Raw genomic sequence first — 55,892 nt, 5'->3', positions numbered from 1 at the left:
CTGCTCGGCAGCCAGGCGCATGCGCAGGAAGCGCTGGTCGGGGTCTGCTCCGGGGTCAGCCTGCCGCGCTCGGTGGTCACCGACATCACCGGCAATGTGCTCGCGCCGGTGATCGCCCCGATCGAAGGGATCCTCGGCACGCTGACGCTCGGCACCGTCAATCTCAACCTCAGCGGCGCGCTGACCAACGCTGCCGCCGGAGCGCCGATCTCGCTCGGTGTGCTCGACGTCAACGGCAATGCGGTCAACCTCGCGACGACGCCGCGCTGCGTGTCGCAGGCCGACGGCTATACGCTGCGGACGCCCGCCGGGCTCGCTTTCGGCGGCAATCGCATCACCGGGCTCGGCACCGCCGGGCGTTTCGCCAGCGCCGCGGAGAGCAATGCGATCGCGCTGGGCGACGATTCGGTGACGGGCGCTGGCGCGGTCGGCGCGGTCGCGATCGGATCGGCGGCGCGCGTGACCGCGACCGGCGCGCTCGGCAGCGTCGCGCTCGGGCAGAATTCGCTCGCGACCGGCGCGACGCTCGGCACGGCGGCCTATCTCACCGGCGGCACCGCCGCAGCCGAGGTCAATATCGGCGATCGCCGCCTGACCGGGCTGGCGGCGGGCGCGACCGACACCGACGCGGTCAACGTCGCGCAGTTGAAGGCAGCGACGCTCGGCCTCGGGCCGGTCGATGCGATCACCTTCGATGCTGGGCTAGGCGTCTACAACGCGGCGCGCGGCGGCGTGCCGACCGCGATCACCAATGTCGCGCCGGCGGCGCTGACCGCGACATCGACCGATGCGGTCAACGGCTCGCAACTGTTCGCGACCAATGGCGCGGTTGCGGGGCTGCAGGCCAACGCCCTGCTCTATGATCCCGCGCTCACCGCCTTCACCGCGGCGCGTGGCGGTGCGCCGAGCACGATCACCAATGTCGCGCCGGCGGCGCTGACCGCGACCTCGACCGACGCGGTCAACGGCTCGCAGCTGTTCGCGACCAACCAGCAGGTCACGGGCAACACGACGGCGATTAGCAACCTCACCACCAACATCGCCAACGGCACGGCCGATCCGCTCGCGGTACGCTACGCCGACGCGACGAAGGGCACGCTCACGCTCGGTGGTGCGGGCGGGACGCTGGTCAGCAATGTCACGGCGGGTGCTTTGAGCGCCACATCGAGCGATGCGGTCAACGGGTCGCAGCTGTTCGCGACCAATGCGGCCGTCACGACCAACGCCGGCAACATCAGCACGCTGACGACCAACGTGAACGGGCTGCAGGGCAATGCCTTGCTGTTCGACGCCACGCTCAACGCCTACAATGCCGGGCGCGGTGGCGTGCCGACGGTGATCACCAACGTTGCGCCCGCCGCGCTCACCGCGACGTCGAGCGACGCGGTCAACGGGGCGCAGCTGTTCGGCACCAACCAGCTGGTCGCGGGCAACACCACCGCGATCACCAATCTCAGCGCGACGATCGCCAACGGCACGGCGGATCCGCTTGCGGTGCGCTATGCCGATGCGACCAAGGGCACTCTCACGCTCGGCGGTGTGAACGGCACGGTGGTCGGCAACGTCACGGCGGGGGCGCTGACCGCCACCTCGCGCGACGCGGTCAACGGGTCGCAACTGTTCGCGACCAACGCGGCGGTGACGAGCAACACCACCGCCATCGGCAGCCTGACCACCAACGTCTCGAGCCTGCAGGGCAACGCCTTGCTGTTCGATGCGGCGCTCAACGCCTACAATGCCGGGCGTGGCGGAGCCCCGACGGTGATCACCAACGTCGCGCCCGCTGCATTGACCGCGACCTCGACCGACGCGGTCAACGGGTCGCAGCTGTTCGCGACCAACCAGCAGGTCGCAACGCTCACCGCCAGCGTCGCCAACGGCACGGCGGATCCGCTTGCGGTGCGCTATGCCGATGCGACCAAGGGCACGCTCGCGCTGGGTGGTGCCAATGGCACCGTGGTGACCAATGTCGCAGCAGGCGCGGTCACCACGACCTCGACCGATGCGGTCAACGGCGCGCAGCTCAACGCCACCAACCAGGCGGTCGCCGCGGTCGACACCCGCGTCACAAACCTCGGCACGAGCGTGGCGAGCAGCCTGGGCGGCGGATCGGTGGTCAATGCCGATGGCAGCGTGACAGCCCCGACCTATCAGGTCGCGACGGTCGGCGCGGGGGGCACCACGACGACCAGCACCTACACCGACGTCGGCAGCGCGATCACCGGCCTCGGCAGCAGCATCAGCAACGTCAATACGCGGATCGCGGCAGCCACCGACCGGGCGGTCACCTATGACGGCGCGGTCGGCAGCGCCCGCGACACGCTGACGCTGGCCGGCGCGGGTGGCACGCGGATCGCCAACCTGAGCGCGGGGGCGGTCAACGCCACCTCGACCGATGCGGTGAACGGCGCTCAGCTCAATGCGGTCGGGCAGCAGGTCGCGGCGAACACGAGCAATATCACCACGCTCAATACCAATGTCACCAACCTGCAGAACGGCACGGCGGGGTTCTTCCGCGTCAACAATACCGCAAACAACCCGGCGCCGGTGGCGACGGGGGCGAATGCTATCGCGGCGGGCGGCGGGACGGTGTCGTCCGGCGCCAATGCCGTCGCGCTCGGCACCGCGGCGAGCGCGACCGGCGCGAACAGCGTCGCGCTGGGCAGCGGGTCGCTAGCGGATCGCGACAACAGCGTCTCGGTCGGCAGCGCCACGGCGACGCGGCAGCTGACCAATGTCGCGGCGGGGACGATGGCGACCGATGCGGTCAATCTGGGGCAGCTCACCAGCGGGCTCAACCAGACGCTGGCGTCGGCCAACGCCTATACCGACGGGCGCCTGGCGCAGGTCGGCTTCGACCTGCAGAACGTGCGGCGCGATGCCAATGGCGGCACGGCGGCGGCGATGGCGCTGGCGACGATCCCGCAGGCCTATGGGCCCGGCATGGGCATGGTCGGCGGCGGCGTCAGCACCTGGGGCGGCGAGCAGGCCTTCGCGATCGGCGTGTCGAAGGCGACGACCGATGGCGGGATCGTCGTCAAGGCCGGCGCGACGATCAACACCCGCGGCAAGGGCGGCGGCGCGGCAGGCGTCGGCTTCGCCTTCTAAGCGCGCCGCGAACCGGGGAGCGGGGCGGCACACGCCGCCGTCCTGCTCCCGCAGGTTCGTTTCGATGATTTGGGGAGCACCATGACCCTGGCGGGGAAAATGGTGCCCGAGGGCGGATTCGAACCACCGACACTGCGATTTTCAGTCGCATGCTCTACCAACTGAGCTACTCGGGCACACCCGAATTGCTCCGGGGAAGCGGCCTCTTAGTCGCGGTCTGGGGTGGTGTCTAGCCCGTCTTCTTCTTCTCCGGGCGGTGTGACCACCGGAATCGCATATCCTTCGCCGAGCCACTGCATCAGGTCGCGATCGCGGCAGCCTTGCGAACAGAAGGGCGCATGCGCCGCCGATGGCGGCTTGCCGCAGAGCGGACAGGGTTTGGAACGCGCCATCATGCCACCTCGAAGACCGGGGCCACGCCGGTACGCCGCGCCAGCTCGGCGATCCAGTCCGGATTGGCGAGCAAAACTTTTTGCACGGCCATGCTGACGCGGTGGCGTGACGGCACCGGCGGCGGGGTGCGCTCGATTCGCCGCAGCAGCGCGCGCGTGGCGGCAGCGGCGGGGGCGGCGCGAATCCGTTCGGGGAGCGAGACGCGCGCCCGGCGGCGGACGATCTGGACGAAACCGAAGCCGTTCATCGCGGTGCGCTCGAACGGCTGCGGGATCCCGGCGTCGAGCGCAGCATCGACCGCGGCGCGTGCGGCCTTGCCCTGCAGCGTCGGAAAGTCGATCCCGATCGAGCCGCCAATGTCGAGGCGGACGATCGCGGCGGCGACGGCATGCGCGGCGGCGAGCGCGAGCGGTTCGAGCGGGTGCTGTCCGTCGACGTCGAACAGCGTCATCGCCGGGGTCGGGCTCATCCGCAGCGCGCCGCCATTGGGGCCGGAAAAAGCGATGTCGCCGGTCTCGGCTTCCTCGAGAACCTCCGACCAGCCCGCCGCCTCGAAATGGTCGGGCTCATGCGCGAGGCAGAGCCGCACCGGCACGCCGGTCGCGCTGATTCGCTCGAGCAGCGTCGGGCCGGCGCGCTCGGGGCCTTCGGCGGGGCTGCAGCGCGGCAGCTTGGCGCGGCCGGGCTCGGGGATCGCCTCGCGCGTCAGCTCGACGAACAGCGTGGCGCCCTGTGTGATGCCGGGGGGCAGCGGCGACAGCATCGCCTCGCCGCCGGTGAAGGCGACTCGCCCCTCGCGGCCCTTGACGGTGATCTCGACCAGCCGCGCCGCCAGCACCGCGCCGAGCCGCGCGTCCGCTCGGTCGAGCTCGATGCGCGCCGCGCGAAGTGTGGCACCCTCGACCAGGATCGCGCGCGCCTCGCCGATCCCGGCCTCGTAGCGCCACTCAGCCAAGCGCGACGCCCGCGGCGAGCAGCAGCGCACGCGTTTCGAACAGGGGCAGGCCGATCACCCCCGAATGCGAGCCTGACAGCATCCGCACGAACGCCTCGGCGCGGCCCTGGATGGCATAGCCGCCGGCCTTGCCGAGCCCCTCGCCGCTGGCGATGTAGGCGTCGATCTCGGGCACGGAGAGCGGCTTGAACGCGACCGTCGTGTCCGACAGCCGGGTGCGCGCGGTGCCGTCCGCCGCGATCACGCAGACCGCGCTCAGGCAATGGTGGCGACGGCCCGAGAGCAGGCCGAGCAGGCGGCGCTGGATCTCCTCGGTATCGGCCGGCGGCAGGATGCGGCGGCCGCAGGCGATCGTCGTGTCGCCGGCGAGGACGATCTCGCCCGGGGCACGGCCCACCGCCTGCGCCTTGGCCACGGCCAGCCGCAGCGCATAGGCACGCGGAGCCTCGCCGGGCAGCGGCGATTCGTCGATGTCGGGCGATTCGATCCGCGTCGGCGTCACCCCCAGCCGCGCGAGCAGGTCGCGGCGGCGGGGCGAGGAGGAGGCGAGGACGAGCGGCGGCGTCACCGCTGCATCCCGATCACTTGAAGCGATAGGTGATCCGCCCCTTGGTCAGATCATAGGGCGTCAGCTCGACCAGCACCTCGTCGCCGACGAGCACGCGGATGCGGTTCTTGCGCATCTTGCCCGCAGTGTGACCGAGAATTTCGTGATCGTTCTCAAGCTTCACGCGGAACATGGCGTTGGGCAGAAGCTCCACCACCTGGCCGCGCATTTCGAGCAGTTCTTCTTTTGCCAAACAAACCTCTGAGGATGTGGGTGATCTTGTGCGCAATTCGCGAAGCGCGGCGCATAGCCGAAGATGCCCGAAAAGGAAAGCGGCGCGGCTTCCGGCGGCGCGGGGGTGCCTCCTGGCAGGCGTAGGGTGGTCGAACATCCCGCATCGATCGCCGAAAGTCGCACCTTCCCGACCGGTTCGAGCGCCGCTCAGGCGGGGTTGTTCTCCTTGAGGAAGGTTTCGAGCTCGGTGAGGAACTGCATCCGGTCGGCCTCACGCGAGAAATGGTGGTCGCCGAGCGGCTGCTCGACATAGCGGTACGGCTTGCCCGCCGCCTTGAGCCGCGCGACCATGCTGCGCGATTGCGCGACCGGCACGACGGTGTCCTTCTTGCCGTGGAGGATCAGGATCGGCATCGCGAAATGCACGGCGTCGTAGACCGGCGAGACCCCCTTGAGATCGGGTGCCTGGTCGCGGAAATAATCCTTGGCGCGGCCGCCGTTGAGGAACGCCCCGTCATAGCGCAGCATCGCGGGCATGTCGGCGACGCCGGCATAGGACACCGCGCAGCGATAGACGGCGGCATCGCGCGCGGCGGCGCGAAATGCGGCATAGCCGCCATAGGAGCCGCCGACGATACAGACGCGCTTGGCGTCGACTAGCCCGCTATCGGCCGCCCATTTGACCGCGTCGGTCAGGTCGTCCTGCATCGCCAGGCCCCATTGCCCGCGGCCCTTTTTGGTGAAATCGCCGCCATAGCCCGACGAGCCGCGATAATTGGGCTGGAGCACGGCATAGCCACGGCTGGCGAGGAATTGCGCCCACCAGTCCCAGCTTTCGTCGTCGCGCGCGAACGGGCCGCCATGTGGCATCAGGATCAGCGGAAGGCCCTTGGCGGGCTTGCCGCGCGGGACCGTCAGCACCGCTGAGATGTCGAGCCTGTCGCGCGCCTTGTAGTGGATCGTCGAGACCGGCGCGTAAGCGGATACGCCGAGCGTCTCGTTGAGCGTGGCGAAGATGCGCATCACGCCGTCCTCGGGGCGGAAGACATAATAAGCGCCAAGCCGATCGGCGCCGCCGACGCGCACCAGCAGCACGCTGAAGTCGCGGCTCCACGACACGATCTGCGCGGTGCGCGTGCCGATCGCGGCGTCGATCTTGGCCTGGACATCGGCAAGCTTGGGGTCGACCCAATGCGTGCGTGGGCGCGTATCGGTGTAGCGCACCCCGACCAGTCGCGACCCGCCATCGCCGGTGATGACGCTATCGATGTCGTAGCCGGGAATGCCGAACAGCTTGGGGCCGGTCTGGAGCGTAGCGAGATCGAGCGGATAGAGCGCGTTGAAGCCGTCGGCATCGTCGAAGGCGAGCGCCTTGCCGGGTTCGGGAAGGAAGACCGCGGGGGTGTTGCCGAGATCGGCATCGCGCCCGCGCGCCCGGCTGACGGTCCGGAAGCTTTGCTTGGCGGTATCGCGGTAGAGCAAGCGGTAGCTGCGCGACGAATCCTCATAGCCCATGCCGAGCCGGACGGTCCCGGCGGGATCGGCATACCAGTCCATCACGGTCTCGACCGAGTGCTGGACGAGCGTGCTGCGGCCGTTGGTGACGTCATAATCGCGCACTTCGGGCCAGAAGCCAGCCGTGTCGCTGTAGATCGAGGTCTGCAGCGCGATCCGCACGTGGGGGCTGCCATCCTGCGCGATCCACAGCACGTCGTCGGCGCTTTGTGCTGCGTCGTTCTGGCCGAGCATGTTGATTGTCTTGCCGTCGGCGCTGATGCCGAGCGTGCGGCGCAGATACCAGCTGTCGCCCTGGACCGGCGCGGTGCTGCCGATCTGCGCGATCAGCCAGTCGTTGTTGACCCATGACCAGCCGTTGATTTCGGACGCGCCCGGATCGATAATCCCGATATGCTTGACGTCGTCGAGGGTGATGATGGCGAGGCGCTGCTCGCCTTTGAGCGCGAGCTTGGCGGCGACGCGCTTGCCGTCGGGCGACAGCTTGGGCGATTCCATGAAGGGAAGCTGGCCGAAGCTGGCGGCGGGGATCGGCGCGGTGGCCGCGCGGGGCGGGGGTACGGGCGTGGGTTCCGACGCGGCGAGCGGGCCGGCCGCGACCAGCGCCGTGCAGCTGAGTAATCCCCGAAAACCCCGATATCGCATCATGTTGTCCCCCGACAAGCGACTGTGTCGCCGGCTTCACCTTAGCGCTGTGCCGGGGCTAGGCAAGGTGGCGGGGGTAGGAGGCTTGGGGGGCTTAAAAGACTGTCACCCCGGCACAGGCCCTGGGTGACAGAAGGGGAGTGGAAGACGCAGAAGGGGCGTCGTGGCAAAGCCACGCCGTCGGTCGGGGGCGTCGGGCGCCCCCGCCGGCCGGTCGCGCTTGCTGAGCTTTGCTCAGCCTGCGCTCGCGGCGAGAGCCGCGAGCAGCAGCAGCGCGACGATATTCGTAATCTTGATCATCGGGTTCACCGCCGGCCCCGCCGTGTCCTTGTACGGATCGCCCACCGTGTCGCCCGTCACCGCGGCCTTGTGCGCTTCCGAGCCCTTGCCGCCATAATGACCGTCCTCGATATATTTCTTGGCATTGTCCCACGCGCCGCCGCCCGATGTCATCGAGATCGCGACGAACAGCCCCGAGACGATCACCCCGAGCAGCATCGCGCCGAGCGCCGCGAAGCCCTCGGCCTGGCCGGCGACCGCGGTGATCACGAAATAGACCAGGATCGGCGAGAGCACCGGCAGCAGCGAGGGGACGATCATCTCCTTGATCGCGGCGCGCGTCACGAGATCGACGGTGCGCGCATAATCGGGGCGGCTGGTGCCCGCCATGATCCCGGGATTGTTGCGGAACTGCGCGCGCACCTCCTCGACCACCGCGCCCGCCGCGCGGCCGACCGCGGTCATCCCCATCGCGCCGAACAGATAGGGCAGCAGCGCGCCGAGCAGCAGGCCGACGATGACATAGGGGTTGGACAAAGCGAAATTGACCACCAGGTCGGGGAAATCGCGCCCGAGATCGGAGGTGTAGGCGTTGAACAGGACGAGCGCTGCGAGCGCGGCCGAGCCGATCGCATAGCCCTTGGTCACCGCCTTGGTGGTGTTGCCGACCGCGTCGAGCGCATCGGTGCGGTGGCGGACGTCGTCGGGCAGGCCCGCCATCTCGGCGATGCCGCCGGCATTGTCGGTGACCGGGCCGTAGGCGTCGAGCGCGACGACCATCCCGGCCTGCGCGAGCATCGCCGTGGCGGCAAAGGCGATGCCGATCACGCCCGCGAGTTGATAGGCGGCGACCACCGCGACGACGATGACGAGCGTGGGCAGCGCGGTCGACTCGAGGCTGATCGCGAGGCCCTGGATGACGTTGGTGCCGTGGCCGGTCTGCGACGCCTTGGCGATGCTGCGGACGGGCCTGAAGTTGGTGCCCGTATAATATTCGGTGATCCACACCAGCAGCCCGGTGACGGCGAGCCCGATCAGCATCGACCAGAACAATTGCATGCCTGTGAAGCTGGCGGCGGCGAGCCCGGCGACCGCCTCGGAGGTCGCGCCGTCGAGGAAGGCGTTGCCACCGATCACCGCATTCATGTCGCCGAGCACGTAGCGCGTGACGAGATAGATGGCGGGAACCGACAGCAGGATGCTGACCCAGAAGCCCTTGTAGAGCGCGCCCATGATCGACTCGCGCTTGCCCAGCCGGACGAAATAGGTGCCGATGATCGAGGTGAGGATGCACGCGCCGCCGACCGCGAGCGGGAGCGTCATCACCTGCAGCAGATGGTCGGCCTGGCGCAGCGCGAGCGCGACCGAGATCATCGTCACGCCGATCGTCACGACATAGGTTTCGAACAGATCGGCCGCCATGCCGGCGCAATCGCCGACATTGTCGCCGACGTTGTCGGCGATCGTCGCGGGATTGCGCGGGTCGTCCTCGGGAATGCCGGCCTCGACCTTGCCGACGAGATCGGCGCCGACGTCGGCCGCCTTGGTGAAGATCCCGCCGCCCAATCGCGCGAAGATCGAGATGAGCGACGCGCCGAACGCGAGCGCGGTGAGCGCCTTGACCACGACGGGCGCGCCGGCGTTGACGCCGTTCGCGCCGGCGAGGAACCAGAAGGTCCCCGAAATGGCGAGCAGCCCGAGCCCGGCGACGAGCAGCCCGGTGACCGCGCCCGAGCGGAACGCCATCGTCAGCCCGCCCTGCAGCGAGGTGCGCGCGGCCTCGGCCGTGCGGACGTTGGCGCGCACCGAGATGTTCATGCCGACATAGCCCGCCACGCCCGACAGGATCGCGCCCAGCGCGAAGCTCAGCGCCGAGACGGGCGTGCGCATTCCGTCGAGGAAGACCCAGACGAGCGCGAGCACGATCACGCCGACGATCGCGATCGTACGGTACTGGCGGCCGAGATAGGCCTTGGCGCCTTCCTGGATGGCGGCGGCGATGTCCTGCATTTTTTCGTTGCCCGCGGGAGCGCGGAGGACTTGGGCGGAGGTGAGCAGGCCGTAGGCGACTGCGATCAGGCCACAGATGATGGCGGCATAGACGATCGTCATGCGTTTCCTTTCCCATGGATTTATCGGTGGGACGGTACGCGACAGCGGCCCCCACGCTTGGCCGGCAGACTAGCGCTGCGGCGGGGCTTGGCAAGCGCGCGTCTCAGCCGTGCTGGAAGCCGAGCGTGGCGGGAAGCGGGAGCGACGCGCCTGCGTGCGTCAGCGCGAGACCACTGCCGGCGGCGAAAGCCCCGATGCGGGTGGCGGCGACGGGTGGGACGCGGTCGGCGGGGAGGGCGAAGAGCAGTTGATAATCGTCGCCCGCGGTGGCGGCGGCGAGGCGGCTTTCCGGGGTGTCGCCGGCGTGTGCGCGATACGCGCCGGAGAGCGGCACGTCTTCGAGATCGATCGTGACGGCGAGGCCGCTTGCCGCCGCCATCTGCTGCGCGTCGATCAGCAGGCCGTCGGACACGTCCATCATCGCGCTGACGTGGGGGGCGAGCGCCTGGCCCTCGGCGAGGCGCGGCTGCGGGCGGCGATAGGCGGCGAGCAGTGCGGCGGGCCCGCGCTGGCCGTGCGCGATCGTGAGACCGGCGCCGGCATCGCCGATCGTGCCGGTGACGTAGAGCGCGTCGCCCGCCTGTGCGCCGCTGCGGGTTGGCGCGTGGGCGGCGTCGCCGATCGCGGTGAGCGTGAGGACGCGCGGCGCATGCAGGGGGAGCGACACGGTGTCGCCGCCGAGGATCGGCGCGGCGAAGGCGGTCAGCGCTTCGCCGAGTCCGGCGAGGAAGGCGCTGTCCCAGTCTGCCGGATCACCGGGCGTGGGGGTCCGCAGCGGATAATTGAGCATCACCCCGACCGGCGCCGCGCCCTTGGCCGCGAGATCGGACAGGTTGGTCGCGACCAGCTTCCACGCGACGTCGCCCGGCGGATCGCTCGCGAGATAATGCACGCCCTCGACCAGCGTATCGCTGGTGAGCACGAGCCGCCCGAGCCGCGCCGCATCGTCTCGCAGGCCGAGCGCACCGGGATGGAGCGGGAGGATGCGCAGGGCAGCGATAAAATCGGCTTCGGTCATGTGAGCGGTCTAGCCGTGCGCAGGGCGCTTGTCTGCGGACGGCTCGCCTTCGTCCGCGCCTGCCCGGGCGGCTTCCCGACGCGCCGCTGGTTCGTTGCGGCGGGTATCCGTTTCAGAAGCGCAATCGGTTCAATCGATCGGCCCATAGAATGCTCACCTGCGCCGGATCGAGATGGTGATCGGTTGGGTCCGGATGCCGCCATTTGTCGTCGAGCACGCCGGTCTGGGCGTTCAACACGCTATCGAGCAGATCGACATAGCACAGGCCCCGCGACGTCGCCTCTTGGCGCAGTCGTTCGTTGTAGCGCTGCGTAAGGCGCGTCCGCTCCAACAAGGAAGCGGTAACCTCGCGCCGCGCATTCGCGACATCGCCCCACGCCTGACCGTCGCGGATCGTCGGGGGCACCGCGCCGGTTACCACAACCGTCGGATAGCCCTTGTCGAGCAGCTCATCGACGAAGCTGAAATAGCCCGCGACCGCCGCCTCCAATTGGTCTTCGACCGGCTCGGCATTTTTCGTCGCGCGATACCAGATGACAAAACCGCAATCGACCTCGCCCAGCTGTATTACCGGGATCACCGCCCGCCGCAGCGGCAGCAGCGTCTCGCGGAAGATTGCGATCGCGTCGGTCTTCGAATTCGGATTGCGCAAGCCGACTGCGGTGGCGCCCGCAACAACGGTGACCTGACAGGCGCGTGCCAGCATGCCCGCTTCGGCAGCAAAGCGGATCGCATCGGCATGGCTGTCGCCGACCACTCGCCACTGCATGTCGTCCGTCACTGTCGCGGTGGCGGCCAACCCCGGCGCGCCGCTATTTGCCGACGCGTTCAATGATCGCGCTTCGCCCCGTCGAGCTTATGCTCGAAGCGGGCGACCTCGACCGCGGCGCGCTCGCGCTCGGCCTTGCTGCGGCCGAAGGCGGCGCGGTTGGTGGCGGCGGTCGTCTCGGCGGTGTCGCGGGCGCGCGCCTTTCGCGCGCGGCGGAGGTTGACGACATCGCCCATGCTTACGCGCGGACGTCCTTGGCGATCGCGTCGAGCAGGCCGTTGACGAAGCCCGCCTCGCGCTTCTCGAAGAAGGCGTGTGCGACGTCGACATATTCGGTGATGACGGTGCCGACCGGCACGTCGGCGCGGGCGAGCAGCTCGTAGGTGCCGGCGCGCAGGATCGCGCGCATCGCCTTGTCGAGCCGCGCGAGGTTCCAGCCCTTGGCGAGCTTGGCGGCGATCGTCGTGTCGATCTCGGCAAGGCGGGCCTCGGTGCCCTTCACGACGTCGTCGAAGAAATCGACCTCGGGCTCGGCATATTCGGCATCCTCGATCGTCGCGCCGAGGCGGTGATTGTGGAATTCGTTGAGGAGCTGCGCGACGGGCGTTGCTTCCATGTCGTGCTGGTACAGCGCCTGGACGGCGGCGAGACGGGCGGCGGCGCGGGCTTTGGAGCGCGCGGCGGTGCGGGGCGTGGCGTGGGAGGACATGTCGCGCGCCTTAGGGGAAAAAGCGGGGAACGGGAAGATTGGTGTGTGGGGGGGCGTCGCAGCAAGCGCGCCCCTCCCCTTCAGGGGAGGGGCTTAGTATCTCAATCTAGCCGGAGCGCAACCGAGCGGGCGTGGGCGGGGAGGCCTTCGGCTTCGGCCAAGGCTACCGCGGCTGGGCCGATTGCCGCGAGACCCTGCGGCCCGAGCTGCAGGAAACTCGTCCGCTTCATGAAATCGAGCACCGACAGCCCGCTGGCGAAACGCGCGCGCCGCCCGGTCGGCAGCACGTGGTTCGGCCCCGCGACATAATCGCCGATCGCCTCGGGCGTGTGGCGGCCCATGAACACAGAGCCCGCATGGCGCACCTTGTCGAACAGCGCCTGCGGATCGTCGCACGCGAGTTCGAGATGCTCGGCGGCGAGGCGGTCGACCAGTGGCAGCGCTTCTTCCAGCGTGCGCACGACGATGATCGCGCCGTTCGCGTCCCACGCCGCGCGCGCGACCTTCGATGTCGCGAGCGTTTCGATCTGGGCGTCGACCTCGGCGGCGACCGCGTCGGCGAAAGCGGCCGAGTCGGTGAACAGGATCGACTGGCTGGTCGGGTCGTGCTCGGACTGCGAGAGCAGATCGGCGGCGATCCAGTCGGCGCGGTTCTCGCGGTCGGCCACGACGACGATCTCGGAGGGACCCGCCACCATGTCGATGCCGACGACGCCGTAGAGCTGGCGCTTCGCCTCGGCGACCCAGGCGTTGCCGGGGCCGGTGATGACGTCGACCGGCTTGATCCGGTCGGTGCCATAGGCGAGCGCGGCGATCGCCTGCGCGCCGCCGATCCGCCACAGCTCGTCGACGCCGACGATGTGCGCGGCGGCGAGCACCAGCGGGCTGACCTCGCCGTCGGGGGTGGGCGTGACCATGACGATGCGATCGACGCCGGCGACCTTGGCGGGGATCGCGTTCATCAGCACCGACGACGGGTACGCCGCGCGGCCGCCGGGGATGTAGATCCCGGCATGTTCGATCGCATTCCAGCGCGCGCCGGTACGGATGCCGTTGGCGTCGGCGCTATCGGTGCCCTGCGGCTTCTGCTTCTCGTGATAGGTGGCGATGCGCGCTGCCGCGAGTTCGAGCGCGGCGCGGAGATCGGGGGCGAGGCCGTCGTACGCGGCGCGCCATTCGCTGGGGTCGATCTGCCAGCCGGTGGCGTCGAGATCGTGGCGGTCGAAGCTCTTTGTGTAGGCGTGGACGGCGGTGTCGCCTTCGTCACGGACGCGCGCGATGATCGCGCGGACGTCGCGCGCGACGTCCGCGTCGGCTTCGCGGCGGGCGTTGACGAGCGCGGTGAAGTCGGCGGCGAAGGTTGGGGCGGTGGTGGTGAGGCGGATCATGACGTGCTCCCCTCCCGCTTGCGGGAGGGGAGGAGGAAGAAGCTGCTCATGCCGCCATCTCCTGCGCAACGGCGCGCCGGAACGCCTCGACCAGCGGCACGACTTCGCCGCGCGTCTTGAACGCCGCGCGGTTGACGATCAGCCGCGAGGTGACCTCGCAAATCACCTCGACCTCGACCAGGCCGTTTTCCTTCAGCGTACGGCCCGACGACACGAGGTCGACGATCCGCGGCGCGAGGCCGAGCAGCGGCGCCAGCTCCATAGCGCCGTTGAGCTTCACGCACTCGGCCGACACGCCGCGGCGCGCGAAATGCGCTTCGGTCACGTGGGGGTATTTGGTCGCGACGCGGACATGGCTCCAGCCGCGCGGATCGTCGTTTGCGGCCATGTCGGCAGGCTCGGCGACCGACAGGCGGCAATGGCCGATGCCGAGATCGACCGGCGCGTAGAGCTCGGAATAATCGAACTCCGCGAGCACGTCCGACCCGACGATGCCGAGCTGCGCCGCGCCGTGCGCGACGAAGGTCGCGACGTCGAACGCGCGGACGCGGATCAGGTCGATTCCGGGGGTGTTGGTGGTGAAGCGCAGCGCGCGGCTGTTCTCGTCGCTGAACGCGGCTTCGGGGACGATTCCGGCGCGTTCGAGCAAGGGGATCGCTTCGGCGAGGATGCGGCCCTTGGGGACGGCGATGATGATCGGGTCTGCCATAGCGCGGGCTTTACTTGGCGGTGGGGGTGGGCGCAACAACGCGACCGAGGGAGAAAATCGATCATGGCCGATGAGCAGACCAATCGTGACGCGTTCCGGATCCAGCAGCATTATTGCGAGGCCAATGCCGCGCCGGTCTATGGCCGGATGTGCGCGGCGATCGTCGATGGGCTGACGCGCGATACTGTCGTCGGGGCGCGGGTGCTCGATTGGCCGGGCGAGCCGACGCGCGATGCGTTGCCGTTGCGGTTGTTCGGGGGGCTGCATGCGCTGGTGCAGGCGGCGCGCGATGCGGAATTGGCGGCGGTGTATTCGGGGGCGGTGACCGAGCAGGGCGCGATCCTTGCGACGATCGAGCGGGTGCTGGACGATCATGAGGCGGCGCTGCTGCCGTGGCTCGACGGGCCGCCGCAGACCAACGAGCCGGGACGGTCGGCGGCGCTGCTGCTCGGCCTGCTCGCGATTGCGCGGGCGTGTGGGCCGCGGGTGGAGGTGCTCGAGATCGGGTCGAGTGCGGGGCTCAATCTGCTGATCGGGCGGTATCGCTTCGATCTTGGGGGTGCTTGGTTCGGGCCGGTCGAATCGCCGGTGACGATCACGCCGCGCTGGAGCGGGCCGGCGCCCGAGCCGGTGCCGCTCGAGATCGTGTCAGTGCGCGGGTGCGACGTCGCGCCGATCGATGCGACCGATCCGGCGGTTGCGGCGCGGCTGGCGGCCTATGTCTGGCCCGAGACGCCCGAAAGGCTCGCGCGGGTGCGCGCGGCGGTGGAGATGGTGCGCGCGCACGGCGTTTCGCTGGAGCGGGCGGATGCGGCGGACTGGATCGAGGCGCGGCTGGCCGAGCCGCAGGAAGCGGGGGTGACACGCGTGCTGATGCATTCGGTGGTGTGGCAGTATTTGCCCGAGCCGGTGGCCGAGCGCGTGCGCGTGGCGATGGCGGCGGCGGCGGCGCGCGCGACGGCCGAGCGGCCGCTTGGGTGGGTGTCGATGGAGCCCGATCGGTCGGTGGGGCACCAGGTGGTGCGCGCGCGGTGGTGGCCGGGGGCGGGGGAGTGGGCGACGGTAGCGACGAGCCATGCGCATGGGACTTGGATTGATGCGGGGGCTGGCGCGGGGGCAGCGCCTTTGGTGGATTTGCCGGAGGGCGCGAAGGTTCGGGTGTGACCTTTTAAATCCTCCCTCGCGAAGCGGGGGAGGGGGACCGCCAGCCTCTTTCAGGCTGGTGGTGGAGGGGGCGTTCCGCGAGCGTAGCGCTTGTGGCGGCCCCCTCCACCACCCTGCTGAAGAAGCCGGGCGGTCCCCCTCCCCCGGTTCCCGGGGGAGGATTTAGGCGGCTTCCCATTCCTTGATCGCGGCGACGATCGCGTCGGGGTTCTCCCAGGGCACGAAATGCCCGGCATCGACTTTTACCACCGTGAGATCGGGCACGAGCGTCTCGAGCCCCTCGAGCTGGCTCGGCAGCAGTGCAGCATCGCCAAGGCCCCACACCACCAAGGTCGGCTGCGTCACCGGCGGGAAGGCACCGTCGAGGAACGCCGGGCGCGGCGGGGTCTCGTCCATCGCGGGGACGAGGATCGGGCTTGCGCGGTACCAGTTGAGCATCGCGGTCATCGCGCCGGGTTGGCTCCATTGGTCGAGATACACGGGCTTCTCATCGGCGATCTTCGCGAAATCGGTGTGGCGCAGGAAGCTGTTGTCGAAGAAATTCGAGAGCCCGATGCTGTCGATATAGGTCTCGAAGCCCGGATTGCGGAAGGCGGTGATGTACTGGCTCGCCTCGCGTTGGGCCATGTCGTCGAACAGCGTGCGCTGGAAGACGAACGGGTGCGGCGCGTTGACGATGACGAGGCGCGTGATCCGCTTGGGGTTCTGCAGCGCCGCCATCCACGAGATCGCGCCGCCCCAGTCGTGGCCGACGAGTGTGAAGGTCGCGATCCCGAAATAGTCGGCGAGCGCGAGCAGGTCGGCGACCATCTTGTCGGGGGTGTAGTCGCTGATTTCGGCCGGCTTGGAGGAACGGGCGAAGCCGCGCTGGTCGGGGGCTAGCACGAAATGGTCGGTGGCGAGCTGCGGGATGACGTGGCGCCAGGTGCGGTGCGATTCGGGGAAGCCGTGGAGCAGGATTAGGGGCGGGTGCGCGGGCGAGCCGGCGGTGGCGACGTCGAGCTCTACGCCGGTCGGAAGGGCGATTCTGTTCAGGGTGAAGTCGGTCATTTTGATACTCCCCTCCCGCTTGCGGGAGGGGTCGGGGGTGGGCGCCCGGCCTCCACGTGCGGTTCGTTTCGATAGCGCGAGCCCACCCCCAGCCCCTCCCGCAAGCGGGAGGGGGGAGGCATTACGGATAGCTGACCGTCTTTGGCACGGCCGGGATCGGGATCCACTCCTTGTCGTCGCCGGGCACTTTCGGAAACTCGCCAGCGGTCCAGGCGCGCTTGGCTTCGTCGATCCGGTCGCGGCGCGAGGAGACGAAGTTCCACCAGACGTGGCGCGGCGTGGTGAACGCCTCGCCGCCGCACAGCATCGCGCGCGCACCCGTCGTCGAGCGCAAAGTGGCGGTGGTACCGGGCTTGAGCACGTAGAGCGTCATTGGCTCGAGCGTCATGCCATCGAGCGTCGCCTCGCCGAGCGCGATGTAGAGCGCGCGTTCGTCGGCGTCGGCGTCGATCGGGATCGCGCCGCCCGCGTCGAGCACGATGTCGGCGTAGATCGTCTCGGCATAGGTCGTGGTCGGCGCGGTGGCGCCCCACAGGCTGCCCATCACGACGCGCGCACGGGCGTTCGACACCTCGACCGTCGGCAGATCTGCGCGCGCGACATGCTCGAACGCCGGCGCCATTTCCTCGTCCTTCTCGGGCATGGCGAGCCAGGTCTGGATGCCCGACAGCTCGGGGCCGTCCACACGCTCGGCCTCGGGCGTGCGTTCGGAATGGACGATGCCGTGGCCTGCAGTCATCAGATTGACCGCGCCGGGCTCGATCACGACGTCGCTGCCGAGCGAATCTCGATGCCCGAGTGCGCCGCCGAACAGATAGGTGACGGTCGACAGATTGATGTGCGGATGCGGGCGCACGTCGATCCCTTCGCCCATGCCGAGTCGCGACGGGCCCATCTGGTCGAAGAAGATGAACGGCCCGACCATCGTGCGTGGCCGCGACGGCAAGGTGCGGTGGACCTTGAAGCCGCCGAGATCGTGCGTGACAGGCGTGATCGTCTGCAGGATGAGGTCGTCGTTGGTCATTGCGGGCGCTCCAGCGCGTCGAGGATCGCGGGGAGATCCTCGGGGAAATAGGGTTCGCTCGCCGCGGCGAGTTCGTCGCGCGTGAACCAGTGGAAGCGCGTCATGACGCGCTGTTCGAGCGCGGTGTGGCCACTCGTGTCGACCGCATCGTGCGGCGCGCGGACGTGGAAATAGCGCTCGTCGGCGCTGACCTCTACGCCCTCGATCGTAAGGAACTCGGCATGGCGTTGCAGCACTTGCGGCCCGCACTCGAGATCGAGCCCGGTCTCCTCGCGCAGCTCGCGGCGCGCGGCGGCTTCATAGCTTTCGCCCGGATCGACCGCGCCGCCCGGCGTGCACCAGAAGGGCGGGCGATCGTCGGGATCGAAGCGGAACAGCAGCACGCGGTCGGCTTCGTCGAGCAGCAGGATACGCGCCGCTGGGCGCAGGGCGCGCGTCATGCGGCGTCGAGCTCGGGATAGTGGCGGAAGATGCCCGTTTCGTTGAACGCCAGCCGCCGGTCGCTCTTGAGATAGGCGTGGATGCCCGGCAGCTCGGCGACGAGATCATGGATACGGATCACGCCCGGATAGTCCTGCTCGATCGCCGCCATCCGCTTGGGGAACATGTAGCGGAGGCCCTCGACCAGCTGGAACAGCGATGTGTCGGCATAGGTCCAGCGATGGTCGATCAGCCACTCGCCGGGGTTGGCATTGGCGGCGCGCTCGAAATAGCCGAGGAATTTGGGGATGCGCTCGGTGCGGAATGCGGCGGCGGCGATCAGCGCGGCGTCCTGCTGGTCCTCGTAATAGGCATTGCCGTCGAGCGGGTGGTGGACGTTGTGCGCCTCTGCCACCACGTCGGCGATCGTCAGCTGGAGCTGGTTGAGCCACAGCCGGTCGGCGATTCCCGATGCGCCGATCTGGTGATGGTCGCCGAGGAACAGCAGGATGTTGGCGACTTGCGCGATGACCAGACCGTCCATCTCGAGATAGGGCGGCGCGAACGGGCCGCGCTCGGTGGCGAGGCGTTCCATGTCGTCGAGCATCGCCTCGGCGCCCTGCGTGCGCGCGCAATCGTCATAGGCGATACCCGCCGCCTCGAGCGCGAGCCGGACGAATTCGCCGCGCCCCTGCAGGTCGGGCCAATACCATATTTTGTAGCGCGTGCTCATTCGCCCGGCGCCCGCGCGCGGATCGCGAGCGCGTGGATGCGGTCGCGCAGCAGGTCGGCGAGCGCGGTGTTGACGAGGCGTTGCCGCGCGACGCGCGACAGGCCGGCAAAGGCGGGCGATTCGACGCTCACGCTGAAATGCGATTCGCCGGTGCCGTCGTCGCCGAGATGCCCGGCATGCTGTGCGCTGTCGTTCGACACCTCGAGCGCGGTGGGGTCGAGCGCGGCGGCGAGGCGCTCGCGGATCTCCTCGACCAGCGGTCGCGAATTCGGGCCAGTAATCGGGGCGGGGGCGGGGGCGGTGGCAGGGTCGGTCATCGCGCCTATATAGGCCGCTTTTGCAGTTGAGGGAGCCCCGCGTGGCGCGCGAGGACGACAAGAAAGACGGCGCGAGAGAGCGCCCCGCCCCGCGCTTCCACGGCCGGGTCGAGGGCAGCGGGCGCGTGTGCGAGGAGCCGGGCTGCGATCTGGCGGGCGAATTCCGCGCGCCGGCGGGCGATTTACCGCGCTTCGCAGGCGATGGTCCGCGGCCGTATCGTTGGTTCTGCCTCGATCATGTCCGCGCGTTCAACGCGCGCTACAATTTCTTCACCGGCATGAGCGCCGAGGAAATCCACGCGCAGCAGCGGCCGTTCGCCGGATGGGAGCGCGAGACGCGCGCCTTTGCGCATTCGGGCGCCGACGTGCCGCCGAAATGGGGCGATTTCAGTGACCCGCTCGATGCGATCGGCGCGCGGTTTCGGCGTGCGGCCGAGCCGGCGCGGAAGGACGGGCGGCCGTTGTCGGAGGTCGACCGGCGTTCGCTCAAGGTGCTGGGGCTGGCGGCGGATGTCGACCGGCGCGGGTTGCGCGAGAAGTATGCGGAACTGGTGCGGAAATATCATCCTGATCGCAATGGCGGAGATCGCGGTTTCGAGGCCAAGCTGCAGGAGGTGATCGCGGCGTACACGCAGCTGAAGGGCGCGCCGGCGTTCGCTTGAAGGGGTTGTTTTAACGGTGTAAATTCCTTCCTCGCGCAGCGCGGGAGGAGGACCATGAGCGTTCAGCGAATGGTGGAGGGGGGCGCCGGTGGAGGTGAAGGGCACCCGCCGGGTCCGCGTTGCCGCCAAGCGGTTGCGGCGCGAGATGTCGTTGCCCGAGGTGTTGCTGTGGGAGGTTCTCCGTAGCCAGCCGGGGGGATACCGGTTCCGCCGGCAGGCGCCTGCTGGAGACTATGTGCTGGATTTTTACTGCGGGCCGGCGCGGCTTGCGATCGAGGTGGATGGCGAGGCGCATTCGCGGGGGGATCGGCCGGTGCGCGATGCGGTGCGCGATGCCTGGTTGGAGCAGCGTGGAGTGGCGGTGCTGCGGGTACGGGCTGAGGATGTGTTGCGCGATCTGGACTCGGTCGTTCGGTCCATCAATTCCGAGGTTGGCGCGCGCTTCCCCCCTCCACCACCAGCCTGAAGGAGGCTGGTGGTCCCCCTCCCCCGCTTTGCGGGGGAGGAATTGAGTTAGGCGATGCGCTTGGCCACTTCCTCCAACTGTTCGGCGACCTTGCCCCAGCCTTCGACGAAACCCATCGCTTCGTGCTGCGCCTTCGCCTCGGCGCTCCAGTGGCGCGCGGTGGCGGTGTAGCGGGTGGCGCCGGCCTCGTCGGCGAATTCCATGATGCCGACGATGAACGGCCCCTGCGGGTGCCAGCCCGCGCTGAACGCGTCGGTGAAGACGATCCGCTGCTGCGGCACGATTTCGAGATAGACGCCCTCCTGCGGCGATTCCTCGCCATTGGGCCCGCGCATGATCATCGCCGAGCGGCCGCCGGGGCGCATGTCCTGCTCGAGGAGCTCGACGCTCCACGGCTTGGGGCACCACCATTCGGCGAGGTAATCGGTATAGGCGCGCCAGACCGCTTCGCGCGGGGCGTCGATCAGCCGCGTGATCGTCAGGTCGTGGGGGCCGGCGTCGGTCGGCGAGGTATCGTCCATCATGTCTCTCCTGGGGATCAATCGCGGTCGGGTGCGCCGAGCGGGAAATAGTGGCGGTAGGGCCGCGCCTCGTCGACGCAGCGCGCCACCGACGTGCGGGCGAGGACGCGCGCGCGGTACCCTTTCAGCACGGCGAAGCGATCGGCGATCGGGTGGACCCAGTCGGCATAGAAAAGCGATGGCGCCCCGGCGCAGTCGGCGAGCGTGAAGGCATCGCCCGCCGCCCAGACGCGCCCGGCGAGCCGCGTGTCGAGCCAGCCATAGATCTGGTCGAGCGCGGTCCCGACGCTTGCGGCGAGGTCGGGGTCGCGCCGCTCGGGCGGGCGCATCGCGTCGACCACGGCGCGCGTCATGACGTTCATCACATGGTTGTCGAACACGCGGTCGAGCATCCGCACCTCGAGCGCGACGGCGGGATCCGCGGGGAGGAAAAGCACCGGGCCGGTATGGCGGGTCTGCAGATATTCGATGATCGTGCTGGTCTCGACCACCACGCGCTCGCCCTCGCGCAGCACCGGGAACTTGCCGACCGGCCACAGCGCGGCGAGTGTCGCCTTGTGCGCGGGATCCTCGATCATGCGGAAGGTGAAGGGGGTGGCGTTCTCGTGGAGCGCGATCAGCACCTTCCACGTGTAGGACGAGAAGGGATGGCCGAAGAGCTCGATCACCAGCTGCCCTCCGCCATGCGGCGCTGGCGCTTGCGCTCGGGCGGGCTGTCGACATTGCCGAACGCGCCCGCGCCGACCGCGCCGGCGGGTTCGTAGGTCGCGATTACCGTGCCGCCGGGGGTGACGCTGTGGCCGGTCATCCGTAGCGTGAGGGGCGGGGTGTCGGCGCCGAACAGCCGCTTGCCGGTGCCGAGCACGACCGGCAGCGTATAGAGCTTGAGCTGATCGAGCAGTCCCTCGGCGAGCAGGGCGGGGTAGAGCGTGCTGCTGCCCTGGATCAGCAGATCGGGACCGTCGCTGTGTTTCAGCGCGGCGACCGCGGCCATGTCGGCGAGCCGGTGGCTGTTGGCCCAGGCGAGCGGCTGTGCGCCGCGGGTCAGGACGTATTTGTTCGCCGCGGTGAAGGCGTCGCCCATCGGCTTCGCGTGGCCGTCGACATAGGGCCAATAGGCGGCGAAGATGTCGTAGGTGCGCCGGCCGAGCAGCAGGTCGTACGGCCCCGCGAAGAACGCGCCGACCGCGTCGCCGACGGCTTCGTCCGAGACCGGGAACATCCAGCCGCCGTGGGGAAAGCCGTTGGTCGGGTCCTCGCTCGGTCCGCCCGGCGCCTGAATCACGCCGTCGAGCGACTGAAACATCCCGCCGATGATTCTACGCAAGCACCGGCTCCCCTGCCACCGCCGACTCGATCGCGGCGATGTCGATCTTGCGCATCGTCATCATCGCCGTAAAGGCGCGGCCGGCGGCGGCGGGATCGGGGTTGGAGATCGCGCGCATCAGCGCGCGCGGGGTGATCTGCCACGACAGGCCCCATCTGTCCTTGCACCAGCCGCACGCATTCTCGCTTCCCCCGCCGCCGACGATCGCGTCCCAATAAAGATCGGTCTCCTCCTGTGTGTCGGTGTAAATCTGGAAAGAGACCGCGTCGCTGTGCGGATGGCCGGGGCCGCCGTTGAGGCCGAGGAACGCCATGCCGCAGGCGGTGAACTCGACGGTCAGCGCATCGCCCTGCGTGCCCGCGGGATAATCGCCCGGCGCGCGGTGGACCGCGTCGACATGGCTGTCGGGGAAAGTCGCGGCGTAGAAGGTCGCGGCTTGCTCGGCGGTGCCGTCGTACCACAGGCAGGGGACGATCTTGTTCACGCAGTGGCGCCTTCGCCTGGGCCGACCACGCCGAACACGCTTCCGTGCGGGTCGCTGGCGACGATGATGCGGTCGCCGCCGGGCACGTCCATCGGGCCCATCATCAGCGTGCCGCCGGCCTCGGCGACCTTCACGGCCGCCGCTTCGATATCGGGCGCGCGGAAGTAGAATTGCCAGCCGGGCGGCGGGCCTTCGCCGGGATGGCGCATCGTCGCGCCGAAGGTCGTGTCGCCGACCGCGATGAAGCGGTATTCGCCCATCGGGCCCATCGGCATCACGTCGGGATAGTTCCAGTGGAAGACGCTGCGGTAGAAGGCGTCGCCGGCTTCCTGGTCGGGGGTGATCAGCTCGTTCCAGTTGCACTTGCCCATGCCGGTGCGTTCATAGGCGGTGCTGTCCGCATCGCTGTCGCCGCGCATGATGTAGAACGGAATGCCCTGCGGATCGGCGACCACCGCCATGCGGCCGACGCCGGGGATGCTCCACGGGCCCATCTGCACCGCGCCGCCAGCGGCCTTGATGGCCTCGACAGACGCATCGACATCGTCGACGCCGATGTAGAACAGCCAGCCGGGCTTGGCGCCGCCCTGGGCCATTTCGTCGCTGAGCCGCATCACGCCACCGACCGCGCCGTGGCCGGTTTCGATCATGCGATAGTCCATGTCGGGGGCGGGCTCGCCGATCTGCCAGCCGATGACATGATCGTAGAACGCCTTCGACGCGCGCGGGTCGGCGCTCACCAGTTCGTACCAGATCGGCGTGCCATGGGGATTGGTCATCGCTCGGGCCTCCTCATTAGGCGGGGACGGGTTCCTCGGCGTACAACGCGAGCTGGTCGGCGAGCGCGCGTTCGAACGCGGGGCGGGCGGTGCAGCGCGCGCGATAGGCGGCGAGCGTCGGGAAGCCTTCGAACAATTCCTTGCTCGGTCCGATGCGCAGCACCGCCGCCATCACCAGGTCGCCGACGGTGAAGCTGTCGCCGCCGAGATAGGGCTGGTCGCCGAGCGCCGCCGCCACCCCGCCGAGTCGTGCGCGCGCCGCCTCCAGGACGCTCGGGCGACGCTGCGCCGACCACGGCTTGTCGGCCTCGAACAGGTCGCAGCGCACCAGATCCATCAGGCAGGGTTCGACCGAATTGAGCGCGGCGATCACCCATTGCTCGGCGATCGCGCGGCCCGCGGCATCGTCGGGCAGCAGCCCCGCGCCGCGGCGCGCGATGTGCAGGACGATCGCGCCCGATTCGAACAGCGCGATGCCGTCGTCGCGATAGGTCGGCACCTGGCCGAAGGGTTGCAGGCGGCGATGCTCGGGGGTCTTGGCGTCGCGGATCAGATCGACGGCGTAGCGCTCGCCAATCTCCTCGAACGCCCAGCGCGCGCGCAGATCGCGCACCTGCCCGCGGGCGAAGGTCGGGACCCAGGCGAAGGTGGTGATGGTCGGGGTCATCGGTACCGCTCCTTAAGTGCCAGGATCAGTCGGCGAGCGCCGCTTCGGAAGGCGCGGCTGGGACGGCGGACTCGTCCATCCAGACCGGGCCGAAGCCATGGCCGTCGGGATCCTCGACGCCGCGCGAATACATAAAGCCTTCGTCCTCGGCGCCGTGGACTTCACGCCCGCCCGCGGCGATCGCGACGGCAGCAAAGGCATCGACCGCTTCGCGCGTGTCGAGCGCCAGTGCGAACAGCGGGCCACCGGTCGTCCGCGCATTGCCCGGCGGCTTGGGCGAAATCCCGCGATAGACCGGGTGGCTGAGCAGGTTGAAGGTGATGGTGTCGGACCACGCCATCGAGGCGGCGGCGTCGCTGGAGAAGGCTTGGTTCTTGGTGCAGCCGATCGCCTCGTAAAAGGCGGTTGATGCCGCGATGTCGGCGACGGGCAGGCTGATGAAGATCCTTTTGGTCATGGCGCAACACTCCGGTGCGATTCCAGGTTTGCATGGGATGCCGCTGCCGCTTATGAAATACAACCATGAAGTTAGAAAAAGTGACTAATCTATCTGATGGTGCGTCGAAGCGTTGGTACGGCGACGCTTGTGGCACTGCGTTGGCGCTCGAATTCGTCGGCGAACGCTGGGCGCTGCTGATCATCCGCGAACTGCTGCTGGGCCCGCGCCGCTTCGGCGAGATTCGCAGCGGCCTGCCGGGGGTGAGCGCGAATGTGCTGACGCAGCGGCTGCAGGGGCTCGAGGCGGCGGGCGTGCTGACGCGCGAGACGTTGCCGCCGCCGGCCAATGTGCAGGTCTATGGCCTGACACCGTGGGGGTATGAGGCCGAGCCGATCGTCATGGCGCTCGGCCGCTGGGCGCTGCGCTCGCCCGCGCACGACCCGTCGCTGCCTTTCTCGCGCGTCGCGCTGATGCTTGCGTTGCGGATGATGTTCGATCCCGCAAAAGCAGAGGGCTTTGCCGCGCGGATCGGATTTTCGCTGGGGAACGAGCGGTATGTGGCGGCGATCGGCGATGGCGGTCTGACGCTCGCCCGCGATGGAATCGCGCAAGCGGACGCGGTGCTGGCGGGCGAGCCCAACGCGTTCCTGCCGGCGCTGTTCGGAACGACGCCGCTCGCCGAGGTGGTCGCGGGCGGGCGGCTTTCGGCCAGCGGCGATGTGGCGCGTGCCGCGCAATTTTGCACCCTGTTTGCGCTACCCGCCAAGATTGCATGAAACTCGCGTCTCGACTTGGCGCGATCCGACCGGCTAGGGAGGGGCGACCTTCTTGCAGAGCATTTTCAGCATGACCACGATTCCGAACACCCAGCCCGATAGCCGCGAGACGACGATCCTCGACGCGCCCGACCAGATGAAGAAAGTCCGCGACCTGTTCGGGATCGATTCGGATATGGAAGTCCCGGCCTTCTCGGTCGCCGACGAGCGCGTGCCCGATCTCGACCCGGCCTATGTGTTCGACAAGGACACGACGCTCGCGATCTGCGCGGGCTTCGCGTTCAACCGCCGCGTGATGGTGCAGGGCTATCACGGCACGGGCAAGTCGACGCATATCGAGCAGATCGCCGCACGCCTCAACTGGCCGTGCATTCGGATCAACTTGGACGCGCACATCAGCCGCATCGATCTCGTCGGGCGCGATGCGATCGTCTTGAAGGACGGCCAGCAGGTCACCGAATTCCGCGAGGGGCTGCTGCCCTGGGCGCTGCAGACGCCGACCGCGCTCGTGTTCGACGAATATGACGCGGGCCGCCCCGACGTGATGTTCGTGATCCAGCGCGTGCTTGAGACCGAGGGCAAGCTGACGCTGCTCGACCAGAACCGCGTGATCCGCCCGAACCCGTTCTTCCGCCTGTTCGCGACCGCCAACACGGTCGGCCTGGGCGACACGTCGGGGCTGTATCATGGCACGCAGCAGATCAACCAGGGCCAGATGGACCGCTGGAACATCGTCGTCACGCTCAACTACCTGCCTGCCGCGGTCGAGGCGCAGATCGTGCTGGCCAAGTCGGGCGAGTATGACCAGCCCGAGGGCAAGAAACAGGTCGACAACATGGTGCGCGTCGCGGACCTGACGCGGCGCGGTTTCGTCAACGGCGACATCTCGACGGTGATGAGCCCGCGCACGGTGATCACCTGGGCCCAGAACACGCTGATCTTCGGCGATGTCGGCTTCGCGTTCCGCCTGTCGTTCCTCAACAAGTGCGACGAGACCGAGCGGTCGTTGGTCGCCGAATATTATCAGCGCGTGTTCGGCAAGGACCTGCCCGAGAGCGTCGTCGCGACGACCGCCAAGGTCGGCGCAAAGTGATCGTCGCGGCGCTCCTGCTTCAAGCGGCAGCGCCGGCGGCGCCCGCATCTGTACCGGCGCCGGCGCCCTGGTCGATCCAGAAGCGCACCACCGGAAAGAGCCTCGCGACGTCGAGCTCGGCCTGGTCGAGCGACAATAATGCGCGCTTCGTGCTGCGCTGCGACGCGGCCGGCGAGAAGATCGTCTCGCTGCAGTTCATCCCGCGCACGGGCTTTGCCGCCGCCTTGCCGCGTCCGGTGTCGATCAACGTCGACGATGGCGGCTGGCTCGGCACCAACTGGCAGTTTCCCGGCAGCGGCGCGTTCATCAGCGAAGACGTGATCGTGTCGAACCTCGCCGCGATGATCGCGCGCGGCAAGACGATTCGCGTCCGCGCGATCGACCCCGACAACAAGCCGGTCGATGCGAGCTTCGCCGGCCCGGGCGAGGTGCCGGTGCGGCAAGTGCTGGCGGCGTGCGACTATCAGCTCGGCGTCGCGCCCTCGCGGGCCGGTGCGCCTGCCGCCGCCGCCGCGCACGACCCGGCCGCGAAGCCGCCGCAGCCCGACCCCGATGAGTGACGAACGACAGGAGCAACGCATGGCGTCCCCATCCCCCGCGATGACCACGCTCGGTCGGCTCAACCATGTCGGTGTGGCGACCCCTTCGATCGAGCGCTCGATCGCGCTGTACCGCGATCTGCTCGGCGCGACCGCGATCGGCGCGCCGTTCGACTTGCCCGCGCAAGGCGTGAAGGTCTGCTTCATCGACACGCCCAACACGCAGATCGAACTGATCGAGCCGTATGACGACAGCTCGCCGATCGCGGGCTTCCTGCGTAAGAATCCGGCGGGCGGGCAGCACCACGTCTGTTTCGAAGTGCCCGACATCCATGTCGCGGTCGCCGATCTGAAGGCGAAGGGCGCGACCGTGCTCGGCGAGCCGCGGATCGGCGCGCATGGCACGCCGATCGTGTTTATCCACCCCAGGGACATGGGCGGGATGCTGGTCGAGCTGATGGAGACGCCTGCGCACGGCTAGCGTCAGACTGCGTTCGCGCGTATAGTCGCGTGCGTGAACGCCCCCAAACCCAACCTCCAGCCAGTCGATGACGATATCGGGCCGCTCGACGAGCATGGCCAGCAGATCTGGTCGCCCGAGACCGAGGCGATGATGGCGCGTTTGCACGCCGATCCTGACTATTGGGCCGGAATCGAAGAGGCCGAGGCCGACATTGCGGCGGGGCGTGTCTATACGTCCGAGGAAGTCGAGGCGCATTTTGATGAGCGCAAGCGGCGCTGGCTGGCCGAACGCAATCTGTGAGGGTCGTCTGGTCGCTGCGTTCGCTGGGCGACCTGGACCGTATCTGGCTGTTCCTGGCCCAGCGCGACATCGATCTTGCGCATCGCACGATTGCGACGATACGCCTACGAGCGCAGCGGTTGGTTGCCTATCCGCAGCTTGGCCGGCCGGTCGGTCGCGCGTATCGGGAATGGTCGATCATCGAAGTACGATATGTTGTGACCTATGCGATATCTGACGGACAGGTCCGCATCGTCCGCGTCCACCACGCCCGCGAAAACAGGGAAACGCCATGACCATGATGATCCAGTCCGAACGGCGCGGCGCCGTGCTCGTCCTCACGCTCGACCGGCCCGAGCGGCTCAACGCCGCGCCGCCGGAGATGTTCGTCGCTCTGCGGCAGGCGCTGGCGTCGCTCGACGGCGCGCGCGCGGTGCTGATCGCGGGGGCGGGGCGCGCGTTTTGCTCGGGTGCCGATGTCGGTGGCGGGGCGCTCGGCAGCGACGATCCCGGCAACACGACCTTTGCTGCGCTGACCGACAGCTACAATCCGACGATGGCGGCCCTCGCCGATCTGCCCGTGCCCATCGTCAGCGCGGTGCGCGGGCCGGCGGCGGGGATCGGGTGCAGCCTGGCACTCGCCGCCGATTTCTGCGTCGCGAGCGAGACCGCCTATTTCCTCCAGGCCTTCGTCAACATCGGCCTCGTGCCCGATGGCGGGGCGAGCTGGATGCTACCGCGGCTGATCGGCAAGGCACGTGCGAGCGAGATGATGCTGCTCGGCGAGAAGGTGCCCGCGGCCAAGGCGCTCGAGTGGGGGATGATCCATCGCGTGGTCGCCGACGATGCCCTCGATGCCGCTGCGTTCGCTTTGGCCGAGCGGCTGGCAGCGGGCCCGACCGTCGCGCTCGGCCTGATACGCCGCCAGATCCGCAGCGCCTACGAAAGCGATTATGCCGCGGCGATGCTGCAGGAAGCGGAAAACCAGCGGCTGGCGCGCGGCTCGGCGGATTCGACCGAAGGCGGGATCGCCTTCCTGCAGAAGCGCAAACCCGTCTTCACGGGCGCCTGACACCGGCCTGACCGCAGCGCGGAGGGAGCGCGCCGGTCCGGTTGTCAAGCGGCGCGGAGCGTTCCATAGGCCGTTGCAACTGGGCCCCGGCCTTCGCCGGGGACGCGGATATGGTATGACCGACGAACCAACGCTGGAAGACTGGCAGGCCGCTGCCGCCAAGGAGGTCAAGGGCAAGGACCTGACCTGGCACACGCCCGAGGGGATCGCGGTCAAGCCGCTCTACACCGCAGCGGACACGGCCGAGATCGACCCCGGCCTGCCGGGCTTCGCGCCGTTCACGCGCGGCGTGCGCGCGTCGATGTATGCGGGGCGGCCGTGGACGATCCGCCAGTACGCGGGCTTCTCGACCGCCGAGGCGTCGAACGCCTTCTATCGCCGCAACCTCGCCGCCGGCCAAAAGGGCCTGTCGGTCGCGTTCGATCTCGCGACGCATCGCGGCTACGATAGCGACCATCCGCGCGTGACCGGCGACGTCGGCAAGGCCGGCGTGGCGATCGACACGATCGACGACATGAAGATCCTGTTCGACGGCATTCCGCTCGACAAGATGTCGGTGTCGATGACGATGAACGGCGCGGTGATCCCGATCCTCGCTTTCTTCATTGTCGCCGGCGAGGAGCAGGGCGTGCCGCAGCATCTGCTCGACGGGACCATCCAGAACGACATCCTCAAGGAGTTCATGGTCCGCAACACGTACATCTACCCGCCTGAGCCGAGCATGCGGATCATCTCGGACATCATTGGCTACACTTCGGCGCACATGCCGAAGTTCAACTCGATCTCGATTTCCGGCTATCACATGCAGGAAGCGGGCGCGACGCAGCTGCAGGAGCTGGCGTTCACGATTGCCGATGGCCGCGAATATGCCAAGGCAGCGATGGCGTCCGGGCTCGATCTCGATGCGTTTGCCGGGCGGCTGTCGTTCTTCTTTGCGATCGGCATGAACTTCTTCATGGAGGTCGCCAAGCTGCGCGCGGCGCGCAAGCTGTGGCACCGCGTGATGACCGATCTCGGTGCAAAGGATGAGCGCTCGAAGATGCTGCGCACGCATTGCCAGACGAGCGGCGTGTCGCTGACCGAGCAGGATCCGTATAACAATGTGATCCGCACTACGGTCGAGGCGATGGCGGCGATGCTGGGGGGGACGCAATCGCTCCACACCAACGCGCTCGACGAGGCGATCGCTTTGCCGACCGATTTCTCGGCACGGATCGCGCGCAACACGCAGATCGTGCTGCAGGAAGAGACGGGGATGACCAAGGTCGTCGATCCGCTCGGCGGCAGCTATTATATCGAGAGCCTGACCGAGGAGCTGGTCGACAAGGCGTGGGAGATCATCCAGCGCGTTGAGGCCGAGGGCGGGATGGCGCAGGCCGTCGCGGCGGGCTGGCCCAAGGCGATGATCGAGGAAGCTTCCGCCGGACGTGCGGCGCGCGTCGACAAGGGCGAGGACGTCATCGTCGGCGTCAACAAGTACAAGCTCGCCGAGCAGGACCCGATCGACATCCTCGACGTGGACAACGTCGCGGTGCGCGAATCGCAGATCGCGCGGATCGCACGGTCGAAGGCCGGGCGCGACGAGGCGAAATGCACCGCCGCGCTCGACGCGTTACGCGAGGGCGCGCGGGGCACGGCGAACGTTCTGCACCTCGCGGTCGAATGCGCCCGCCAGCGCGCGACGCTCGGCGAGATTTCCTCGGCGATGGAGGATGTGTTCGGGCGCTACGATACCGTGCCGACGCCGGTCTCCGGCATTTACGGCGGCGCGCACGAATTCGACGCCGCGTGGCAAGGCCTCAAGGAAGGCGTCGTCTCGCTCGAGACGCGCAACGGCCGCCGTCCGCGCATGCTCGTCGCCAAGATGGGGCAGGACGGGCACGACCGCGGCGCGAACCTCGTCTCGTCGGCGTTCGGCGATCTCGGGTTCGATGTGGTGCCGGGGCCGCTGTTCCAGACGCCGTCCGAAGCCGCCAAGCTCGCGATCGAAAGCGACGTCGACGTGGTCGGTGCATCTTCGCTGGCGGCAGGACACAAGACGCTGATCCCCGAGCTGATCGGCCATCTGCGCGAGGCGGGCCGCGGCGACATCAAGGTGATCGCGGGCGGGGTGATCCCGGCGCAGGATTATCAGGTGTTGCGCGACGCTGGCGTGCAGGGGATTTTCGGGCCCGGGACCAATCTGGTCGAAGCCGCGGGCGAAGTATTGCGATTGCTGGGGCACAATATGCCGCCGGTCGAGGAAGATGTGAAATGAGTGATGTACGCGAGTCCCCCTCCCGCTTGCGGGAGGGGCTAGGGGAGGGCCTGTCAACGAGCGATGGCGCCATTGGCACGCCCCTCCCCCAACCCCTCCCGCAAGCGGGAGGGGAGCAGGTGCGCACCGACTGGACTCGCGCCGAAATCGCCGCTTTGTTCGATCTCCCCTTCGACGAACTGATGTTCCGCGCGCAGACGACGCACCGCGCGCATCACGCCGCGGGCGAGGTGCAGCTGTGCACGCTCTTGTCGATCAAGACCGGCGGCTGCCCCGAGGATTGCGGCTATTGCAACCAGTCCGCCTCGGCTGAGACCGAGCTCAAGGCGAGCAAGCTGATGGACGTCCGCGCGGTGCTGCAATCGGCGGCACAGGCGCGCGATGCGGGGAGCCAGCGCTTCTGCATGGGCGCCGCCTGGCGCAACCCCAAGGACAAGGACATGCCCGCGATCATCGAGATGGTGCAGGGCGTCCGCCAGATGGGGATGGAAACCTGCATGACGCTCGGCATGCTGACGCCGGCCCAGGCCGAGCAGCTCGCCGCGGCGGGGCTCGATTACTACAACCACAACATCGACACCTCGCCGGAAAAATACGCCGATGTCATCACCACGCGCACCTTCCAGGACCGGCTCGACACGCTCGAAAACGTCCGTGAGGCGGGGATCAACGTGTGCTGCGGCGGGATCGTCGGAATGGGCGAGACGCGCGGCGATCGGGTCGGCTTCGTCCATGCGCTCGCGACGCTGCCGCGCCACCCCGAGAGCGTGCCGGTCAATGCGCTGGTGCCAGTCAAGGGTACGGTGCTCGGCAACATGCTCGCCGACACGCCGCTCGCCGCGATTGACGATATCGAGTTCGTCCGCACCGTCGCGGTCGCGCGGATCACGATGCCGCTGAGCATGGTGCGGCTGTCGGCCGGGCGCGAGAGCATGTCCGAGGCGACGCAGGCGCTATGCTTTATGGCAGGCGCGAACTCGATCTTTACCGGCGACAAGCTGCTCACCACGGGCAATGCCGGTGACGACAAGGATGCCGCGCTGCTGGCGAAACTCGGGCTCGTGCCGATGGTTGGGGAGGAACCGATGCGAAAGGAAAAGACATGTTGCTGATCGCCCTGCTCCTTACCGCCGCCGCGCCCGTCCAGACCCAGGCGGCGATGAACCGCAGCGCAGGCTCAAGCTATGCGCAGGCCGACGCCGCGATGACCGCGCAGTGGAAGCGGACCTACGCCTATATGAAGGGCCGCGATGCGCAGGACACGTCGCGCGGCGGCGGGTTCGGTTATGCGGGCGCGTTGCTGGAGAGCCAACGCGCCTGGCTCAAGTATCGCGATACGCAGTGCGTGGTCGAGGGCGGGGTCTATGCTGGCGGATCGATGCAGCCCATGGTGAGCGCGCAGTGCCGCGCGACCCTCACGCGGGCGCGGACCGCGCAGCTCAAGGCGCTGGTCGCGCGGTGACGGTGGCATGATCGCGGCCATCCCGACCCGTTGTGCGAGGGTCGCCGCGTGACCTGGCGGCGGGCTTTGGCTGCGGTGCTTTGGACCGTTGCGCTGGCTGGTTTCGCCGTCTGCATCGGGTTCATCACGCTGTTTGGTGATTGCCCGGAGCATGTGATTTACGGTTGGAGTGGCGGCACCGCCTGCAGCGACCAGAAACGCCTTGTCGCCAATTGCATCCTTTTCGGGTTTCCCTTGCTCTGGCTGGTGGGAACGATCGGCATTTTTCGGTTTCGGAGACGCTAGTGTTCAAGAAAATCCTGGTCGCGAACCGCGGCGAAATTGCCTGCCGTGTGATGCGCACCGCCAAGAAGATGGGGATCGCCACCGTCGCGGTCTATTCCGACGCCGACGCCCGCTCCCCGCACGTCCTGATGGCCGACGAGAGTGTCCGGCTCGGGCCGCCGCCGGCAGGCGAAAGCTATCTGCTCGCCGACCTGATCCTCCTCGCCGCCAAGGAAACCGGCGCGGACTGCATCCACCCGGGCTACGGCTTCCTGTCCGAGCGCGAGAGCTTCGCGCGCGCTTGCGCCGATGCCGGGATCGCCTTCGTCGGTCCGCCGCCCAAGGCCATCGCCGCGATGGGCGACAAGATCGAATCGAAGAAGCTCGCCAAGGCGGCAGGCGTCAACGTCGTCCCCGGTTTCCTCGGCGAGATCGCCGATACCGAGGATGCGGTGCGGATCGCCAGCGAGATCGGTTATCCGGTGATGATGAAGGCCTCGGCCGGCGGCGGCGGCAAGGGGATGCGGCTGGCCTATTCCGAGCAGGACGTGCGCGAGGGCTTCGAGGCGACCAAGCGCGAGGGGCTCGCATCGTTCGGCGACGACCGCGTGTTCATCGAGAAATTCATCGAGTCGCCGCGCCATATCGAAATCCAGGTGATGGGCGACCAGCACGGCAACATCGTCTATCTCGGTGAGCGCGAATGCTCGATCCAGCGGCGCCACCAGAAGGTGGTCGAGGAAGCGCCGTCGCCGTTCGTCACGCCCAAGATGCGCAAAGCCATGGGCGAGCAGGCGGTCGCACTCGCCCGCGCGGTCGGCTATTTCTCGGCGGGGACGGTCGAGCTGATCGTGTCGGGCGCCGACGCCACCGGCGAGGGGTTCTACTTCCTCGAGATGAACACCCGTCTGCAGGTCGAGCATCCGGTGACCGAGGCGGTGACCGGGCTCGATCTGGTCGAACTGATGATCCGCGTCGCCGCCGGCGAACCGCTCGGGTTTACGCAGGAGGATGTCACGCTCAACGGCTGGGCGATCGAGAATCGCGTCTATGCCGAGGATCCGTATCGTGGCTTCCTGCCGAGCATCGGGCGGCTGGTGCGCTACAATCCGCCCGAAAGCAGCGAGACGCCCTATCTTTCCCCCTCCCGCTTGCGGGACGGGCTAGGGGAGGGGCGTGCCGCGGGCGACAACGCCCGGCTCGGTGAGACCTCCCCCACCCCCACCCCCTCCCCTGAAGGGGAGGGGCTCAAGGAGGTCTACACCCGCGTCGACGACGGTGTGCGCGAGGGCGGCGAAGTCAGCATGTTCTACGACCCGATGATCGCCAAGCTGATCACCTGGGCGCCGACCCGCGAGGAAGCGATCGACGCGCAGATCGACGCGCTCGATGCGTTCGAGATCGAGGGACCGGGCAACAATATCGACTTCCTCTCGGCGCTGATGCAGCACCCGCGCTTCCGCTCGGGCAACATCACCACCGGCTTCATCGCCGAGGAATATCCCGATGGCTTCCATGGCGCGCCCGCCGAGCCAGACCTGATCGAGGCGCTCGCCGCGATCGCCGCCTTTGCCGCAACCGCCGAGGCCGACCGCGCACGGCGCACAGACGGGCAACTCGGAAAGCGGCTGCGGCCGCCGTCGGAATGGTCGGTGCGGATCGGTGAGGCAGACCATCTCGTGTCGATCTCGACCGACGGGATCACCGTCGACGATGCCGATCTCGACATCGCGCTCGAATATACGCCGGGCGACCGCGTGGTCGAGGCCGAGCTCGACGATGCGCCGCTGACCGTCCGGATCGCGCGCACGCGCACCGGCTTCAAGCTCACCACGCGCGGCGCGAGCCATGTCGCGCGGGTGCTGCCGGCGCATGTCGCACCTTACGCGCAGCACATGATCACCAAGATCCCGCCCGATCTGTCGAAGTTCCTGCTGTGTCCGATGCCGGGCCTGCTGATGCGGCTCGACGTCGGTGCCGGCGACAAGGTGGAAGCGGGGCAGCCGCTCGCGGTGGTCGAGGCGATGAAGATGGAAAACATCCTGCGCGCCGAGAAGGCCGGAACGGTCAAGTCGGTCAGCGCCGCGCCGGGCGACAGCCTCGCGGTCGATGCGGTGATCCTCGAGATGGAGTGAGCACTGCGGCCTGCTCGCCGCGCAGCCGCCGCATTCGTGCCTTGGAGCCCTTCGACCGGCTCGCCAACGAGCGACGAAAAGGCCGAGGCGAGCAGATCGACAGGCGATCCGGGATAGATTGTTTGCGAATAGGACCGGTTCGCGACAGGTTGCGACAATTAAACGGTGGACCAGCCGCAGTGTGCTAGTTCACAGGAACACCATGCGCCACCGCCTTTCCTTGCTGCTCGCCGTCACCGTGCCGCTGACAGCGTGTACGGTCGGCCCGAACTATAGCCCCGCGACCCCCGCCTCGCTTGGCGTGCCCGAGGGCTATTCGGTGCCCGCCGATGGTCGCCCCGCGGCGGACCTGACCGCGTGGTGGACGACCTTCAACGATCCACTGCTGGCCCAGATCGTCGAGCGGGCGCGGACCAACAATCTTGATATCGCGCAGGCCGTCGCGCGGTTGCGGCAGGCGCGCGAATCGCTGGTGCAATCGCGCGCGCAGCTTCTGCCGACGCTGAGCGGATCGGGTGGCTATACGCGTTCGCAAAGCATTCGTGGCGGCACGACGACGTTGCCGGGCGGCGCGACCGTGATCACCGGGCGCGGATCGGGCGACACCGTCTCGCTCGGGCTCGACGTGCAATATCAGGTCGGGCTGTTCGGCGAGGTGCGCCGCACGGTCGAGGCGAGCCGCGCGCAATATCAGGCGTCAGGCTATGATTATGCGACGGTCGTGCTGTCGACCCAGGCCGAGACCGCGCGCAACTACATGCTCGCGCGGCTGTATCAGGCGCAGCTCGCCAATGCGCGCGATTCGCTGCGGCTGCAGGACGACAATCTCCAGATCGCGGGCTTCCGCGTGCAGGCGGGGCTCGTCTCGTCGCTCGATGCCGAGCAGGCACGGTCGCAGCGGGCCTCGACCGCGGCGACGATCCCGACGATCGAGCAGAATTACAATGCCGCGGTCTCGCGGCTCGGTGTGCTGACCGGCCAGGCGCCGGGCGCGCTGAAGGCCGAGCTCGCCGCGGTTCGGCCGATCCCGCGCGGACCCGACGCGGTGGCGGTCGGCGTCCCGATCGACACGCTGCGCCAGCGCCCCGACGTGCGCTCGGCCGAGCGCGCGCTGGCCGCGGCGACCGCGCAGATCGGGGTGTCCAAGGCGGCGCTCTATCCAGCGCTGGCGATCAGCGGCAGCGTCTCGACCGATGCCGCGCATATCGGCGACCTGTTCCAGAGCATCGCCGGCCAGGTGTTCGCCGGGCTGACGCAGGCAATCTTCAACGGCGGGCGGCTGCGCTCGCAGGTCCGCGCGAACGAGGCGGCGGCGGAAGGCGCGTTCGCGGCGTACAAGTCGACCGTGCTGACCGGGCTAGAGGATGTCGAGAATGCCGTCGTCGCCCTCGACAGCGCCAAGCGCCGCGCCGCCGAATTCGCCATCGCGCTCGATGCCGCTAACAACACCGCGCTGCTCGCGCGCACGCAGTATCGCGCCGGGCTGACCGATTTCACCACACTCAACACGTCGGAGAGCAGCCTGCTCACCGCGCGCAACGGGCTCAGCCAAGCACAGTCCGACCGCGCGACCGCGCTGGTCCAGCTCTACCTAGCGCTCGGCGGCGGCTGGGATAGTGCCGCCGATCCTACCGTCCTCCCAATCTCTCCCGCACAGGTACGATAGATGGCCGATCCCGCGCGCACCGACCTCAACGATTTCCTCGGCGCCAAGACCGTCCCGGCGTGGCGGCGCTGGGTGAAATGGGCGGCTGTCGGCGTCGGCGTGCTGCTGTTGCTGGTGCTGCTCAAGAGCTGCTTCGGCGGCACCGCCAAGGCTGATTATGCCAGCGAGGCGGTGACGCGCGGCACGCTTTCGGTCAGCGTGTCGGCGACGGGCAAGCTCGCACCGACCAACCAGGTCGATGTCGGCTCGGAACTGTCGGGGCTCGTCACCAAGGTGGTGGTCGACGTCAACGATCGCGTGACCAAGGGGCAGCCGCTGGCGCTGGTCGATCCCTCGCGCTTCCAGGATGCGGTCAACCAGAGCCAGGCCGCGCTCGATGCCGCGGTCGCCACCGTCGCGCAGAACCAGGCGACGCTGGCGCAATCGAACGCGACGCTCGCGCGCTATCAGGAGGTCAGCCGCCTGTCGGGCGGACGCGTTCCGGCCAAGACCGAGATGGACCAGGCGATCGCTGACAAGAACCGCGCGATCGCCAATTTGCGCGCGGCGCAGGCCAACGTCGCCTCGGCGCGCGCGACGCTGTCGTCGAACGCCACGCAGCTGGTCAAGACCGTGGTGCGCTCGCCGGTCAACGGCGTCGTGCTCGCCCGCCAGATCGAGCCGGGACAGACCGTCGCCGCCTCGTTCAGCACGCCGACCTTGTTCGTCATCGCCGAGGATCTCAGCCGCATGAAGCTCGAAGTCGCGATCGACGAGGCCGATGTCGGATCGGTCAAGGAAGGGCAGAAGGCGATGTTCACCGTCGATGCCTTCCCGGGCAAGACCTTCCCGGCGACGATCACGCGCGTCGACCTCGGGTCCAACCTGTCGGCGCAGTCGGCCTCGACGACGACGACCACCACCACCACGACGGCGGGGCAGGTCGTCTCCTATGGCGCGACCTTGAGCGTCGGCAACGCCGACCTGCAGCTGCGCCCGGGGATGACCGCGACCGCCGACATCACGACGACCGCCAAGGCCAACGTGCTGCTCGTCCCCAATGCCGCGCTGCGCTTCAAGCCGACCGATACGAATGCCAGCGCGAACAAGGGGATTGCCGGCGCGTTGCTGCCCGGCCGGCCGCGGCGCGGTGGTGCGGGGACCGGCAAGGGCGAGACGGTCAAGCGTGGCGGATCGCAGACGGTGTACGTCGCCGATGCGAAGGGTGTTCCGCAGCCGGTGCAGATCACGACGGGCGAGACCAACGGGTCGATGACCGAGGTGATCGGCGGCAACCTCAAGCCGGGCGATCAGGTGATCACCGGGCAGCTCGCTGCGGCCGCCTCGGGCGGCAGCAAGCGCAAGCGGTCGGGCGGGCAGGCCGGTGGCCAGTAACGCCGCCACCGCCGGCTCGGGTGCACAATATGTGCCGACGCTCGGCGCGCCGATCGTGTCGCTGCGCCAGGTCGTCAAGACATACGGCGAGGGCGCGACCGCGTTCCAGGCGCTCAAGGGGATCGACCTCGATATCGCGCAGGGCGATTTCGTCGCGGTGATGGGCGCGTCGGGTTCGGGCAAGTCGACGACGATGAACATCCTCGGCTGCCTCGACGTGCCGACCGGCGGGACCTTCCTGTTCAAGGGCGTCCATGTCGAGACGCTCGGCCGCGACCAGCGCGCCTTGCTGCGGCGCAAATATCTCGGCTTCGTGTTCCAGGGGTTCAACCTGCTCGCGCGCACGACGGCGCTCGAGAATGTCGAGCTGCCGTTGCTGTATCGCGGCGATGCCAAGAAGGAACGGCGCGCTTCGGCGATGGCGGCGCTCGACAAGGTGGGGCTCGCCGACTGGTGGGACCATACGCCGGCCGAACTGTCGGGCGGGCAGCAGCAGCGCGTCGCGATCGCGCGCGCGATCGTGACGTCACCGGCGGTGCTGCTGGCGGACGAGCCGACCGGGAATTTGGATTCGGAGCGCTCGATCGAGATCATGGAATTGCTCGCCGGACTCAATCGCGACAGCGGGATCACCGTGATCATGGTGACGCACGAGCCCGACATGGCGGCGTTCGCGCATACCATCGTGCATTTCAAGGACGGGCTGGTCGAGCGGATCGAAGCGCAGCATCGGGCGGGCGAGGTTCCGGCAGAATCCCCCTCCCGCTTGCGGGAGGGGTTAGGGGAGGGGCTGTCAACACGCGACGGCCCATCCGGACAAACCCTCCCCCAGCCCCTCCCGCAAGCGGGAGGGGAGCAGTAAGATGTTCGGCACCACACTCCTCCTCGCGCTCCGTTCGATCGCTCGCCACAAGCTGCGCTCGTTCTTAACCACGCTGGGCATCATCATCGGTGTCGCGGCGGTCGTCACGATGGTGACGCTCGGCCAGGCGACCACTGCTGCGGTGCAGAAGTCGATCGCCGCGCTCGGCACCAACATCTTGCAGGTCCGCCCCGGCCAGGGCTTCGGCCGCGGTGGCGGTGGTCCGCGTCCGCCCGACTTCAAGGCCGACGACCCTGCCGCGATCCGCGACCAGATCGCGGGTGTCACCGCGGTTGCGGCGCAGGCCGGCACCGCCGGCACCGCGATTTACGAAGGCGCGAACTGGTCGACGACGGTCAACGGCACGACCAACGCCTATTTCCAGGTCCAGCCCTGGCCGCTCGCCGAGGGGCGCTACTTCACCCAAGCCGAGGAAGCCGCGGGCAAATCGGTCTGCATCATCGGTAACACCGTCAACGACAATCTCTATCGCGGCGCGTCGCCGCTCGGCACGCGGCTGCGCATCGCGGGGATTTCGTGCGACGTGATCGGCTTGCTGTCGAAGCGCGGACAGGCGGGCTTTGGCGGTGACCAGGACGATGTCATCATCATGCCGTTGAAAACGGTTCAGCGCCGCTTCACCGGGACGACCGACCTCAAGCTGATGCTGGTCGGCGTCGACCAGGCCTATTCGAGCGCGGCGGTGCAATCCTCGATCGAGGATCTGCTGCGCGAACGGCGCAACATCAATGGCGGCAAGGACGACGATTTCAACATCTTCGATACCGCCCAGATTTCGGCGACGCTGACGCAATCGACGACGCTGCTGACCGGGATCGTCACCGCGGTCGCGGCGATCAGCCTGATCGTCGGCGGGATCGGGATCATGAACATCATGCTGGTCTCGGTGACCGAGCGCACGCGCGAGATCGGCATCCGCCTCGCGATCGGCGCGGTCGCCGACGAGGTGCTGATGCAGTTCCTGGTCGAGGCGATCGCCTTGTCGATGCTCGGCGGGTTGATCGGGCTGGTCGTCGCGCAGCTCGCGATCCTCGGGCTGGCACCGGTGATGAAGGTCGATTTCCTGTTCGTGCCGCAGATCAACCTGATCGCGTTCGGTATCTCGGCGGTGATCGGCGTCGTGTTCGGCTATTTCCCAGCCCGCCGCGCCGCCGCGCTCAACCCGATCGACGCCCTCCGCCACGAATAACCGCGCGAAGCGCAGCACCTTTTCTTCGTGTCTTCGTGTCTTCGTGTGAGCCATTCTTCTTTCTCCTCTGCGACGACGAAAAAGAAGAAGGGGTCTCACACGAAGACACGAAGCCACGAAGAACGCGCGTGGAAATAAGCGTCGCGGCCGATCCGGTCGTTAAGGCACGCTTGCGCGTGGGGGATGGGGCAGGCAGGACGCTCGCCATGACCAGCTGGAAAGTGACGCTCCCCTGCACCCGCGCCGAGGCCGAGGCGATCGATGCCGCCGATGACGTGGCCGATGGCATGGTGCTGATGACCACCGAACTCGAGGAGGACGATCGCGAGCATTGGCGGCTCGACGCCTATCTCGAGGACGAGCCGAGCCCCGCGACGATCGCTTCGATCCGCGCGCTCGCGCCGAGTGCCGGCGATGCCGCGCCGCAGATCGAGCAACTCCCCAACGAGGATTGGGTGACGCGCAGCCAGGATGGGCTCGAGCCGATCGCCGAGGGACGTTTCGTCGTCCACACCAGCGCGCATCCCGTCGCGGCTCCGGCAGGCGGTCGCGCCTTCCTGATCGAGGCGGGGCAGGCGTTCGGTACCGGGCATCACGCGACCACCTCGGGCTGTCTGGCGATGCTCGACCGCATGGCCGACCAGCGGTTCGCGCGCGCGATCGACGTCGGGACGGGTACCGGGCTGCTCGCCTTTGCGGTGCGGCATCTGTGGCCCGAGGCCGAGATCGTCGCGACCGATATCGACCCCAAGGCGATCCTCGTCACGCGCGAGAATGCCGCACTCAACGCGCTCGAGCGGATCGACCTGCTCGTCGCCGACGGTGCGCTCGACGACGGCATCACCGCGCGCGCGCCGTATGACCTGGTGATCGCCAACATCCTCGCCGGGCCGCTCGTCTCGATGGCGCCCGAACTCGCCGCGATCGCCGCGCCGGGGGCGACGATCGTGCTGGCGGGATTGCTCGACACGCAGCGCGGCGATGTCGTCGCGGCGTTTGTCGGCTGCGGCTGCACGCTCGCCGAGGTCGACCGGCGCGGCGATTGGACGATCCTGCGGCTGACCGCCGGGGCCGAGCGCTACGTTCCAACCAAGCCGATCGACCCCAAGGGGCGCGACGGCTGGGCGCTCGATCTCTAGGTTCGAGGGCATCCAGGTGCGTCCCGCACGGCCGTTCGGGTTGAGCCTGTCGAAGGCCCGCTCGCCCACGCAATCCCGGCGCAAGTGGAGCCGGGCCCTTCGACAGGCTCAGGGCGAACGGGGGAGAAAAGCGCGGGGAACGGCAAGGCACCGTCGAGCCCCGCATCTTTACCCGCGATTGGGTCTTTCGCGCTAAGAGCATGGCGACGCGCCAAGGAGTGAGCGATGCGGACTGACCATGGCGAGGCGCCCGCTCCTCGCATCGCGCCGTGGCTGTGGGGCATGGCACTGCTCGCGTTGCTTCCCTTTGCGGTCGCGTCGATCCCGTCGATGCCCGACTGGCCCGGGCATGTCGGGCGCTATCACGTCATGCTCGCCGCGGGCCGCTCGCCGCTGCTCAACCATTTCTATGTCTTCGACTGGCATCTCGTCGGCAATCTCGGCGTCGATCTGCTGGTCCGGGCGATCGGACCATCTCTCGGCGCCGAGCGTGCCGCCTGGCTGATCACCGCGACGTTACCGGTTCTGACGATCGCCGGTATCGTGCTGGTCGCCCGCGCGGCGGATCGGCGCGTCGGTCCAGCCGCGGCGATCGCGGCGTGCCTGGTGTTCGGCAATCCGCTGCTGTTCGGCTTCGTCAATTTCTGCCTCGCCCAGGCGCTCGCGCTGATCGCGTTCGCGGCGTGGATCCGGCTGCGCGAACGGCCGGTGTGGCTGCATCTTTCGGTGCTGGCGCCGCTCGGCTTCGTCGTGTGGCTCGCGCATGCGATGGGGTGGGGGGCGCTGGTGCTGCTGGCGATCGGGTTCGAACTCGAACGCGTCTGGTCGCGGCGCGCGGCGCTGGTGGCGGCAATCGGCGATGCCGCGCTGCGGGGCCTCGCGCTGATGCCGCCGCTCGTGGCGACGCTGGCATGGCGCAGCGGAGGGGCGGGCGCGGCGTTCGGCTATGGCGACGAGCTGCTCCAGCGCAAGCTGATGAACTGGGTGGTCGTGCTGCGCGGCGGATCGCCGGTGCTCGACATCGGCACGGTGCTGCTGCTTGGCGCGCTCGTCCTGCTGCTGGCGTGGCGCGGCAAGTGGCGGGTCGACTGGCGGATCGGCAATGGCGCGGTGCTGCTGATCCTGGCGTGCCTGTTCATGCCGACGACGGTGTTCGCGAGCTGGGGTGCCGACGAACGGCTTGCGCCGCTTGCTTTGATGATGGCGGCGCTCGCACTGCGCTGGCGCGGGACGGTGGCGGGGGGGATGCGGATCGTGCGGTTCGCCACGCTGCTGTTCGCGCTGCGGATCGGCGCGATCGCGTGGGGCTGGCATACGCTCGACGCGCAGTATCGCTCGAACCTCGCCGCGCTCGATTCCGTGCCGCGCGGGAGCCGGATCGCGGCGCTGGTGCTGACCAACGGCTGTCACGCCGGGTGGCGCAAGACGGCGTACCCGCATCTGCCTGCGCTCGCGATCGTCCGGCGCGATGCCCTAGTCAATGCCGAGTGGCCGATGACCGGCGCGCCGCTGCTGCGCGTGATCTATCCGCTGCCCGATGCGCTGCGCTACGATCCGTCGCAGATGATCGATGCGTACGATTGCGCCGGCCGGCCGACCGCGCGCGCGATCGACGCGCGGCTGGCGCGGATCGGGCCGGCGCAGTCCGACTATGTCTGGATGCTCGACACGCAGGGGCGCACCGGTCTGTGGCCGGGGCACACCCCGCTCTACCACGACGCAAGCAGCGCGCTGTACAGCGTGCGCTGAGCGCGGCGATCAGCTCCCGGGCTGCCACTCAGCGCGTTCGCGGCGCAGCGAGGCGAGCAGCGAATCGTAGACCACCTTGGCGCGCGTGAGACCGGCCTGGCTGCGCCCGCGATCGTCGATCGGCAGCTCGCCGCGCACCCCGAAACCGTCGCGCAGGAATTCGCGGTCATCGTAGCGCGTCTTGAAGGTCTGCAGGAAATCGCGGCATTCGGTCGCCATCGTCGCGCGCTGATCGAAGCTGAAGGTCGGAAGCACCTCGGCGAGCTCGGCATGCAGCGCCTTGAGGTTGCCGAAGATGTGCAGCCGCTCGGTCATGAACGCCTGCAGATTGGGCCACTGTTCCTCGGCTTCCGCCCAGCGTTCGCGCTCGGCCCGGCTCACTGCGCCTTCGCCACGGCATAAGCCTGCGTTCCGCGCGTCAGCAGCGTGTCGTCGGGCAGGATCTCGGCGACCGGAACGTCGGGTTGCTCCGCCAGCTGCTGGTAGAGCGGCGCGAAGTCGGTCTCGACCGTCACGCGCAGCAATTCCTCGAAGCTCGGGATGACGAAATAATTCTGCTGGAAATCGTCGATGCGATAGTCGGTGCGCATCACGCGCTCGAGATCGAAGGCGATCCGGTTGGGGCTCGGGTCGTCGAGCGCAAAGCGGCTTTCGGCGAAGCTCGACACGATCCCCGCGCCATAGATGCGTAACCCCTCGGGCTCGGCGACCAGCCCGAATTCGACCGTGTACCAATAGAGCCGCCCGAGATATTTCAGCGCATCGAGCCCCTGCGCGCGCTGCCCGCCGCGGCCGTACGCGGCGAGATAATCGGCGAAAACCGGATCGGCGAGCATCGGGACATGGCCGAACACGTCGTGGAACACGTCGGGTTCCTGCAGATAATCGAGCTGATCGGCGCGGCGGATGAAATTGCCCGCGACGAAGCGGCGATTGGCCATGTGATCGAAGAACACGTCGTCGGGCACCAGCCCGGGCACGGCGACGACCTGCCAGCCGGTCAATTGCATCAGCCGTTCCGACAATTCCTCGAAATCGGGAATTCCGGGTTTGGACAGCTTGAGTACATCTAACCCGCGCAAATAGGCGTCGGAGGCGCGTCCCGGCAGCAATTTGGCCTGGCGCGCGAACAAGGTGTCCCAGACATGATGCTCCTCCGGCGTGAAATGCGCCCAATCCTGCGGGATGGTCCAGTCGGTGGCGGCACCGGCGGGGGGCCGGTCGAGTACGTGCGTGGCTTCGGTCATCCGCGCAGGCTATCACAGGAAGCGGCAAGCGGGAAATGGTTGCGAATGAAACGGATATCGGAGCGGTGCGACGGGACGCGAAACCCATGCTGAGGGCGCCGTCGAAGCTGTTGCTCGCGCTCGAGGTGCCACGCGGGGCGTGGGGGCTGGCCTCGTTGCTCGGCGCGCGCGCGACGCTGGCGCAGGGGCCGCGCGGCGACGGGCGGCCGGTGCTGCTGCTGCCCGGGCTGTTCAACAGCGACGTGTCGGGTGTGTTCCTGCGCCGCTATCTGCGCACGCTTGGCTATCGCGCGGCGGGCTGGGGGCTCGGCCGCAACCTCGGGGTGCGGACAATCGGCGTCGAAGGCGAGCGGCTGCACGCGACGATCCAGGCGCTGTACGACGAGACGGGCGAGCGTGTGACGCTGGTCGGGGTCAGCCTCGGCGGGATCATGGCACGTTATGCCGCGCATCGCTGGCCCGAGCTGGTGCGCGAGGTCGTGACGATCAGCTCGCCTTTCGCCGGATCGCCGCGCGCGACCAATGTGTGGCGCGCGTTCGAACTCCTCACTGGCGACCGGATCGACGCGCCGCGGGTGATCGCGCAAGGCGCATTGGTCGCCAGCGCGCTGCCGGTCCCCGCCACCGCGATCTGGAGCCGCAGCGACGGGTTGGTCAACGGGATGATCTGCCACGGACCCGGCGAACGCGCGGTCGAGGTGCGCAGCAGCCATGTCGGCGTGCAGGTGCGCCCCGCGGTGCTGCTCGCGCTCGCGCACGTGCTGGGTGGCACGGATGGGATGGCGGCGGGGCAGTAGCGCGCTAAGCCTGTTGCCCCGAACGGGTCTGGGGCATCAGGCCGAAACGACAGCGATGCTCAGCGCCCGGCCTGATAGCCGTCGTAGCGATCGCAATCGTCGCGCCGTTGCGCGCGGCATTCGCGCGCCCAGCGGCGGCGTTCGGCGCCTTCGCGCGCTTCCTGCTTGCGCATCTTGCGGCCGTAGTTGCGATCCGATTCGGACTGGCTCGTCGTCGTCCAGTCGACCGCCTTTCCGGCCGCCTTGACCGGGAAGGTGACGATGCTGGCGGCGGTGCGGATGCAGCCGCCGGTGATCAGCGGGAGCAGGGCAGCGGCAATCAGAACGCGGTACTTCATCATTTTTCCTTCACGGCGTTGCGCACCTTAACCCCAATCCCTGGAAAATCGGTAAAGAAACCGTCGATGCCCAGTGCAAGGTAGCGCTGCATCGCTTGTTCGATCCGGCCGTGCGCGGCGGGATCGGTGCCGACCTGCAGGCTCGGCGGCAGGAAAATATTCTCGGCGCGGAAGGTCCACGGGTGCAGGCGCAGCCCGGCGGCATGGGCGTCGGCGACGAGCGAGGTCGGGGCTGCGTCGCCATTCTGGATCATCGCGAGGCCGGGGCCGATGCCGTACGCATAGCGTGCGATGGCCTTGAGGCCCGCCGGGGTCGCCATCGCGGCATAGCTTGGCGCAGCATGATCGGCCGGACCGCCGCTGCCATCCATCAGCTGGATCAGCCGCAACCCGGTCATCGTGTGGATGCGCTTGAGATTGTCGACCTCGAATGACTGGATGAACACCGGGTCGCTCGGTTTGTCCCAGCCCGCCGCCTTCAACTGCGCGACCAGCCGCTCGTCCATCGGGTGACCGATCGACGCGAAATAGCTCGGATGCTTGGTCTCGGGATAAATGCCGATGACGCGCCCGCCGACCGAATGCTGCTTGGCGAGCGTGATCACCTCGGCGAGCGTGGGCACCTCGAACTGCCCGTCGTAGCGGGCGTTGTCGGGGCGCAGCTTGGGCAGGCGCTCGACCGCGCGCAGCGTCTTCAGTTCGGCGAGCGTGAAATCCTCGGTGAACCAGCCGGTATGGCTTTCGCCGTCGATGACCTTCGTCGTGCGGCGCGCGGCGAATTCGGGATGTTTGGCGACATCGGTGGTCCCGCTGATGTCATTCTCGTGCCGCGCGACGAACACGTCGTCCTTGGTCAGCACGAGATCGGGCTCGATGAAGTCGGCGCCCTGCTCGATCGCCAGCGTATAGGACGCGAGCGTATGTTCGGGGCGCAGCCCGCTGGCGCCGCGATGCGCGATCACGATCGGCGGCGAGAGCGGCTTGACGGCCGGATGGGCGACGAGCGGGGGGGCGGGGTGGGGCATCGGCGCAGTCTGCGCGATCGCGGTGCTCGACACCAGCAGCAGCGCGGCGTGCGTGACGATCCTTGCGGCAATGGTGTAGGCGTGTGGCTTGGCCGTCATGATCGATACCCTCGGTTCGCGTCGTTGCCGCCCGCGATGCACGACGACGATGACAGATTGAAGATAGTAGGCATTTGGTCGTTTCGGCGGGAGCGAACGTTCGGGTTTGCGGATCGCCCGTGTCGGTACGATCCGGATGGGAGCAAGGCGTTGATCGCAGTCGAGGAATGCGTGCTGGTCCTGCTCGCTGCAGGACGATCCGAGCGGTTCGGCGACGCCGACAAGCTCCAACAGGATTTTCTCGGCCAGCCGCTCGCCTTCCACGTCGTCACCGCGCTCGAAAGCATGCCGTTCAAGGCGCGCTTCGCGGTGTGTTCGAATACCGCGCTCGATTTCGCGTCGCGCGGCTTTGCCGTGCTGCACAATGACGATCCGGGCGACGGCATGTCGGGTTCGGTCAAGCTCGGCATCGCGGCGGCGCGCGACCTGGGGTGCGCCGCGGTGCTAATCGCGCTGGCCGACATGCCGCGCGTTACCGCGACGCATGTCCAGCGCTTGCTCGATGCCGCCGATGGGCCTGATGCGGTGGTCGCGTCGAGCAACGGCGTCCATCCGACGCCGCCGGCAGTGTTCGGTGCCGGGCAGTTCGAGGCGCTGCTGACGCTGTCGGGCGACGAGGGCGCGCGGGCGATTGTGCGCGCCGGGCGCCACGTCATCGCCTCCGCGGCCGAATTGCTCGACATCGACCGGCCCGAGGACCTCGATCGGTTGCGGGCACTGCGCTAGGGCTTGAGTGGCCCTATGCCATGACGTGTTTGGTTAGCGGACGTAGCTCGCACCGTTGATGTCGAGCACAGCGCCGGTCATCGACGCCGGCGCCTCGAGCGCGAGGAAGCGCGCGGCGGCGGCGACCTCCTCGGGCATCGCGACGCGGCCGAGCGGGATGTCGGCGAGCAAGGCGTCGCCGCCGCGGCTCGACAGATAGTCCTCGGCCATTCCGGTCATCGTGAAGCCCGGGCATATCGCGAACGCCAGGATGCCGTCGCGGGCATAACCGCGCGCGATCGACTTGGTCATCGCCACCATCCCTGCCTTCGACGCGGCATAATGCCAGTGCGCGGGCGAATCGCCACGATAGGCGGCGCGGCTGGCGATGTTGACGATCCTGCCGGGCGCGCCGCGCGCCTGCCAGTGCAGCACTGCGAGCCGGCACAGCTCGGCCGCGGCGGTCAGGTTGATGCGCATCGTGCGCTCCCATTCGGCGACCCAGGCGGCGTCCGCGCGATCGATCGGATTGGCGTCGAACACGCCGGCATTGTTGATCAGCACGTCGATCTGTCCGCCGAGTCGGTCGAGGGCGGAGTCCCACAAGGCGCGTGGCGCGGCGGGATCGCTGAAATCTGCGGCGATGCCGGAGCGCGTCCCATGCCCGACGACGGTCGCGTCCTGCGCCGCGAGTGCGGCGAACGTCGCCGCGCCGATGCCGCGCGACGATCCGGTGAGGAGAATGTTGGTCATGGGTGGCGTTTAGCCGGATGTTTGCGCACGCGCTACGTGCCTGCCCTACCTGGAACGGAGGGGATCGAGGGGTGGGTTGGTCTGAGGAGAGGGCTGACGCCGCCGCTGGCCGACCCACCCCCGGCCCCTCCCTTTCAGGAGGGGAGGAGGATGATCAGGCGGCGACGCTTGCCGAGAAGGTCTCGGCGGCTCCCTTGAGCGTGCCGAGCTTATCGTTGACCTCGCCGAAGTCGCGTTCGAGCGTGTCGAGTTCGCCCGCGACATGCTCGGTGCCCTCGCGGATCGCGGTAATCGTGCTCGACATCGAATCGGCGGCGAGCGCGGTCTCGTCGACCGCGGCGGTGATTGCGGTGACGGTCTGCGCCTGTGCTTCCATCGCAAAGCGGATCCGGTCGGCGCTTTCCTGCACTTCGGCGACGGTGGATTTGATGGAGGCGTTGGTATCGACGGTCGAGCGCGTCGCCGACTGGATCGCGGCGATCTTGGCGGCGATGTCGTCGGTCGCGCGCGCAGTCTGGTTGGCGAGGCTCTTCACCTCCTGCGCGACGACCGCGAAGCCACGCCCGGCATCGCCGGCGCGGGCGGCCTCGATCGTCGCGTTCAGTGCGAGCAGATTGGTCTGCCCGGCAATGTCGCGGATCAACCCGAGGATCGATTCGATCGACTTGGCATGGTCGGCCAGGGTTTCCGACATGCCGACCGCGGTGCTCGCCTGGGTCGAGGCGCGCGTTGCGATCTCGGCGGCGGCTTCGACTTCGGTACGCGCATCCTCGATCGCGCGGATCAGCCCGGCGGCGGTCTGCGCCGCCTCGCGCATCGCCATCGCCGATTGCTCGGCCGCGGCGGCGACCTCGCTGGTCTGGCCGAGCATTCCGCGCGCGGCGCGCGCCGCGCCCTGCGCCTGGACACGGATGCGGTTGCCGAGCGCGGCGGTGCCTTCGATCGAGGTGGCGATCGTCGCGCTGAAGGCGGCCGAGCGCGAGCGACGCTCGGTCCGGGCATGGTCGGCATCGTGCGCGCCGAGATAGGAGGCCATCACGTCGGCCTCGACCAGCCCAAGTCGCTGGACACAATCGGCCAGCGCGCGCAGCCGCGGCGAGCCGACGCCCAGGCAGTCATCGATCACCATCAGCGTGCGGCTGTGCGCAAAGCTCAGCGAGGACAGCAATGCCTGTAACGGGACGCCGGCCTTTTGCGAACTCGCGGCGTGGCGCACAGCCCTGCGCATCCAGTCGTCGTCGTTGGGCGCGGCATATTTCGCGCGTGTATACCCCGCGCTGCTCGCGACGCGCTGGCGCAGATAGTCGGGGGTGAACGCGGCGCGAATGTGCGCGGTGACGGGAAGCGCAAGGTAATGATCCCAGAACGCGCTCGAGATCTCGATCTCGCGGCCTGCGATTGCCCGGGTGATTTCGGCGGCGCACTCGATGATGCTGCCATCCCAGTCATAATCGGCGACCCGCGCGGCGGCGCTGCGCAGCTCGCCGCTCCATCCCCCGACGATCGCATCGGGCGACGTGCTGTTCGAAGCCATCTCAGTTCCTCTCACGGCTCACGCCGCGACCTTGGCGACGAAGTCGCTGGCGCGGTTCTTGAGCGTCCCAAGTTTGTGATCGAGCGAATCGAACCCGCGCCCGACGCGGTCGATCTCGGAGGCGACCGTCTCGGTGTCCTCGCGGATCGCGGTGATCGTGCTCGACATCGAATCGGCGGCGAGCGCGGTCTCGTCGACAGCGGCGGTGATCGCGGTGACGGTCTGCGCCTGCGCTTCCATCGCAAAGCGGATCCGGTCGGCGCTCTCCTGCACCTCGGCGACGGTCGACTTGATCGAGGCGTTGGTGTCGACGGTCGAGCGCGTCGCCGACTGGATCGCGGCGATCTTGGCGGCGATGTCGTCGGTCGCGCGCGCGGTCTGGTTGGCGAGGCTCTTCACTTCCTGCGCGACGACCGCGAATCCGCGCCCGGCATCGCCGGCGCGGGCGGCCTCGATCGTCGCGTTGAGGGCGAGCAGATTGGTCTGCCCGGCGATGTCGCGGATCAACCCGAGGATCGATTCGATCGACTTGGCATGGTCAGACAAGGTTTCCGACATGCCGACTGCGGTGCTTGCCTGCATCGAGGCGCGCGTCGCGATCTCGGCGGCGGCTTCGACTTCGGTCCGGGCATCCTCGATCGCGCGGATCAGCCCGGCGGCGGTCTGCGCCGCCTCGCGCATCGCCATCGCCGATTGCTCGGCCGCGGCGGCGACTTCGCTGGTCTTGCCGAGCATCCCGCGCGCCGAGGTCGAGGTCTTGACCGACTGGCCGCGCAGCACTTCGGATTCCTGGGTCGCTTCCTCGACCGTCGTCGCAATCCCTTCGCGGAATTCGGTGGCGAGGCGGTCGCGCTCGCCCTGCGCGGTGTGCATCCGGAAGGCGTTGTAGATTTCGACGGTGATCTCGGCTTCGAGCCCGGTCAGCCGCATCACGGTATCGATGAACGCGGGCAGGCGCGGATCGTCGCCCTTGATCCGCTTGAACAGGATGTCGAGCGCCGCACGATCGCTGGCGCAGGTCATCGACAGCAACGCCATCGTCGACACGCCCGATCTGTAGCCCGAGGCGACCGAGCGCTCCATCGATTCGACCCACAGCCGGCCGGAAACGTCGCAGAAGCGGTTGCGCAGGAAGGCGACGCCGAGTTCGACCATCTTGGGCTCCTCATGCGGTTGCCAGCTCTGCTGACCCGGGCTGGCGCGGCGCCACTGCGCCCAGAAGGCCAGCGCGATCTCGGCGGCATCGGCCTCGAGCACGGTCCACACCTCGCGGGCGGCGGCCTCTAGCGTGTTGTCGAAGTCGAACGCCCGCAGTCGCGCGCGGATGTCGATCGTCGCGGCAACCGTGCCGGGGGCCGGCAAATCAGTGAGGGGCAAGGCTAGGGCTCCATATCTGGCGCGACCAAAGTCTGCGCGAGTGCAGCATGGCGGTCGAACGCAACCCTATCGCGATTTGGTTAACGCGCAGTAAGCCTGTAGGAAAACCAGCGGTTGCAATCGCTGCATCCGCCCTTTCGCCCAGAAACCTTGCATCCCCCGCTCCCCCGACTAAGAGGGCGGCACCTATATTCGACGAGGACGTCTTCGCCTTGGCCAGCCCTACACCGCGCGCGCGACCACTCAGCCCGCATCTCTCGATCTGGAAACCGGGGCCGCATATGGTGGTCTCGATCCTGCACCGCATCACCGGCGACGGCATGGCGACCGTTGGGACGGTCGTGCTGGTATGGTGGCTCGCGGCGATCGCGGCGGGCGCCAAAAGCTATGCGACCTTCCATTTCGTGTTCGGCGAATGGGCCGGCGGGGCGCTCGGCTATCTGTTCGGCATCGGCATGACGCTCTGCTTCTTCCAGCATCTCGCGACCGGCGTGCGGCACTTCGTGCTCGACGTTGGTGCGGGCTATGAATTGAAGGTCAACCGCGCCGGGTCGCTCGCGACGATGGTCTTCTCGGTCGGCATGACGGTGCTGGTCTGGGCTTATATCCTGGGGTTCAAATAATGGGCAATGGAACCGAACTCGGCCGCGTCCGCGGTCTGGGCAGCGCCAAGGAAGGCGCGCATCACTGGTGGCAGCAACGCGTCACCGCGGCGGCCAACCTGTTCCTCATGGTCTGGTTCTTCGTCGCGATCGTGCGGCTGCCGGCCTATGATTACGAGACGGTGCGCACCTGGCTCGGCTCGCCCTGGGCGGCCGTACCGCTGGTGCTGCTGATCCTTTCGGTCTTCTATCACTTCCGGCTCGGCCTGCAGGTGCTGATCGAGGATTATCAGCACGGCGCGAGCCGAGTCGCGCTGATGCTGCTGCTCAACTTCTTCACCGTCGGCAGCGGTGCCATCGCCCTTTTCGCGATCCTCAAGGTCGCCTTCACCTCCACCCTTGGAGTGCCGCATGTCTGAGGCATATAAGATCATCGACCATACCTATGACGCCGTCGTCGTGGGTGCCGGCGGTTCGGGGCTTCGCGCCACGATGGGCATTGCCGAAACCGGCCTGAAAACCGCGTGCATCACGAAGGTGTTCCCGACGCGCTCGCACACCGTGGCCGCGCAGGGCGGGATCGCCGCATCGCTCGGCAATAACAGCCCGGACCATTGGACGTGGCACATGTTCGACACCGTCAAGGGGTCGGACTGGCTCGGCGATCAGGACGCGATCGAATATATGGTGCGGGAAGCACCGGCAGCCGTCTACGAGCTCGAGCATGCCGGCGTGCCGTTCAGCCGCAACGAGAATGGCACGATCTACCAGCGTCCGTTCGGCGGCCACATGCAGAATATGGGCGAGGGGCCTCCGGTCCAGCGCACCGCCGCTGCCGCCGATCGTACCGGCCACGCGATGCTTCACGCGCTCTACCAGCAGAGCCTGAAGTACGACGCCGACTTCTACATCGAATATTTCGCGCTCGACCTGATCATGGAAGACGGCGTCTGCCGCGGCGTGATCGCGTTGTGCATGGACGACGGCTCGATCCACCGCTTCCGCGCGCACAATGTCGTGCTCGCGACGGGCGGCTATGGCCGGACCTATTATTCGGCGACCTCGGCGCACACCTGCACCGGCGACGGCAATGCGATGGTGCTGCGCGCAGGGCTCCCGCTGCAGGACATGGAGTTCGTCCAGTTCCACCCGACCGGCATCTACGGCGCGGGCGTGCTCATCACCGAGGGCGCGCGCGGCGAGGGCGGCTATCTCACCAACTCCGAGGGCGAGCGCTTCATGGAGCGCTATGCTCCCTCGGCGAAGGATCTGGCGTCGCGTGACGTCGTGTCGCGCTCGATGGCGCTCGAAATGCGCGAGGGCCGCGGCGTCGGCAAGAATGGCGACCATATCTGGCTCCATCTCGACCATATCGACCCCAAGGTGCTCGCCGAGCGCCTGCCGGGGATCACCGAGACCGGCAAGATCTTCGCCGGCGTCGACCTGGCGCGCCAGCCGCTGCCGGTTACCCCAACGGTGCATTACAATATGGGCGGTATCCCGACCAACTATCATGGCGAAGTCGTCCATCTGAAGGACGGCAACCCCGATGCGGTCGTCCCGGGCCTGTTCGCGGTGGGTGAGGCGGCGTGCGTTTCGGTCCATGGCGCGAACCGCCTGGGCTCGAACTCGCTGATCGATCTCGTGGTGTTCGGCCGCGCGACCGGCTTGCGGATCAAGGACACGCTCAAGCCCAACACGCCGCACACGCCGCTGCCGAAGGGCTCGGAAGAGCTGTCGCTCGCCCGCCTCGACAAGTTCCGCAATGCGACGGGCACGATCCCGACCGCGCAGATCCGCGTCGAGATGCAGCGCACGATGCAGAAGAATTGCGCGGTGTTCCGCGACAACGAACTGCTCGCCGAGGGCGTCGCGCAGATCAAGGCGACCTACGCCAAGCTCGCCGACGTCGCGGTCAAGGATCGCTCGCTGATCTGGAACACCGACCTGGTCGAGACGCTCGAGCTCGACAATCTGCTCGCGCAGGCGATGGTGACGATGCAGTCGGCCGAGAACCGCAAGGAATCGCGCGGCGCGCACGTCAACGAGGACCATCCCGACCGCGACGATGCGAACTGGATGAAGCACACCACGGCGACCTTCGCCGGCTGGGGCGGCGTCGGCGGCAAGGTCGAGATCGGCTACCGCCCGGTCCACGACTATACGCTCACCGACGAGGCCGAATACATCAAGCCGAAGAAACGGGTGTATTGATAGCGTGGCGGGGGCAGTGCACGCCCCCGCCAATGCCCCCCGGCAGCCGAGCCAACCCGGCTGAAAATTTCGGATGTTGCGATAGCGCTGGAACCAGGCCCCGCCTCGCCGGTTAGCGCGGGCATGACAGCCACCCGCTACCCTTTGCTCGCCAATCCGCACATCCGCCTGTCGGGTCCGGTCGACCAGCTGATGTACACCAACTTCCGTCAGCAGCTCGAAAACTGCCCGAGCGAAGGCGCGATCGTCATCGCGTTGACGACGCTCGGCGGCGATCCCGAAGTTGCGCGGACGATGGCCGACGATATCCGCCTGCTCGAGGAGCATGACGGGCGCGAGATCCTGTTTCTCGGCAAGGTCGCGGTCTATTCGGCCGGCGCGACCTTCATGGCAGCCTTCCCGGTCGGGCGGCGCTTCCTCACCCGGCACACGCGGCTGATGATCCACGAGCGCAAGATCTCGAAGCAGATCAACCTCGACGGGCCGCTGCGGATGGTGGTCGCCTCGATCAAGGCGGCGCTGCACGAGGTCGAGCATTCGATCGAGATCGAAGAAGAGGGCTTCCGCGCGATCGTCAAGGACAGCCAGGTCGATTTCGAGGACCTGCGCGAGAAGGCGCCGGCCAATTGGTACATCGAGGCCGAGGAAGCCCGCGATCTCGGGCTGGTGCTCGACGTCATCTGAATCGTGGCGGAGGGGGCGACCCCTGCACGCGCGCTGCACCGTCGCTCCACGCAACCCCCTTTGGCCGTCGCCGCGGCGCGCGCCTAGATCCGGAGCCTCCATCATCCTGGAGGCTCCCCATGTCCGAACCTCGTCCGCCGCGGACCCCCGGCACCAAATTGCTGTTCGCGCTGCTGATCGGCGCGTTGCTCGCCATTCCGCTCTTCACGGTCTATCTGCTGGTCTACGATCGGCAGAGCCAGTCGCAGACCGCGCGCGCGTCGATCGCGAAAGGGTGGGGCGGGGCGCAGACGCTGTCGGGCCCGATCCTCGTTATCCCCTATGCCGTGACCGTCGACGAGACCGTGGTCGAAAATGGCAAGAAGACCGTCCGGGCCACCACCGCCTGGCACGAACTGACGCTCTCGCCCGAGACGACCGAGCTTCGCACGGCGGTGACGCCCGAGGTGCGGCACCGCTCGATCTACGACGCGGTGGTGTATGAGGCGCGCAATCAGGGCAGCGCGCGCTTTGTGTTGCCCGCCGATCTGTCGCGCACGGGGACGACGCGGGCCGCGCTGGCGCTCGATCGCGCCGAACTGCGCTTCGGGATTTCGGATCCGCGCGGGCTGTTCGGGGCGCCGCCTGCGGTTGCCGCCGACGGCGCGGCGCTGGCGCTCCAGCCGGGCAAGGGGCCGAGCGAGACCGGCGGAGCGGGGTTCTTCACCGCGTTCGACGCGCGCGTGCTGGCGGACCGGGCGATCGCGGTGCGCTTCGCCTATGCGGTGCGCGGCAATGCGTCGATCGCCTTGCTGCCGCAGGGTGGCGATACGCGCTGGAGCGTCACCTCGCCTTGGCCCAACCCGAGTTTCCAGGGCGGCTTCCTGCCCGCGACGCGCGCCGTCACCTCCGGCGGTTTTCGCGCAACCTGGCGGGTCGGCAATCTCGCGCTCGGTCGAACGCTGGTGACGACCAGCCCCGCCGCGGCGTCCGAGGATGGGAGCGTGGTCGATCGCGCGGCGCGGGTCGATCTCGTCACCCCGGTCGATCTTTACGCGCAGGTCAATCGCAGCGTGAAATACGGGTTCCTGTTCATCGGCTTCAGCTTCATGGCGCTGTTGATGTTCGACCTGATCGGCGGGGTGCGCGTCTCGTCGATCGAATATGGCCTGGTCGGCGCGGCGCTCGTGCTGTTCTTCGTGATGCTGCTCGCCTTCGCCGAGGTGACCGGCTTCGCGCTGGCCTATTGCCTCGCGGCGGGCGCGATCGTCGGCTTGCTCACCGCTTATTCGGCGGCCGTGCTGCGGAGCTGGCGCCGCGCCGGGGTGCTAGCGGGGTTGCTCGTCGCGCTGTACGGCGTGCTCTACGTGCTGCTCAGCCTGGAGGATCTGTCGCTGCTGATCGGATCGTTGCTGCTGTTCGCGGCGCTGGCGGCGAGCATGTATCTCACGCGCGGGATCGATTGGGGCGCGCCCGGGGCGGCTGCCTGATCAGGGAATTGGCGGCATGTGCGCGAACACATGCCGTCGATTGCATGCTGCAATGCAGAGCTAGGATTTGCGACACGCGCCCAGTCTGTGTACGAGCGGTCGCAAACCCGGCGCCCTCCGCGCCCCGCATCACGGAAACGAGACAGCGATGGCCGAATTTTCCCTCCCCGCCAATTCGAAGATCAAGAAGACCGGTCAGGTCCACAAAGCGGCGGCAGAAGCGACGCGGATCAAGAATTTCAAGATCTACCGCTACGATCCCGATTCGGGCGCG

61 protein-coding genes and 1 tRNA gene (2 of these 62 cut by a window edge) are annotated in these 55,892 nt (G+C 68.1%); 30 read left to right on the top strand and 32 right to left on the bottom strand.

Annotated features, from left to right (window positions below; genetic code table 11):
* Window positions 1-3,108 carry the 3' portion of a YadA-like family protein gene (locus tag U1872_RS09165; protein ID WP_332792570.1) on the top strand. The gene continues 42 nt to the left of window position 1, outside the view, so only the last 3,108 of its 3,150 coding nucleotides appear in the window; its start codon lies beyond the left edge, outside the window; the stop codon is at window positions 3,106-3,108.
* Window positions 3,109-3,208: 100 nt separating this feature from the next.
* Here the strand turns inward: U1872_RS09165 and U1872_RS09160 are convergent.
* The 13 genes from U1872_RS09160 to hisG form a co-directional block, all read right to left on the bottom strand.
* A tRNA-Phe gene (locus U1872_RS09160) sits at window positions 3,209-3,284 on the bottom strand.
* Between the two features lie 30 nt (window positions 3,285-3,314).
* The gene (locus tag U1872_RS09155) at window positions 3,315-3,500 is read right to left on the bottom strand and encodes a DNA gyrase inhibitor YacG (protein WP_332792787.1); all 186 of its coding nucleotides are present in this window, start codon (window positions 3,498-3,500) and stop codon (window positions 3,315-3,317) included.
* Window positions 3,500-4,456, bottom strand: coding sequence for a ribonuclease (locus tag U1872_RS09150; protein WP_332792569.1), 957 nt, complete (start codon window positions 4,454-4,456; stop codon window positions 3,500-3,502). The genes U1872_RS09155 and U1872_RS09150 overlap by 1 nt, the downstream gene beginning before the upstream one ends.
* On the bottom strand, window positions 4,449-5,024 hold the full coding sequence (locus U1872_RS09145; RefSeq protein ID WP_332792568.1) for a Maf family protein: 576 nt from the start codon (window positions 5,022-5,024) through the stop codon (window positions 4,449-4,451). Before U1872_RS09145 ends, U1872_RS09150 begins: the two co-directional genes overlap by 8 nt.
* Before the next feature lie 13 nt (window positions 5,025-5,037).
* Window positions 5,038-5,256: a translation initiation factor IF-1 gene (infA, locus tag U1872_RS09140; protein WP_010162480.1), complete on the bottom strand. Its 219-nt coding sequence runs from the start codon at window positions 5,254-5,256 to the stop codon at window positions 5,038-5,040.
* A gap of 188 nt (window positions 5,257-5,444) precedes the next feature.
* Window positions 5,445-7,400 carry an alpha/beta hydrolase family protein gene (locus U1872_RS09135; RefSeq protein WP_332792567.1) on the bottom strand — a complete coding sequence of 652 codons (1,956 nt, stop codon included), beginning with the start codon at window positions 7,398-7,400 and terminating at the stop codon, window positions 5,445-5,447.
* Window positions 7,401-7,631: 231 nt separating this feature from the next.
* Window positions 7,632-9,788 carry a sodium-translocating pyrophosphatase gene (locus U1872_RS09130; protein WP_332792566.1) on the bottom strand — a complete coding sequence of 719 codons (2,157 nt, stop codon included), beginning with the start codon at window positions 9,786-9,788 and terminating at the stop codon, window positions 7,632-7,634.
* 103 nt (window positions 9,789-9,891) lie between these two features.
* Window positions 9,892-10,806, bottom strand: a complete 915-nt coding sequence (gene thiL / locus U1872_RS09125; protein ID WP_332792565.1) for a thiamine-phosphate kinase — start codon at window positions 10,804-10,806, stop codon at window positions 9,892-9,894.
* A 112-nt stretch (window positions 10,807-10,918) separates the two neighbouring features.
* Window positions 10,919-11,638: a hypothetical protein gene (locus U1872_RS09120; protein ID WP_332792564.1), complete on the bottom strand. Its 720-nt coding sequence runs from the start codon at window positions 11,636-11,638 to the stop codon at window positions 10,919-10,921.
* A complete protein-coding gene (locus U1872_RS09115; protein ID WP_332792563.1) occupies window positions 11,635-11,811 on the bottom strand; it encodes a DUF4169 family protein in 177 nt (58 codons plus the stop codon). The genes U1872_RS09120 and U1872_RS09115 overlap by 4 nt, the downstream gene beginning before the upstream one ends.
* Window positions 11,812-11,813: 2 nt before the next feature.
* A complete protein-coding gene (nusB, locus tag U1872_RS09110; protein ID WP_332792562.1) occupies window positions 11,814-12,284 on the bottom strand; it encodes a transcription antitermination factor NusB in 471 nt (156 codons plus the stop codon).
* A 101-nt stretch (window positions 12,285-12,385) separates the two neighbouring features.
* Entirely contained in the window at window positions 12,386-13,672 is a 1,287-nt protein-coding gene (gene hisD, locus U1872_RS09105) for a histidinol dehydrogenase (RefSeq protein ID WP_332792561.1), read from the bottom strand.
* 46 nt (window positions 13,673-13,718) lie between these two features.
* A complete protein-coding gene (gene hisG / locus U1872_RS09100) occupies window positions 13,719-14,381 on the bottom strand; it encodes an ATP phosphoribosyltransferase (protein WP_332792560.1) in 663 nt (220 codons plus the stop codon).
* A gap of 63 nt (window positions 14,382-14,444) precedes the next feature.
* Here hisG and U1872_RS09095 point away from each other — a divergent pair, with 63 nt between their 5' ends.
* Window positions 14,445-15,545, top strand: coding sequence for a DUF2332 domain-containing protein (locus U1872_RS09095; RefSeq protein ID WP_332792559.1), 1,101 nt, complete (start codon window positions 14,445-14,447; stop codon window positions 15,543-15,545).
* A gap of 162 nt (window positions 15,546-15,707) precedes the next feature.
* Here the strand turns inward: U1872_RS09095 and U1872_RS09090 are convergent, their stop codons facing one another.
* From U1872_RS09090 to U1872_RS09070, 5 genes are all read right to left on the bottom strand, one after another.
* A complete protein-coding gene (locus tag U1872_RS09090; RefSeq protein ID WP_332792558.1) occupies window positions 15,708-16,595 on the bottom strand; it encodes an alpha/beta fold hydrolase in 888 nt (295 codons plus the stop codon).
* Between the two features lie 121 nt (window positions 16,596-16,716).
* Window positions 16,717-17,619 (bottom strand): pirin family protein, encoded by a 903-nt coding sequence (locus tag U1872_RS09085; RefSeq protein ID WP_332792557.1) that lies wholly within the window; start codon window positions 17,617-17,619, stop codon window positions 16,717-16,719.
* Complete coding sequence (locus U1872_RS09080; RefSeq protein WP_332792556.1) at window positions 17,616-18,059, bottom strand: NUDIX hydrolase; 444 nt, start codon at window positions 18,057-18,059, stop codon at window positions 17,616-17,618. Before U1872_RS09080 ends, U1872_RS09085 begins: the two co-directional genes overlap by 4 nt.
* The gene (locus U1872_RS09075; protein WP_332792555.1) at window positions 18,056-18,772 is read right to left on the bottom strand and encodes a glutathione S-transferase; all 717 of its coding nucleotides are present in this window, start codon (window positions 18,770-18,772) and stop codon (window positions 18,056-18,058) included. Before U1872_RS09075 ends, U1872_RS09080 begins: the two co-directional genes overlap by 4 nt.
* A complete protein-coding gene (locus tag U1872_RS09070; protein ID WP_332792554.1) occupies window positions 18,769-19,089 on the bottom strand; it encodes a BolA family protein in 321 nt (106 codons plus the stop codon). The genes U1872_RS09075 and U1872_RS09070 overlap by 4 nt, the downstream gene beginning before the upstream one ends.
* A 41-nt stretch (window positions 19,090-19,130) precedes the next feature.
* Here U1872_RS09070 and U1872_RS09065 point away from each other — a divergent pair, with 41 nt between their 5' ends.
* A complete protein-coding gene (locus U1872_RS09065; RefSeq protein WP_332792553.1) occupies window positions 19,131-19,751 on the top strand; it encodes a J domain-containing protein in 621 nt (206 codons plus the stop codon).
* Between the two features lie 88 nt (window positions 19,752-19,839).
* On the top strand, window positions 19,840-20,217 hold the full coding sequence (locus U1872_RS09060; RefSeq protein ID WP_332792552.1) for an endonuclease domain-containing protein: 378 nt from the start codon (window positions 19,840-19,842) through the stop codon (window positions 20,215-20,217).
* A 47-nt stretch (window positions 20,218-20,264) separates the two neighbouring features.
* Here the strand turns inward: U1872_RS09060 and U1872_RS09055 are convergent, their stop codons facing one another.
* Genes U1872_RS09055 through U1872_RS09025 form a run of 7 tightly spaced genes read right to left on the bottom strand, consistent with a single transcriptional unit; the run spans window position 20,265 to window position 24,452 of the window.
* The gene (locus U1872_RS09055) at window positions 20,265-20,738 is read right to left on the bottom strand and encodes an SRPBCC family protein (protein WP_332792551.1); all 474 of its coding nucleotides are present in this window, start codon (window positions 20,736-20,738) and stop codon (window positions 20,265-20,267) included.
* Between the two features lie 17 nt (window positions 20,739-20,755).
* The gene (locus U1872_RS09050; RefSeq protein ID WP_332792550.1) at window positions 20,756-21,406 is read right to left on the bottom strand and encodes a glutathione S-transferase family protein; all 651 of its coding nucleotides are present in this window, start codon (window positions 21,404-21,406) and stop codon (window positions 20,756-20,758) included.
* Entirely contained in the window at window positions 21,403-22,065 is a 663-nt protein-coding gene (locus U1872_RS09045) for a dihydrofolate reductase family protein (protein ID WP_332792549.1), read from the bottom strand. The genes U1872_RS09050 and U1872_RS09045 overlap by 4 nt, the downstream gene beginning before the upstream one ends.
* A complete protein-coding gene (locus U1872_RS09040) occupies window positions 22,058-22,549 on the bottom strand; it encodes a VOC family protein (protein WP_332792548.1) in 492 nt (163 codons plus the stop codon). The genes U1872_RS09045 and U1872_RS09040 overlap by 8 nt, the downstream gene beginning before the upstream one ends.
* Window positions 22,546-23,328: a VOC family protein gene (locus U1872_RS09035; protein ID WP_332792547.1), complete on the bottom strand. Its 783-nt coding sequence runs from the start codon at window positions 23,326-23,328 to the stop codon at window positions 22,546-22,548. The genes U1872_RS09040 and U1872_RS09035 overlap by 4 nt, the downstream gene beginning before the upstream one ends.
* 16 nt (window positions 23,329-23,344) lie before the next feature.
* Window positions 23,345-23,995: a glutathione S-transferase family protein gene (locus tag U1872_RS09030; RefSeq protein WP_332792546.1), complete on the bottom strand. Its 651-nt coding sequence runs from the start codon at window positions 23,993-23,995 to the stop codon at window positions 23,345-23,347.
* A 25-nt stretch (window positions 23,996-24,020) separates the two neighbouring features.
* On the bottom strand, window positions 24,021-24,452 hold the full coding sequence (locus U1872_RS09025) for a VOC family protein (RefSeq protein WP_332792545.1): 432 nt from the start codon (window positions 24,450-24,452) through the stop codon (window positions 24,021-24,023).
* Window positions 24,453-24,592: 140 nt separating this feature from the next.
* Here U1872_RS09025 and U1872_RS09020 point away from each other — a divergent pair, with 140 nt between their 5' ends.
* From U1872_RS09020 to U1872_RS08935, 18 genes are all read left to right on the top strand, one after another.
* A complete protein-coding gene (locus U1872_RS09020; RefSeq protein ID WP_332792544.1) occupies window positions 24,593-25,210 on the top strand; it encodes a winged helix-turn-helix transcriptional regulator in 618 nt (205 codons plus the stop codon).
* Between the two features lie 70 nt (window positions 25,211-25,280).
* Window positions 25,281-26,303 carry a cobaltochelatase subunit CobS gene (gene cobS / locus U1872_RS09015; protein ID WP_332792543.1) on the top strand — a complete coding sequence of 341 codons (1,023 nt, stop codon included), beginning with the start codon at window positions 25,281-25,283 and terminating at the stop codon, window positions 26,301-26,303.
* Window positions 26,300-26,863, top strand: coding sequence for a hypothetical protein (locus U1872_RS09010; RefSeq protein WP_332792542.1), 564 nt, complete (start codon window positions 26,300-26,302; stop codon window positions 26,861-26,863). Before cobS ends, U1872_RS09010 begins: the two co-directional genes overlap by 4 nt.
* A gap of 19 nt (window positions 26,864-26,882) precedes the next feature.
* Window positions 26,883-27,323: a methylmalonyl-CoA epimerase gene (mce, locus tag U1872_RS09005; RefSeq protein WP_332792541.1), complete on the top strand. Its 441-nt coding sequence runs from the start codon at window positions 26,883-26,885 to the stop codon at window positions 27,321-27,323.
* A 33-nt stretch (window positions 27,324-27,356) separates the two neighbouring features.
* Complete coding sequence (locus U1872_RS09000) at window positions 27,357-27,605, top strand: hypothetical protein (RefSeq protein WP_332792540.1); 249 nt, start codon at window positions 27,357-27,359, stop codon at window positions 27,603-27,605.
* The gene (locus U1872_RS08995; protein WP_332792539.1) at window positions 27,602-27,880 is read left to right on the top strand and encodes a type II toxin-antitoxin system RelE/ParE family toxin; all 279 of its coding nucleotides are present in this window, start codon (window positions 27,602-27,604) and stop codon (window positions 27,878-27,880) included. The genes U1872_RS09000 and U1872_RS08995 overlap by 4 nt, the downstream gene beginning before the upstream one ends.
* A complete protein-coding gene (locus U1872_RS08990; RefSeq protein WP_332792538.1) occupies window positions 27,877-28,656 on the top strand; it encodes an enoyl-CoA hydratase-related protein in 780 nt (259 codons plus the stop codon). Before U1872_RS08995 ends, U1872_RS08990 begins: the two co-directional genes overlap by 4 nt.
* Window positions 28,657-28,771: 115 nt before the next feature.
* Window positions 28,772-30,913, top strand: a complete 2,142-nt coding sequence (scpA, locus tag U1872_RS08985) for a methylmalonyl-CoA mutase (RefSeq protein WP_332792537.1) — start codon at window positions 28,772-28,774, stop codon at window positions 30,911-30,913.
* Window positions 30,914-31,032: 119 nt separating this feature from the next.
* A complete protein-coding gene (bioB, locus tag U1872_RS08980; RefSeq protein WP_332792536.1) occupies window positions 31,033-32,025 on the top strand; it encodes a biotin synthase BioB in 993 nt (330 codons plus the stop codon).
* Window positions 32,016-32,375, top strand: coding sequence for a lysozyme inhibitor LprI family protein (locus tag U1872_RS08975; protein WP_332792535.1), 360 nt, complete (start codon window positions 32,016-32,018; stop codon window positions 32,373-32,375). The genes bioB and U1872_RS08975 overlap by 10 nt, the downstream gene beginning before the upstream one ends.
* 48 nt (window positions 32,376-32,423) lie before the next feature.
* On the top strand, window positions 32,424-32,660 hold the full coding sequence (locus tag U1872_RS08970) for a hypothetical protein (RefSeq protein WP_332792534.1): 237 nt from the start codon (window positions 32,424-32,426) through the stop codon (window positions 32,658-32,660).
* Window positions 32,661-32,710: 50 nt separating this feature from the next.
* Window positions 32,711-34,774, top strand: a complete 2,064-nt coding sequence (locus tag U1872_RS08965) for an ATP-binding protein (protein ID WP_443025365.1) — start codon at window positions 32,711-32,713, stop codon at window positions 34,772-34,774.
* Between the two features lie 202 nt (window positions 34,775-34,976).
* The gene (locus tag U1872_RS08960; protein ID WP_332792532.1) at window positions 34,977-36,440 is read left to right on the top strand and encodes an efflux transporter outer membrane subunit; all 1,464 of its coding nucleotides are present in this window, start codon (window positions 34,977-34,979) and stop codon (window positions 36,438-36,440) included.
* Window positions 36,441-37,814, top strand: coding sequence for an efflux RND transporter periplasmic adaptor subunit (locus U1872_RS08955; protein WP_332792531.1), 1,374 nt, complete (start codon window positions 36,441-36,443; stop codon window positions 37,812-37,814). It abuts the gene before it with no gap.
* Window positions 37,804-38,676 carry an ABC transporter ATP-binding protein gene (locus U1872_RS08950; RefSeq protein WP_332792530.1) on the top strand — a complete coding sequence of 291 codons (873 nt, stop codon included), beginning with the start codon at window positions 37,804-37,806 and terminating at the stop codon, window positions 38,674-38,676. The genes U1872_RS08955 and U1872_RS08950 overlap by 11 nt, the downstream gene beginning before the upstream one ends.
* A gap of 1 nt (window position 38,677) precedes the next feature.
* Window positions 38,678-39,886, top strand: a complete 1,209-nt coding sequence (locus U1872_RS08945) for an ABC transporter permease (RefSeq protein WP_332792529.1) — start codon at window positions 38,678-38,680, stop codon at window positions 39,884-39,886.
* Between the two features lie 206 nt (window positions 39,887-40,092).
* Window positions 40,093-41,025, top strand: a complete 933-nt coding sequence (locus U1872_RS08940) for a 50S ribosomal protein L11 methyltransferase (protein ID WP_332792528.1) — start codon at window positions 40,093-40,095, stop codon at window positions 41,023-41,025.
* A gap of 225 nt (window positions 41,026-41,250) precedes the next feature.
* Window positions 41,251-42,774: a hypothetical protein gene (locus U1872_RS08935; RefSeq protein ID WP_332792527.1), complete on the top strand. Its 1,524-nt coding sequence runs from the start codon at window positions 41,251-41,253 to the stop codon at window positions 42,772-42,774.
* A gap of 9 nt (window positions 42,775-42,783) precedes the next feature.
* On the opposite strand, the gene U1872_RS08930 is transcribed toward U1872_RS08935, so the two are convergent.
* Window positions 42,784-43,155, bottom strand: a complete 372-nt coding sequence (locus tag U1872_RS08930; protein ID WP_332792526.1) for a hypothetical protein — start codon at window positions 43,153-43,155, stop codon at window positions 42,784-42,786.
* A complete protein-coding gene (phhA, locus tag U1872_RS08925) occupies window positions 43,152-44,021 on the bottom strand; it encodes a phenylalanine 4-monooxygenase (RefSeq protein ID WP_332792525.1) in 870 nt (289 codons plus the stop codon). Before phhA ends, U1872_RS08930 begins: the two co-directional genes overlap by 4 nt.
* 86 nt (window positions 44,022-44,107) lie before the next feature.
* On the opposite strand from phhA, the gene U1872_RS08920 reads away from it, so the two are divergent.
* Window positions 44,108-44,818, top strand: a complete 711-nt coding sequence (locus U1872_RS08920; protein WP_332792524.1) for an esterase/lipase family protein — start codon at window positions 44,108-44,110, stop codon at window positions 44,816-44,818.
* Between the two features lie 59 nt (window positions 44,819-44,877).
* Here the strand turns inward: U1872_RS08920 and U1872_RS08915 are convergent, their stop codons facing one another.
* Complete coding sequence (locus U1872_RS08915) at window positions 44,878-45,156, bottom strand: hypothetical protein (protein WP_332792523.1); 279 nt, start codon at window positions 45,154-45,156, stop codon at window positions 44,878-44,880.
* Window positions 45,156-46,181 (bottom strand): glycerophosphodiester phosphodiesterase, encoded by a 1,026-nt coding sequence (locus U1872_RS08910; protein ID WP_332792786.1) that lies wholly within the window; start codon window positions 46,179-46,181, stop codon window positions 45,156-45,158. The genes U1872_RS08915 and U1872_RS08910 overlap by 1 nt, the downstream gene beginning before the upstream one ends.
* Window positions 46,182-46,430: 249 nt before the next feature.
* On the opposite strand from U1872_RS08910, the gene U1872_RS08905 reads away from it, so the two are divergent.
* Complete coding sequence (locus tag U1872_RS08905; protein ID WP_332792522.1) at window positions 46,431-47,006, top strand: nucleotidyltransferase family protein; 576 nt, start codon at window positions 46,431-46,433, stop codon at window positions 47,004-47,006.
* 33 nt (window positions 47,007-47,039) lie between these two features.
* Here U1872_RS08905 and U1872_RS08900 read toward each other — a convergent pair whose 3' ends face one another.
* From U1872_RS08900 to U1872_RS08890, 3 genes are all read right to left on the bottom strand, one after another.
* On the bottom strand, window positions 47,040-47,738 hold the full coding sequence (locus tag U1872_RS08900; protein ID WP_332792521.1) for an SDR family NAD(P)-dependent oxidoreductase: 699 nt from the start codon (window positions 47,736-47,738) through the stop codon (window positions 47,040-47,042).
* A 154-nt stretch (window positions 47,739-47,892) separates the two neighbouring features.
* A complete protein-coding gene (locus tag U1872_RS08895) occupies window positions 47,893-49,272 on the bottom strand; it encodes a methyl-accepting chemotaxis protein (protein ID WP_332792520.1) in 1,380 nt (459 codons plus the stop codon).
* 18 nt (window positions 49,273-49,290) lie between these two features.
* Complete coding sequence (locus tag U1872_RS08890) at window positions 49,291-50,634, bottom strand: methyl-accepting chemotaxis protein (RefSeq protein ID WP_332792785.1); 1,344 nt, start codon at window positions 50,632-50,634, stop codon at window positions 49,291-49,293.
* A 227-nt stretch (window positions 50,635-50,861) separates the two neighbouring features.
* Here U1872_RS08890 and sdhC point away from each other — a divergent pair, with 227 nt between their 5' ends.
* The 6 genes from sdhC to U1872_RS08860 all read left to right on the top strand — a co-directional run.
* Window positions 50,862-51,272 (top strand): succinate dehydrogenase, cytochrome b556 subunit, encoded by a 411-nt coding sequence (gene sdhC, locus U1872_RS08885; RefSeq protein ID WP_332792519.1) that lies wholly within the window; start codon window positions 50,862-50,864, stop codon window positions 51,270-51,272.
* Window positions 51,272-51,670, top strand: coding sequence for a succinate dehydrogenase, hydrophobic membrane anchor protein (gene sdhD, locus U1872_RS08880; RefSeq protein ID WP_332792518.1), 399 nt, complete (start codon window positions 51,272-51,274; stop codon window positions 51,668-51,670). The genes sdhC and sdhD overlap by 1 nt, the downstream gene beginning before the upstream one ends.
* Complete coding sequence (gene sdhA, locus U1872_RS08875) at window positions 51,663-53,465, top strand: succinate dehydrogenase flavoprotein subunit (RefSeq protein ID WP_332792517.1); 1,803 nt, start codon at window positions 51,663-51,665, stop codon at window positions 53,463-53,465. Before sdhD ends, sdhA begins: the two co-directional genes overlap by 8 nt.
* A gap of 123 nt (window positions 53,466-53,588) precedes the next feature.
* Entirely contained in the window at window positions 53,589-54,149 is a 561-nt protein-coding gene (locus U1872_RS08870) for a ClpP family protease (RefSeq protein ID WP_332792516.1), read from the top strand.
* A 119-nt stretch (window positions 54,150-54,268) separates the two neighbouring features.
* Window positions 54,269-55,618, top strand: coding sequence for a cell envelope integrity protein CreD (gene creD / locus U1872_RS08865; RefSeq protein WP_332792515.1), 1,350 nt, complete (start codon window positions 54,269-54,271; stop codon window positions 55,616-55,618).
* A gap of 148 nt (window positions 55,619-55,766) precedes the next feature.
* A protein-coding gene (locus U1872_RS08860; RefSeq protein ID WP_332792514.1) for a succinate dehydrogenase iron-sulfur subunit crosses the window boundary here: on the top strand, window positions 55,767-55,892 show its start. The gene runs 660 nt beyond the window's last position; only the first 126 of its 786 coding nucleotides appear in the window; its start codon is at window positions 55,767-55,769; its stop codon lies off the right edge, out of view.

It is taken from the genome of Parasphingomonas frigoris (assembly GCF_036663815.1).
In the GTDB taxonomy this organism is placed as follows: Bacteria; Pseudomonadota; Alphaproteobacteria; order Sphingomonadales; family Sphingomonadaceae; genus Sphingomonas.
Note: the sequence above shows the minus strand (reverse complement) of the source record. Positions and strands in the feature narration are given on the sequence as shown.

What these genes read in the sequence shown, in the direction of transcription:
- U1872_RS09155 (WP_332792787.1), bottom strand. Translation starts at nt 3,500, where the DNA reads ATGGCGCGTTCCAAACCCTGTCCGCTCTGCGGCAAGCCGCCATCGGCG.
- U1872_RS09135 (WP_332792567.1), bottom strand. Translation starts at nt 7,400, where the DNA reads ATGATGCGATATCGGGGTTTTCGGGGATTACTCAGCTGCACGGCGCTG.
- U1872_RS09130 (WP_332792566.1), bottom strand. Translation starts at nt 9,788, where the DNA reads ATGACGATCGTCTATGCCGCCATCATCTGTGGCCTGATCGCAGTCGCC.
- thiL (WP_332792565.1), bottom strand. Translation starts at nt 10,806, where the DNA reads ATGACCGAAGCCGATTTTATCGCTGCCCTGCGCATCCTCCCGCTCCAT.
- U1872_RS09115 (WP_332792563.1), bottom strand. Translation starts at nt 11,811, where the DNA reads ATGGGCGATGTCGTCAACCTCCGCCGCGCGCGAAAGGCGCGCGCCCGC.
- nusB (WP_332792562.1), bottom strand. Translation starts at nt 12,284, where the DNA reads ATGTCCTCCCACGCCACGCCCCGCACCGCCGCGCGCTCCAAAGCCCGC.
- hisD (WP_332792561.1), bottom strand. Translation starts at nt 13,672, where the DNA reads ATGATCCGCCTCACCACCACCGCCCCAACCTTCGCCGCCGACTTCACC.
- hisG (WP_332792560.1), bottom strand. Translation starts at nt 14,381, where the DNA reads ATGGCAGACCCGATCATCATCGCCGTCCCCAAGGGCCGCATCCTCGCC.
- U1872_RS09095 (WP_332792559.1), top strand. Translation starts at nt 14,445, where the DNA reads ATGGCCGATGAGCAGACCAATCGTGACGCGTTCCGGATCCAGCAGCAT.
- U1872_RS09090 (WP_332792558.1), bottom strand. Translation starts at nt 16,595, where the DNA reads ATGACCGACTTCACCCTGAACAGAATCGCCCTTCCGACCGGCGTAGAG.
- U1872_RS09085 (WP_332792557.1), bottom strand. Translation starts at nt 17,619, where the DNA reads ATGACCAACGACGACCTCATCCTGCAGACGATCACGCCTGTCACGCAC.
- U1872_RS09080 (WP_332792556.1), bottom strand. Translation starts at nt 18,059, where the DNA reads ATGACGCGCGCCCTGCGCCCAGCGGCGCGTATCCTGCTGCTCGACGAA.
- U1872_RS09075 (WP_332792555.1), bottom strand. Translation starts at nt 18,772, where the DNA reads ATGAGCACGCGCTACAAAATATGGTATTGGCCCGACCTGCAGGGGCGC.
- U1872_RS09070 (WP_332792554.1), bottom strand. Translation starts at nt 19,089, where the DNA reads ATGACCGACCCTGCCACCGCCCCCGCCCCCGCCCCGATTACTGGCCCG.
- U1872_RS09055 (WP_332792551.1), bottom strand. Translation starts at nt 20,738, where the DNA reads ATGGACGATACCTCGCCGACCGACGCCGGCCCCCACGACCTGACGATC.
- U1872_RS09035 (WP_332792547.1), bottom strand. Translation starts at nt 23,328, where the DNA reads ATGACCAATCCCCATGGCACGCCGATCTGGTACGAACTGGTGAGCGCC.
- U1872_RS09030 (WP_332792546.1), bottom strand. Translation starts at nt 23,995, where the DNA reads ATGACCCCGACCATCACCACCTTCGCCTGGGTCCCGACCTTCGCCCGC.
- U1872_RS09025 (WP_332792545.1), bottom strand. Translation starts at nt 24,452, where the DNA reads ATGACCAAAAGGATCTTCATCAGCCTGCCCGTCGCCGACATCGCGGCA.
- cobS (WP_332792543.1), top strand. Translation starts at nt 25,281, where the DNA reads ATGACCACGATTCCGAACACCCAGCCCGATAGCCGCGAGACGACGATC.
- mce (WP_332792541.1), top strand. Translation starts at nt 26,883, where the DNA reads ATGGCGTCCCCATCCCCCGCGATGACCACGCTCGGTCGGCTCAACCAT.
- U1872_RS08990 (WP_332792538.1), top strand. Translation starts at nt 27,877, where the DNA reads ATGACCATGATGATCCAGTCCGAACGGCGCGGCGCCGTGCTCGTCCTC.
- scpA (WP_332792537.1), top strand. Translation starts at nt 28,772, where the DNA reads ATGACCGACGAACCAACGCTGGAAGACTGGCAGGCCGCTGCCGCCAAG.
- U1872_RS08975 (WP_332792535.1), top strand. Translation starts at nt 32,016, where the DNA reads ATGTTGCTGATCGCCCTGCTCCTTACCGCCGCCGCGCCCGTCCAGACC.
- U1872_RS08965 (WP_443025365.1), top strand. Translation starts at nt 32,711, where the DNA reads ATGCGCACCGCCAAGAAGATGGGGATCGCCACCGTCGCGGTCTATTCC.
- U1872_RS08960 (WP_332792532.1), top strand. Translation starts at nt 34,977, where the DNA reads ATGCGCCACCGCCTTTCCTTGCTGCTCGCCGTCACCGTGCCGCTGACA.
- U1872_RS08955 (WP_332792531.1), top strand. Translation starts at nt 36,441, where the DNA reads ATGGCCGATCCCGCGCGCACCGACCTCAACGATTTCCTCGGCGCCAAG.
- U1872_RS08945 (WP_332792529.1), top strand. Translation starts at nt 38,678, where the DNA reads ATGTTCGGCACCACACTCCTCCTCGCGCTCCGTTCGATCGCTCGCCAC.
- U1872_RS08940 (WP_332792528.1), top strand. Translation starts at nt 40,093, where the DNA reads ATGACCAGCTGGAAAGTGACGCTCCCCTGCACCCGCGCCGAGGCCGAG.
- U1872_RS08935 (WP_332792527.1), top strand. Translation starts at nt 41,251, where the DNA reads ATGCGGACTGACCATGGCGAGGCGCCCGCTCCTCGCATCGCGCCGTGG.
- phhA (WP_332792525.1), bottom strand. Translation starts at nt 44,021, where the DNA reads ATGACCGAAGCCACGCACGTACTCGACCGGCCCCCCGCCGGTGCCGCC.
- U1872_RS08920 (WP_332792524.1), top strand. Translation starts at nt 44,108, where the DNA reads ATGCTGAGGGCGCCGTCGAAGCTGTTGCTCGCGCTCGAGGTGCCACGC.
- U1872_RS08915 (WP_332792523.1), bottom strand. Translation starts at nt 45,156, where the DNA reads ATGAAGTACCGCGTTCTGATTGCCGCTGCCCTGCTCCCGCTGATCACC.
- U1872_RS08910 (WP_332792786.1), bottom strand. Translation starts at nt 46,181, where the DNA reads ATGCCCCACCCCGCCCCCCCGCTCGTCGCCCATCCGGCCGTCAAGCCG.
- U1872_RS08900 (WP_332792521.1), bottom strand. Translation starts at nt 47,738, where the DNA reads ATGACCAACATTCTCCTCACCGGATCGTCGCGCGGCATCGGCGCGGCG.
- U1872_RS08895 (WP_332792520.1), bottom strand. Translation starts at nt 49,272, where the DNA reads ATGGCTTCGAACAGCACGTCGCCCGATGCGATCGTCGGGGGATGGAGC.
- sdhD (WP_332792518.1), top strand. Translation starts at nt 51,272, where the DNA reads ATGGGCAATGGAACCGAACTCGGCCGCGTCCGCGGTCTGGGCAGCGCC.
- sdhA (WP_332792517.1), top strand. Translation starts at nt 51,663, where the DNA reads ATGTCTGAGGCATATAAGATCATCGACCATACCTATGACGCCGTCGTC.
- U1872_RS08870 (WP_332792516.1), top strand. Translation starts at nt 53,589, where the DNA reads ATGACAGCCACCCGCTACCCTTTGCTCGCCAATCCGCACATCCGCCTG.
- creD (WP_332792515.1), top strand. Translation starts at nt 54,269, where the DNA reads ATGTCCGAACCTCGTCCGCCGCGGACCCCCGGCACCAAATTGCTGTTC.